This is a genomic window from Blastococcus sp. SYSU D00813, assembly GCF_054050735.1.
The window spans coordinates 1-57671 of sequence record NZ_JBJGZX010000017.1 but is presented as its reverse complement, the minus strand read 5'-3'; the positions used below and the strand labels follow the sequence as shown (position 1 = coordinate 57671).

General features: G+C 75.6%; 49 protein-coding genes (1 of these 49 running past the window's edge). 31 read left to right on the top strand and 18 right to left on the bottom strand.

From position 1 onward, the window contains the following. The 7 genes from ACI8AX_RS13575 to ACI8AX_RS13545 all read left to right on the top strand — a co-directional run. Positions 1-863 carry the 3' portion of an ABC transporter permease gene (locus ACI8AX_RS13575; RefSeq protein WP_456550354.1) on the top strand. Its footprint begins 421 nt before the window's first position, so only the last 863 of its 1284 coding nucleotides appear in the window; its start codon lies off the left edge, out of view; its stop codon occupies positions 861-863. Beyond that, positions 863-1282, top strand: coding sequence for a cytidine deaminase (locus ACI8AX_RS13570; protein ID WP_456550353.1), 420 nt, complete (start codon positions 863-865; stop codon positions 1280-1282). Before ACI8AX_RS13575 ends, ACI8AX_RS13570 begins: the two co-directional genes overlap by 1 nt. After that, complete coding sequence (locus tag ACI8AX_RS13565) at positions 1279-2562, top strand: thymidine phosphorylase (protein WP_456550352.1); 1284 nt, start codon at positions 1279-1281, stop codon at positions 2560-2562. The genes ACI8AX_RS13570 and ACI8AX_RS13565 overlap by 4 nt, the downstream gene beginning before the upstream one ends. A gap of 83 nt (positions 2563-2645) precedes the next feature. Further along, the gene (locus tag ACI8AX_RS13560; protein WP_456550351.1) at positions 2646-3551 is read left to right on the top strand and encodes an ABC transporter ATP-binding protein; all 906 of its coding nucleotides are present in this window, start codon (positions 2646-2648) and stop codon (positions 3549-3551) included. Further along, the gene (locus ACI8AX_RS13555) at positions 3548-4363 is read left to right on the top strand and encodes an ABC transporter permease (RefSeq protein WP_456550350.1); all 816 of its coding nucleotides are present in this window, start codon (positions 3548-3550) and stop codon (positions 4361-4363) included. Before ACI8AX_RS13560 ends, ACI8AX_RS13555 begins: the two co-directional genes overlap by 4 nt. Next, a complete protein-coding gene (locus ACI8AX_RS13550) occupies positions 4363-5439 on the top strand; it encodes an adenosine deaminase (protein ID WP_456550349.1) in 1077 nt (358 codons plus the stop codon). Before ACI8AX_RS13555 ends, ACI8AX_RS13550 begins: the two co-directional genes overlap by 1 nt. Before the next feature lie 207 nt (positions 5440-5646). Continuing rightward, the gene (locus ACI8AX_RS13545; RefSeq protein ID WP_456550348.1) at positions 5647-7197 is read left to right on the top strand and encodes a DEAD/DEAH box helicase; all 1551 of its coding nucleotides are present in this window, start codon (positions 5647-5649) and stop codon (positions 7195-7197) included. A 73-nt stretch (positions 7198-7270) separates the two neighbouring features. Here the strand turns inward: ACI8AX_RS13545 and ACI8AX_RS13540 are convergent, their stop codons facing one another. The 5 genes from ACI8AX_RS13540 to ACI8AX_RS13520 all read right to left on the bottom strand — a co-directional run bounded on the left by ACI8AX_RS13540 (position 7271) and on the right by ACI8AX_RS13520 (position 12809). Beyond that, positions 7271-8737 (bottom strand): hypothetical protein, encoded by a 1467-nt coding sequence (locus ACI8AX_RS13540; RefSeq protein ID WP_456550347.1) that lies wholly within the window; start codon positions 8735-8737, stop codon positions 7271-7273. A gap of 125 nt (positions 8738-8862) precedes the next feature. Then, a complete protein-coding gene (locus ACI8AX_RS13535) occupies positions 8863-9735 on the bottom strand; it encodes an aldehyde dehydrogenase family protein (RefSeq protein ID WP_456550346.1) in 873 nt (290 codons plus the stop codon). Next, positions 9732-11177, bottom strand: a complete 1446-nt coding sequence (locus ACI8AX_RS13530) for an aldehyde dehydrogenase family protein (RefSeq protein ID WP_456550345.1) — start codon at positions 11175-11177, stop codon at positions 9732-9734. The genes ACI8AX_RS13535 and ACI8AX_RS13530 overlap by 4 nt, the downstream gene beginning before the upstream one ends. Further along, positions 11177-12172 (bottom strand): deoxyribose-phosphate aldolase, encoded by a 996-nt coding sequence (gene deoC, locus ACI8AX_RS13525; RefSeq protein WP_456550344.1) that lies wholly within the window; start codon positions 12170-12172, stop codon positions 11177-11179. The genes ACI8AX_RS13530 and deoC overlap by 1 nt, the downstream gene beginning before the upstream one ends. Before the next feature lie 148 nt (positions 12173-12320). Beyond that, positions 12321-12809, bottom strand: a complete 489-nt coding sequence (locus tag ACI8AX_RS13520; RefSeq protein WP_456550343.1) for an SRPBCC family protein — start codon at positions 12807-12809, stop codon at positions 12321-12323. Between the two features lie 11 nt (positions 12810-12820). Here ACI8AX_RS13520 and upp point away from each other — a divergent pair, with 11 nt between their 5' ends. The 3 genes from upp to ACI8AX_RS13505 all read left to right on the top strand — a co-directional run bounded on the left by upp (position 12821) and on the right by ACI8AX_RS13505 (position 14941). Then, a complete protein-coding gene (gene upp, locus ACI8AX_RS13515; RefSeq protein ID WP_456550342.1) occupies positions 12821-13498 on the top strand; it encodes a uracil phosphoribosyltransferase in 678 nt (225 codons plus the stop codon). A gap of 3 nt (positions 13499-13501) precedes the next feature. After that, the gene (locus tag ACI8AX_RS13510) at positions 13502-14392 is read left to right on the top strand and encodes a Gfo/Idh/MocA family protein (RefSeq protein WP_456550341.1); all 891 of its coding nucleotides are present in this window, start codon (positions 13502-13504) and stop codon (positions 14390-14392) included. A 99-nt stretch (positions 14393-14491) separates the two neighbouring features. Further along, positions 14492-14941 (top strand): DUF805 domain-containing protein, encoded by a 450-nt coding sequence (locus ACI8AX_RS13505; protein WP_456550340.1) that lies wholly within the window; start codon positions 14492-14494, stop codon positions 14939-14941. 22 nt (positions 14942-14963) lie between these two features. On the opposite strand, the gene ACI8AX_RS13500 is transcribed toward ACI8AX_RS13505, so the two are convergent. From ACI8AX_RS13500 to ACI8AX_RS13480, 5 genes are all read right to left on the bottom strand, one after another. Then, positions 14964-15575, bottom strand: coding sequence for a TVP38/TMEM64 family protein (locus tag ACI8AX_RS13500; protein ID WP_456550383.1), 612 nt, complete (start codon positions 15573-15575; stop codon positions 14964-14966). A 92-nt stretch (positions 15576-15667) separates the two neighbouring features. After that, complete coding sequence (locus ACI8AX_RS13495; protein WP_456550339.1) at positions 15668-16135, bottom strand: GtrA family protein; 468 nt, start codon at positions 16133-16135, stop codon at positions 15668-15670. A 67-nt stretch (positions 16136-16202) separates the two neighbouring features. Further along, positions 16203-16934 carry a haloacid dehalogenase type II gene (locus ACI8AX_RS13490; RefSeq protein ID WP_456550338.1) on the bottom strand — a complete coding sequence of 244 codons (732 nt, stop codon included), beginning with the start codon at positions 16932-16934 and terminating at the stop codon, positions 16203-16205. Then, positions 16934-18601 (bottom strand): phospho-sugar mutase, encoded by a 1668-nt coding sequence (locus ACI8AX_RS13485; RefSeq protein ID WP_456550337.1) that lies wholly within the window; start codon positions 18599-18601, stop codon positions 16934-16936. The genes ACI8AX_RS13490 and ACI8AX_RS13485 overlap by 1 nt, the downstream gene beginning before the upstream one ends. Further along, positions 18598-19401, bottom strand: coding sequence for a purine-nucleoside phosphorylase (locus ACI8AX_RS13480; RefSeq protein WP_456550382.1), 804 nt, complete (start codon positions 19399-19401; stop codon positions 18598-18600). Before ACI8AX_RS13480 ends, ACI8AX_RS13485 begins: the two co-directional genes overlap by 4 nt. 169 nt (positions 19402-19570) lie before the next feature. Between ACI8AX_RS13480 and ACI8AX_RS13475 the strand changes: the two genes are divergently transcribed. Further along, on the top strand, positions 19571-20863 hold the full coding sequence (locus ACI8AX_RS13475) for a hypothetical protein (RefSeq protein ID WP_456550336.1): 1293 nt from the start codon (positions 19571-19573) through the stop codon (positions 20861-20863). A gap of 133 nt (positions 20864-20996) precedes the next feature. Continuing rightward, the gene (locus tag ACI8AX_RS13470; RefSeq protein ID WP_456550335.1) at positions 20997-22193 is read left to right on the top strand and encodes a hypothetical protein; all 1197 of its coding nucleotides are present in this window, start codon (positions 20997-20999) and stop codon (positions 22191-22193) included. 94 nt (positions 22194-22287) lie between these two features. Here the strand turns inward: ACI8AX_RS13470 and ACI8AX_RS13465 are convergent, their stop codons facing one another. Beyond that, positions 22288-23568 (bottom strand): DUF222 domain-containing protein, encoded by a 1281-nt coding sequence (locus ACI8AX_RS13465; protein ID WP_456550334.1) that lies wholly within the window; start codon positions 23566-23568, stop codon positions 22288-22290. Between the two features lie 164 nt (positions 23569-23732). Here ACI8AX_RS13465 and ACI8AX_RS13460 point away from each other — a divergent pair, with 164 nt between their 5' ends. From ACI8AX_RS13460 to mptB, 7 genes are all read left to right on the top strand, one after another. Continuing rightward, on the top strand, positions 23733-23909 hold the full coding sequence (locus ACI8AX_RS13460) for a hypothetical protein (RefSeq protein ID WP_456550333.1): 177 nt from the start codon (positions 23733-23735) through the stop codon (positions 23907-23909). Positions 23910-24000: 91 nt separating this feature from the next. Next, positions 24001-25206, top strand: a complete 1206-nt coding sequence (locus tag ACI8AX_RS13455) for a glutamate--cysteine ligase (RefSeq protein ID WP_456550332.1) — start codon at positions 24001-24003, stop codon at positions 25204-25206. Further along, positions 25203-26453: an amidohydrolase gene (locus ACI8AX_RS13450; protein WP_456550331.1), complete on the top strand. Its 1251-nt coding sequence runs from the start codon at positions 25203-25205 to the stop codon at positions 26451-26453. Before ACI8AX_RS13455 ends, ACI8AX_RS13450 begins: the two co-directional genes overlap by 4 nt. A 54-nt stretch (positions 26454-26507) precedes the next feature. Further along, positions 26508-28427 (top strand): methylmalonyl-CoA mutase subunit beta, encoded by a 1920-nt coding sequence (locus ACI8AX_RS13445; protein ID WP_456550330.1) that lies wholly within the window; start codon positions 26508-26510, stop codon positions 28425-28427. Further along, positions 28424-30643 carry a methylmalonyl-CoA mutase gene (gene scpA / locus ACI8AX_RS13440; protein ID WP_456550329.1) on the top strand — a complete coding sequence of 740 codons (2220 nt, stop codon included), beginning with the start codon at positions 28424-28426 and terminating at the stop codon, positions 30641-30643. Before ACI8AX_RS13445 ends, scpA begins: the two co-directional genes overlap by 4 nt. Next, positions 30640-31674 (top strand): methylmalonyl Co-A mutase-associated GTPase MeaB, encoded by a 1035-nt coding sequence (gene meaB / locus ACI8AX_RS13435; RefSeq protein ID WP_456550328.1) that lies wholly within the window; start codon positions 30640-30642, stop codon positions 31672-31674. The genes scpA and meaB overlap by 4 nt, the downstream gene beginning before the upstream one ends. Next, positions 31671-33182 carry a polyprenol phosphomannose-dependent alpha 1,6 mannosyltransferase MptB gene (mptB, locus tag ACI8AX_RS13430; RefSeq protein WP_456550327.1) on the top strand — a complete coding sequence of 504 codons (1512 nt, stop codon included), beginning with the start codon at positions 31671-31673 and terminating at the stop codon, positions 33180-33182. Before meaB ends, mptB begins: the two co-directional genes overlap by 4 nt. Here mptB and ACI8AX_RS13425 read toward each other — a convergent pair. From ACI8AX_RS13425 to ACI8AX_RS13415, 3 genes are all read right to left on the bottom strand, one after another. After that, positions 33176-33889 (bottom strand): SDR family NAD(P)-dependent oxidoreductase, encoded by a 714-nt coding sequence (locus ACI8AX_RS13425; RefSeq protein ID WP_456550326.1) that lies wholly within the window; start codon positions 33887-33889, stop codon positions 33176-33178. The genes mptB and ACI8AX_RS13425 overlap by 7 nt on opposite strands. Beyond that, the gene (locus ACI8AX_RS13420; RefSeq protein WP_456550325.1) at positions 33882-34565 is read right to left on the bottom strand and encodes an IspD/TarI family cytidylyltransferase; all 684 of its coding nucleotides are present in this window, start codon (positions 34563-34565) and stop codon (positions 33882-33884) included. The genes ACI8AX_RS13425 and ACI8AX_RS13420 overlap by 8 nt, the downstream gene beginning before the upstream one ends. Positions 34566-34629: 64 nt before the next feature. Further along, complete coding sequence (locus tag ACI8AX_RS13415; RefSeq protein WP_456550324.1) at positions 34630-35091, bottom strand: gamma-glutamylcyclotransferase family protein; 462 nt, start codon at positions 35089-35091, stop codon at positions 34630-34632. A gap of 130 nt (positions 35092-35221) precedes the next feature. Between ACI8AX_RS13415 and ACI8AX_RS13410 the strand changes: the two genes are divergently transcribed. From ACI8AX_RS13410 to ACI8AX_RS13400, 3 genes are all read left to right on the top strand, one after another. After that, the gene (locus ACI8AX_RS13410; RefSeq protein WP_456550323.1) at positions 35222-36628 is read left to right on the top strand and encodes an NAD(P)H-quinone dehydrogenase; all 1407 of its coding nucleotides are present in this window, start codon (positions 35222-35224) and stop codon (positions 36626-36628) included. A gap of 104 nt (positions 36629-36732) precedes the next feature. Continuing rightward, positions 36733-38391: a hypothetical protein gene (locus ACI8AX_RS13405; RefSeq protein ID WP_456550322.1), complete on the top strand. Its 1659-nt coding sequence runs from the start codon at positions 36733-36735 to the stop codon at positions 38389-38391. A 73-nt stretch (positions 38392-38464) separates the two neighbouring features. Then, positions 38465-40780 (top strand): hypothetical protein, encoded by a 2316-nt coding sequence (locus tag ACI8AX_RS13400; RefSeq protein ID WP_456550321.1) that lies wholly within the window; start codon positions 38465-38467, stop codon positions 40778-40780. Between the two features lie 66 nt (positions 40781-40846). On the opposite strand, the gene ACI8AX_RS13395 is transcribed toward ACI8AX_RS13400, so the two are convergent. The 4 genes from ACI8AX_RS13395 to ACI8AX_RS13380 form a co-directional block, all read right to left on the bottom strand. Beyond that, positions 40847-42610 carry an acetyl/propionyl/methylcrotonyl-CoA carboxylase subunit alpha gene (locus ACI8AX_RS13395; RefSeq protein ID WP_456550320.1) on the bottom strand — a complete coding sequence of 588 codons (1764 nt, stop codon included), beginning with the start codon at positions 42608-42610 and terminating at the stop codon, positions 40847-40849. Positions 42611-42692: 82 nt separating this feature from the next. Continuing rightward, positions 42693-43307 carry a Maf family protein gene (locus ACI8AX_RS13390; protein ID WP_456550319.1) on the bottom strand — a complete coding sequence of 205 codons (615 nt, stop codon included), beginning with the start codon at positions 43305-43307 and terminating at the stop codon, positions 42693-42695. Beyond that, positions 43304-43531, bottom strand: a complete 228-nt coding sequence (locus ACI8AX_RS13385; RefSeq protein ID WP_456550318.1) for an acyl-CoA carboxylase subunit epsilon — start codon at positions 43529-43531, stop codon at positions 43304-43306. The genes ACI8AX_RS13390 and ACI8AX_RS13385 overlap by 4 nt, the downstream gene beginning before the upstream one ends. After that, entirely contained in the window at positions 43528-45153 is a 1626-nt protein-coding gene (locus tag ACI8AX_RS13380) for an acyl-CoA carboxylase subunit beta (protein ID WP_456550317.1), read from the bottom strand. The genes ACI8AX_RS13385 and ACI8AX_RS13380 overlap by 4 nt, the downstream gene beginning before the upstream one ends. A gap of 79 nt (positions 45154-45232) precedes the next feature. On the opposite strand from ACI8AX_RS13380, the gene ACI8AX_RS13375 reads away from it, so the two are divergent. The 9 genes from ACI8AX_RS13375 (at position 45233) to ACI8AX_RS13335 (ending at position 57627) form a co-directional block, all read left to right on the top strand. Next, entirely contained in the window at positions 45233-46084 is an 852-nt protein-coding gene (locus ACI8AX_RS13375) for a biotin--[acetyl-CoA-carboxylase] ligase (RefSeq protein WP_456550316.1), read from the top strand. Positions 46085-46266: 182 nt separating this feature from the next. Next, positions 46267-47781 carry a hypothetical protein gene (locus tag ACI8AX_RS13370; protein ID WP_456550315.1) on the top strand — a complete coding sequence of 505 codons (1515 nt, stop codon included), beginning with the start codon at positions 46267-46269 and terminating at the stop codon, positions 47779-47781. A gap of 114 nt (positions 47782-47895) precedes the next feature. Further along, on the top strand, positions 47896-48456 hold the full coding sequence (locus ACI8AX_RS13365) for a PH domain-containing protein (RefSeq protein ID WP_456550314.1): 561 nt from the start codon (positions 47896-47898) through the stop codon (positions 48454-48456). 302 nt (positions 48457-48758) lie between these two features. After that, a complete protein-coding gene (locus ACI8AX_RS13360) occupies positions 48759-49910 on the top strand; it encodes an exonuclease SbcCD subunit D (RefSeq protein ID WP_456550313.1) in 1152 nt (383 codons plus the stop codon). Continuing rightward, on the top strand, positions 49907-52876 hold the full coding sequence (locus tag ACI8AX_RS13355; RefSeq protein WP_456550312.1) for an AAA family ATPase: 2970 nt from the start codon (positions 49907-49909) through the stop codon (positions 52874-52876). Before ACI8AX_RS13360 ends, ACI8AX_RS13355 begins: the two co-directional genes overlap by 4 nt. 275 nt (positions 52877-53151) lie before the next feature. Next, positions 53152-54549: an acyltransferase family protein gene (locus ACI8AX_RS13350; protein WP_456550311.1), complete on the top strand. Its 1398-nt coding sequence runs from the start codon at positions 53152-53154 to the stop codon at positions 54547-54549. 117 nt (positions 54550-54666) lie between these two features. Next, complete coding sequence (locus ACI8AX_RS13345) at positions 54667-55890, top strand: 5-(carboxyamino)imidazole ribonucleotide synthase (RefSeq protein WP_456550310.1); 1224 nt, start codon at positions 54667-54669, stop codon at positions 55888-55890. A gap of 1 nt (position 55891) precedes the next feature. Then, the gene (gene purE, locus ACI8AX_RS13340; protein ID WP_456550309.1) at positions 55892-56419 is read left to right on the top strand and encodes a 5-(carboxyamino)imidazole ribonucleotide mutase; all 528 of its coding nucleotides are present in this window, start codon (positions 55892-55894) and stop codon (positions 56417-56419) included. A 38-nt stretch (positions 56420-56457) separates the two neighbouring features. Further along, entirely contained in the window at positions 56458-57627 is a 1170-nt protein-coding gene (locus ACI8AX_RS13335; RefSeq protein WP_456550308.1) for an acyl-CoA dehydrogenase family protein, read from the top strand. The last annotated feature ends 44 nt before the right edge of the window (positions 57628-57671 follow it).

Here is a 57671-nt window from a genome sequence, read left to right as displayed (position 1 = left end):
TCGTCTCCGGCGTGGCCATCAACCTGCTGGCCGACGGCGTCGTCCGCTTCCTGTCCGAGCTGATCTACACCGAGGACACCGGCGGTGGCCCCACCCAGTCGCCGTCGCTGGGGAGCGACCCGCCGGAGTTCTCGGTGCCGGTGCTCTCCTCCGGGCCGGACTGGCTCGGTGACCTCGAGTCGGAGCACTGGTTCCTGGTCAGCGACGTGGCGGGCCTGCTGCGCGGCCTGACCAGCGGCGTCGGGTTGCTCACCCTGCTCGCCGTGCTGCTGGTGCCGGTCTCGTACCTGATCCTGTGGCGGACGGCGTTCGGGCTGCGGCTGCGCTCGTGCGGGGAGAACCCGGCGGCGGCGGACTCGCTCGGTGTGCCGGTGTACCGGCTCAAGTACGTCGCGGTGGTCATCTCCGGCGCGCTGGCCGGTCTGGGCGGCGTGTTCCTCGTGTTCATCGCCGGCATCTACCGCGAGGGGCAGACCGGTGGCCGCGGGTTCATCGGCCTCGCGGCGCTGATCTTCGGCAACTGGCGGCCCGGCGGTCTGGCCGCCGGCGCGGGCCTGTTCGGCTTCGCCGACGCCCTCCAGCTGCGCAGCCGCTCGGCGGTGGTTGCCCTGCTGCTCATCGTGGCCATCGGCCTCGCCGTCATCGCGGTCGTGCAGGTGCGCCGCGCCCGCTACTGGCAGGCCGGCCTGGCGCTGGTCTTCGCCGCGGCGGCGCTGTGGGGCTTCCTCGCCATCGACGTGCTGGCCCCGGGGCTGGTGTCGTTCACCCCGCACCTGATCACGCTGCTGGTGCTGTCGCTGGCCTCCCAGCGACTACGGATGCCCAAGGCCGACGGGCTGGTCTACCGACGAGGGGAGCACTAGTGCCCGAGATCGACTGGGACGCGTTGCGGGAGGCGGCGCGCGAGGCGATGACCCACGCCTACGCGCCGTACTCGCGGTTCCCGGTGGGCGTGGCCGGGCTGGTGGACGACGGGCGCGTGGTCACCGGCTGCAACGTGGAGAACGCCTCCTACGGGCTGGGCCTGTGCGCCGAGTGCGGGATGGTCAGCGACCTGGCCCGCACCGGCGGCGGCCGGCTGGTGGCGGTGGCCTGCGTCGGCGGTGACGGGCAGCCGCTCATGCCCTGCGGTCGCTGCCGGCAGCTGCTGTGGGAGCACGGCGGCGCCGACATGCTCATCGAGACGGTGTCCCTGGGGATCGTGCCGATGAGCCAGGTGCTGCCGGACGCGTTCGGGCCGGACGACCTGCTCGCAGCGGAGGCACGGGGGCAGGGGGCATGAGCGCGTTCGACGCGATCGACGTCCTGCGGGCCAAGCGGGACGGCGTCGAGCTCACCGCGGACCAGATCCGCTGGGTGATCGGCGCCTACACCGCCGGCCAGGTGCCCGACGAGCAGATGAGCGCCCTGCTCATGGCCGTCTTCTTCCGGGGCATGACGCCGGCCGAGCTGGCCGTCTGGACCCAGGCGATGATCGACTCCGGCGAGCGCAAGGACCTCTCCTCGCTGGGCCGTCCGACCGCCGACAAGCACTCCACCGGCGGGGTCGGCGACAAGACGACGCTGCCGCTGGCACCGCTGGTCGCGGCCTGCGGGGTCGCCGTCCCGCAGCTGTCCGGCCGCGGCCTCGGGCACACCGGCGGCACGCTGGACAAGCTGGAGGCGATTCCGGGCTGGCGGGCCGACGTGCACGAGGACGCCTACCTGCGGCAGCTGCGCGACGTCGGTGCCGTGGTGTGCGCCGCCGGCAACGACCTCGCCCCGGCGGACAAGAAGCTGTACGCGCTGCGCGACGTCACCGGCACGGTCGAGTCGATCCCGCTGATCGCCAGCTCGATCATGAGCAAGAAGATCGCCGAGGGCGCCGACGCGCTGGTGCTCGACGTGAAGACCGGCTCCGGGGCGTTCATGAAGGACGTCGCGTCGTCGACCGAGCTCGCCCGCACGATGGTCGGGCTCGGGGAGGCGGCCGGCGTCCGCACGGTCGCGCTGGTGACGGCGATGGACCGGCCGCTGGGCCGCGCGGCGGGCAACGCCGTGGAGGTCGCCGAGTCGGTCGAGGTGCTCGCCGGTGGGGGGCCGGCCGACCTCGTCGAGCTCACCCTCGCGCTGGCGCGGGAGATGCTGGCCGGTGCCGGCCGGGACGACGTCGACCCCGCCGACGCGCTGCGCGACGGCCGCGCCATGGACGTGTGGCGGCAGATGATCGCCGCGCAGGGCGGGGACCCCGACGCAGCCCTGCCGCAGCCCGCCGAGCGGCACGTGGTGACCGCGCCGGCCACCGGGACGCTGACCCGGCTGGACGCCTACGCGCTCGGCGTGGCCGCCTGGCGGCTCGGCGCCGGCCGCGCCCGCAAGGAGGACCCGGTGTCGGCCGCCGCCGGCGTGACCTGGACGGCGACCGTGGGGGAGCGGGTGACCGCCGGCCAGCCGCTGCTGGAGCTGCAGACCGACGACGCCGGCCGGATCCCGCGGGCGCTGGAGGCGCTGGAGGGTGCGGTCGGCGTCGACACCGACGACGTCCCGCTGCCCCTCGTCGTCGACCGGATCACCGGAGTGTGAGCAGCGAGGTCCCCTCGCCTCCCGCACTCCGGTCAGCGGGTATGGCGCCGGTCACGCCGGGGGGCGGAGCACACTGGGCAGCCGTGAGCAGTCCGACCGCGGTACCGACGACGAGCGCCGCGCCGCGTCCGGCCACCCCGCTGGACCCCGACGCGGCGATCTCCGTGCGCGGGCTGGTGCGCCGCTACGGGTCGGCCACCGCGGTCGACGGCCTGGACCTGGACATCCACCGCGGCGAGATCTTCGCCCTGCTCGGGCCCAACGGCGCCGGCAAGACGACGACGGTGGAGATCTGCGAGGGGTTCCGCCGCCGCGACGGCGGCGAGGTCCGGGTGCTCGGCACCGACCCGCAGACCGGCGGCCGGCGCTGGAAGGCCCAGCTGGGCATCGTGCTGCAGTCCGGCGCCGGCGACAGCCAGCTCACCTGCCGGGAGCTGCTGCGCGCGCAGGCCTCCTACTACCCCGACCCGCGCGACCCCGACGAGGTGCTCGAGCTCGTCGGGCTCACCGAGAAGGCCGGCGTGCGGGGACGGTCGCTGTCCGGCGGCCAGCGGCGGCGGCTGGACGTCGCCCTGGGCATCGTCGGCCGCCCCACCCTGCTGTTCCTCGACGAGCCCACGACCGGCTTCGACCCCGAGGCGCGGCGGCAGTTCTGGTCGCTCATCCGCTCCCTGCGCGACCTGGGCACCACGATGCTGCTCACGACGCACTACCTGGACGAGGCCGAGGCGCTGGCCGACCGGGTGGGCGTCATCGCCCGCGGCCGGCTGGTCGAGGTCGCCGTCCCCTCCGCGCTGGGCGGGCGGGGGAGCGCGCCGGCCGTCGTCAGCTGGACCGAGGACGGCGTCCGGCACACCCGCGACACCCAGACCCCGACCGCGCTGGTGGCCGAGCTGGCGGCCCGGCTGGGCGGCGAGGTGCCCGACCTCGCCGTCGCCCGGCCCACCCTTGAGGACGTCTACCTGCGGATGATCGGAGACCCGGCGTGACCGCCACCCAGGAGCGGGCCGTGCCCTCGGTGGCCAGCGTCTGCCGCACCCGCGCGGGGGTGGAGCTCAAGGAGTTCTTCCGCCAGCGGGAGTCGGTCGTCTTCACGCTGATGTTCCCGGTGATCCTGCTGCTGGTCTTCGGGTCGGTGCTCGACTACGACCTGGGCGACGGGGTCACCTTCACCCAGTACTTCATCGCCGGCGTGATCGCCGCGGGCATCCTCGGCGCCAGCCTGCAGAACATGGCGATCAGCATCGCCACCGAGCGCTCCGACGGGACGCTCAAGGGCCTGGCCGGCACGCCGATGCCCAAGAGCGCCTTCTTCGTCGGCAAGGTGGTGCAGGTCCTCGCCGTCACGGTGGCGATCATCGCGATCCTGCTGGCCATCGGGGCGCTGTTCTTCGACATCGACCTGCCCTCGGGCGCCGACTGGCTGACCTTCGCCTGGGTCGCCGCGCTCGGCTCGGCGGCCTGCACGCTGCTGGGGATCGCCATCTCCAGCCTGGCCCGCAACGGCCGCTCGGCCTCGGCCACGGTCACGCCCGTGGCGCTGGTCCTGCAGTTCATCTCGGGGGTGTTCTTCCAGTTCAGCGAGGTGCCGACCTGGCTGCAGACGGTGGCCGCGCTGTTCCCGCTGAAGTGGATGGCCCAGGGGCTGCGCTCGGTCTTCCTGCCCGACGCGCTCGCCGCCGAGGAGCCGGCCGGGCACTGGGAGCTGGGCCGGGTGGCGCTCGTGCTGGCCGTCTGGTGCGTCGTCGGCCTCGTCCTGTGCGTGCGCACCTTCCGCTGGCAGGACCGGGGGACCGACTGATGACGACCGTGCCGACCGCCGAGCAGCTGCGCCGCGCGCCCAAGGTGCTCCTGCACGACCACCTGGACGGCGGGCTGCGACCGCAGACCGTGCTGGAGCTCGCCGACGAGCACGGCTACCGCGACCTGCCCGCCGGGGACGCCGGGGCGCTCGGCACCTGGTTCCGCGAGGCCGCCGACTCCGGCTCGCTGGTGCGCTACCTGGAGACGTTCGCGCACACGGTGGGGGTGATGCAGCGGCCCGAGGCGGTGCGCCGGGTGGCCCACGAGTGCGCGCTCGACCTGGCCGCCGACGGCGTCGTCTACGCCGAGGTGCGCATGGCGCCCGAGCTGGGCACCGCCCAGGGGACGCCGATCGAGGAGGTCGTCGAGGCGATCCTCGACGGGTTCGCCGCCGGCAGCGCGGAGGCGGCCGCGGCCGGGACGCCGATCCGCGTCGGCGCGCTCCTGTGCGCGATGCGGCAGGCCGACCGCTGGGACGAGGTGGCCGGGCTGGTCGTCCGGTACCGGGACGCCGGCGTGGTGGGCTTCGACCTGGCCGGCCCGGAGATCGGCTTCCCGCCCGACCGGCACCCCTCGGCGATCGCGCTGCTCGACCGGGCCGGGGCGCACCGGACGATCCACGCCGGCGAGGCGGCCGGGGTCGACAGCATCCGCGCGGCGCTGGACGGCGCCGGCGCCGAGCGGCTCGGCCACGGGGTGCGGATCGCCGACGAGGTGCCCGCCGACGGGCCCCTCGGCGAGCTGGCCCGGCGGGTGCGCGACGAGCAGGTGCCGCTGGAGGTCGCGCCGTCGTCCAACGTGCAGACCGGTGCCTACTCCTCGCTGGCCGCCCACCCGGTCGACCGGCTGCACCGCGCCGGCTTCGCCGTCACGCTCAACACCGACAACCGCCTGATGAGCGGGGTGAGCGCGACGAGCGAGCTCGCCGACGTCGTCGCCACCTTCGGCTGGGGGTGGGACGACGTGCAGCGGGTGACCGAGCGGGCGCTGGCCGCCGCCTTCCTCGACGACGCCGAGCGCGACCGGCTGCTCTCCGACGTCGTCCGGCCGGGGTACGCGGCGCTGCGAGGCTGATCACTCCCGGAATCCCGGGGACGGCGCCGCTGCTAACCTGGGTGCACCGGCAGTCGCCGGTCATCCTCCCGGACGGTCCGTCCGGGCATGAGCGCATCCGTGCAGGTCCTCGCCGTTCCACGACGGGAGCGACCGCCAGTGAGGACGCCGGTCCGGTGTCCGCGCATTCGCCACGGGACGCGCCCGAGCTGTATCGGAGTCCCACGCTTGACCACGTTCGACGCTGTCGACGTCCAGACCACCCCTGAGATCACCGCTCCCGAGGCCACCGTCCTCGAGAACGCCCCCGAGTCCGTCGAGGCCGTCGAGGCCGTCGCCGAGCCGCAGGGCCCCACCTTCGGCCAGCTGGGCCTGCCCCAGCAGCTGGTGACCGCGCTGGAGCGGCGCGGCATCCGGCACCCGTTCGCCATCCAGGCCTCGGCCCTGCCCGACGCCCTCGCCGGGCGCGACGTGCTCGGCAAGGCCGCCACCGGCTCGGGCAAGACCTTGGCCTTCGGCCTGCCGATGCTGGCCCGCCTGGGCGGCGACGCCCGCCGCGGCGCCCGGGCCCCGCGCGGGCTGGTGCTCGTGCCCACCCGCGAGCTCGCCCAGCAGGTGCACGACAACCTCGCCCCGCTCGGGCAGGCCATCGGCGTCCAGGTCGCCGCCGTCTACGGCGGCGCCTCGATGTACCGGCAGATCCAGCAGATGCGCCGCGGCGTCGACGTCGTCATCGCGACGCCGGGCCGGCTGCAGGACCTCATCAGCCAGGGCGAGGTCACCCTCGACGAGATCGAGGTCTCGATCGTCGACGAGGCCGACTTCATGTCCGACCTGGGCTTCCTGCCGGTCGTGCAGGAGCTGCTCGACCAGACCCGGCCCGACGCCCAGCGGCTGCTGTTCTCGGCCACGCTGGACGGCGAGGTGGACTCGCTGATCCGCCGCTACCTCAAAGACCCGGCGCGGCACGAGGTCAAGCGCGCCGGCGACGACGCGCCGCCGGCCGAGCACCTGGCCTACAGCGTCGCCTTCCGCGACAAGGTGCCGGTGACCCAGGAGCTGGCCGCCCGGCCGGGCCGCACGATCGTGTTCGTGCGCACCCAGCTCGGGGCCGACCGGCTCGCCGAGAACCTCCAGGCGGTCGGGATCAAGGCCGAGGCCATCCACGGCGGCCTGCCGCAGTCGGCCCGCCGCCGCGCGCTGGAGGCGTTCACCGACGCCCGCAGCCCGGTGCTGGTCGCCACCGACGTCGCCGCCCGCGGCATCCACGTGGACGACGTCTCGCTGGTCCTGCACTACGACCCGCCGGCCGACCACAAGACCTACCTGCACCGCTCGGGCCGCACCGCCCGCGCCGGTGCCGCGGGTGTCGTGGTCTCCCTGCTGCTGCCCGACCAGGTGGGCCAGGCCAAGCGGCGGTTCCGCTCGGCGAAGGTCGACCCGGTCGTCAGCCGGATCCGCCCCGGCGACGCCCCGATCGCCGAGCTGGTCGCCGCCGGCGTCCACGTCGAGCCGGTCGAGCGGCCGGTGCGCGAGTCGCGCCGTCCCTCCGGCGGGCACGGCGGCCCCGGTGGCCGTCGCCCGCGCCGGGACGGCGACCGTCCCCGCCGCGACGGCGACCGCCCGCGCCGCCCGTACGGCGAGCGGTCCTCCGGCGAGCGGTCGGAGCGCCCGTACCGCTCCGAGCGTCCCTCCGGTGACCGCCCCTACGGCGGCGAGCGCCGGTCGAGCTCGTACCGCGGCCAGGGCCGGCGCCCCGGCTCGCACGTGGCCGAGTAACCGCACCACCAGCACCGCGAACGGCCGGTCCCGGGATCCCGGGGCCGGCCGTTCGGCGTCTCAGGTGGGTCGGTCAGTCCCGGAAGACCAGCGCCCCGCCGACCTCGCGGACGACCTCGTCCCAGTCGGCCCGCACCGCCGCGGCGTCCTCCGCGCGGAGCGTGGCCTGCGGCTCCCGGTCGGCGCGCGCCAGCGCCCGGCCCAGCGGCGCCGGCGGGGTGAGCAGCTCGTCGACCCGGGTCAGGCCCGCGTACTCGGCCACGTCGCGCACGCCCTCGACCGGCTGCAGCAGCGCCTCGTGCTGAACGAGCCCGGCGGCGCCGTCGGCCACCTCGGCGAGGACCTCCGACAGCTCCGTGAGGTCGTAGCGGTCCTGCTCGGCGGGCAGCGGCGGGGTGTCGGTGGCGACGACCTCCGGCCACGAGGCGATGCCGACCAGGTCGTGCTCCTCGTCGCCGGTGACGAAGCGCGCCAGCTCGGCCGGGGTGGCGAAGAGGTACACGTCGCCGTCGCGGCCGAGGAAGCGGGCCTCGTCCTCGACGTAGCAGCGCAGGGTCAGCCCGGCGCCCTCGGGGACGACCAGCTCCACCGGCAGGATGCCGACGCCCTCCCAGAACCGCGCCGCCGCGGCCACCTCGGCCGGGGAGGCGGAGATCCGGCTGCCGCCGCGGATCGTGCTGGTGCCCGTGGCGGCCGGAGCGGCGGTCGCGCCGCCCGCTGCGGCGGGGGCGGCGGTCGCGCCGTCGTCGTCCGCCGCCTCCGCCTCGTCGTCGACGTCCTCCTCGGGCTCGTCGACCTCCTCGGCCGCCGACGGGTAGTCCTCGAGGGTCACGGTGCCGGCGCCGGTCCAGTCCAGGTGCGCGGACAGCTCCTCGACCACGTCCTCCCACAGCTCGTCGAGCGCCGAGCCCATGCCGACCCAGGCGTCCTCCCCGGCGCGGCCGGCGAAGGCGTCGACGCCGAGGCCGAGCGAGCCGACCTCGGGCCGGGAGACCAGCTCGGCGAGCGCGGAGAACTCGCCGCCGCGCCAGTTGCGCGCCGTCTCCGGGTCGCGGTCGACGTCGACGTCCGGGTCGAACTCGGGGTCGTCGTCGGTCGGGGTGTCACCGGCGAACTCGTCGTCGTCCTCGTCGTCCTCGCTGGTGTCCAGGCACTCGGCCAGGGCGCGGACGATGTCGATGGTGGCCGAGAGCTCCTCGACGGCCCAGCGGTCGGGGTTCTCCGCGGCGATGTCGTAGACGCCGTCGAGGTCGTAGCGGTGGTCGTCGTCGGGGGTCAGGTCCGCGGCGCGCAGCCCGGTGACGACCGGCCAGACCGGGTGGTCGGCCAGGTCGTGGTCGGTGGCGGTCCGGCAGAAGGCCGCCAGCGCCGCCGGGGTGGGGAAGAGGTGCACGACAGCTCGCCCGCCCGCCCCCTCCTCGGTGGTGCCGAGGAACGCCTGCCACTCCTCGCCGTCCTCCTCCCACGGCGGCGCCCAGAGGGTGTATCCGGTGCGGTCGTCGAGGGTGAGCGCGATCGGGACGATGCTGGGCCTGGCCACGCGTCCATCCTGCCGGTTCGGGCTGGGAGCCCGCGCCCCGGTTCAGGACCCCTGCGGGTGCCAGGTGGAGGACCCCGTCCCCCTCACCGCTGGCGAGCTCGCGGCGAGCCTCCGGCCGGGGCCGCTCAGAACCCCTTCGGATGCCAGACCGTCTTGGTCTCCAGGAAGGCCCGCATCCGGGCGAGGCCGGGGTCGGCCGTCCAGTCCGGCTCCTCGGCGCGCGGGCGGAGGACCCGCTTGATGCTGCCGGCGGCCTCCCGCTCGAACTCCATGGCACGGTCGGCCGGGGCGCCGGTCAGGTCGATGGCGTCGACGTCGTCGTGCTCGGCCAGCCACGGGCCCAGCTCGGCGGCGTCCCCGGTGAGCAGGTTGACCACCCCGCCGGGCACGTCGCTGGTGGCCAGCACCTCGCCCAGCGTCACCGCCGGCAGCGGCCGCTCCCGGGAGGTGACCACGACGGCGGTGTTGCCGCCGGCCAGCACCGGCGCGAGCACGCTGACCAGGCCGAGCAACGACGACCGCTGCGGGGCGAGGACGGCGACCACGCCCGTCGGCTCGGGCAGCGAGAAGTCGAAGTACGGCCCGGCCACGGGGTTGGCGCTGCCGAGCACCGACGCGAGCTTGTCGGTCCACCCGGCGTACCAGACCCACCGGTCGATGGCGGCGTCGACGGCGGCACGGGCCTTCCCCGACGACAGCCCCTCGCCGGCGGCGACCTCCTCGCAGAACTGCGCGTGCCGGCCCTCCATCACCTCGGCGACCCGGTACAGCACCTGCCCCCGGTTGTAGGCGGTGGCGCCCGACCACTTCGCGAACGCGCCGCGGGCGGCCACGACGGCGTCCCGGGCGTCCTTGCGGGAGGCCCACGCGGCGTTGGCGAGGAAGGCGCCCCTGCTGTCGGTCACCTCGTAGGTGCGCCCGGACTCCGAGCGGGGGAACGCCCCGCCCAGGTAGAGCTTGTAGGTCTTGCGGACCGCGAGCCGCTCGCCGCCGATCACTGCTCGTCTCCCGTCGACAGATAGGCGGCCAGGCCGTGCCGGCCGCCCTCGCGGCCGTAGCCGGACTGCTTGTAGCCGCCGAACGGCGACGTCGGGTCGAACTGGTTGAACGTGTTCGCCCACACCACGCCGGCGCGCAGCCGGTCGGCGATCGCGAGGATCCGCGAGCCCTTCTCCGACCAGATGCCGGCGGACAGTCCGTAGGTGGAGTTGTTCGCCTTGGCCACGGCCTCGTCGGGCGTGCGGAAGGTGAGCACCGACAGCACCGGCCCGAACACCTCGTCGCGGGCGATGCGGTGCGCGGTGGAGACGCCGGTGAACACCGTCGGCGGGTACCAGAAGCCGCGGTCGGGCAGCTCGCAGGCCGGCTGCCAGCGGGTGGCGCCCTCGGCCTCGCCGACGTCGGACAGCTCCCGGATCCGGGCGAGCTGCTCGGCGGAGTTGATCGCCCCGAGGTCGGTGTTCTTGTCCAGCGGGTCGCCCACGCGCAGCGTGCCGATCCGCCGCTGCAGCGCCTCGATCACCTGGTCGTGCACGTTCTCCTGCACCAGCAGCCGGGAGCCCGCGCAGCACACGTGGCCCTGGTTGAAGAAGATGCCCTGCACGATCCCCTCGACGGCCTGGTCGACCGGGGCGTCGTCGAACACGATGTTGGCGGCCTTGCCGCCCAGCTCCAGGGTCAGCTTCTTGCGGGTGCCGGCCACCGCGCGGGCGATCGACCGGCCGACCTCGGTGGAGCCGGTGAAGGCCACCTTGTCGACGTCGTCGTGCTCCACCACGGCCCGCCCGGTGTCGCCGGCGCCGGTCACGATGTTCACCACGCCCGGCGGGAGGTCGGCCTGGCGGCAGACCTCGGCGAACAGCAGCGCGGTCAGCGGGGTGGTCTCGGCCGGCTTGAGGACGACGGTGTTGCCGGTGGCCAGCGCCGGGGCGACCTTCCACGCCAGCATGAGCAGCGGGAAGTTCCACGGGATGACCTGGCCGGCCACGCCCAGCGGCCGGGGGGCCGGGCCGAGGCCCGCGTGCTCCAGCTTGTCGGCCCAGCCCGCGTGGTAGAAGAAGTGCGCCGCGGCCAGGGGGACGTCGACGTCCCGGGACTCCCGGATCGGCTTGCCGTTGTCCAGCGACTCCAGGACGGCGAACTCCCGCGCCCGCTCCTGCAGCAGCCGCGCGATCCGGAACAGGTACTTGCCGCGGTCGGCCGGGCGCATCGGGCCCCAGACGCGGGTGAACGCCCGGCGCGCGGCCCTCACGGCGCGGTCGACGTCGGCCTCGGTGCCGACGGCGACCTCGCTGAGGACCTCCTCGGTGGCCGGGTTGACCGTCTTCATCGCCTCGCCGGAGCCGTCGACGAACTCGCCGTCGACGAACAGGCCGTAGGAGGGGGCGATGTCGACGATCGACCGGGACTCGGGGGCGGGGGCGTACTCGAAGACGCTCATCAGTCGACGCTCACGTGGTCGGGGCCGGAGTAGTGGCCGGTGCGCAGCTTCTGCCGCTGCAGGAGCAGGTCGTTGAGGAGGCTGGAGGCGCCGAGGCGGAACCAGTCGGGGGAGAGCCAGTCGGGCCCGGCGGTCTCGTTGACCAGCACGAGGTGCTTGATCGCGTCCTTCGTCGTCCGGATGCCGCCGGCGGGCTTGACGCCGACCTGGCGGCCGGTGGCGGCGCGGAAGTCGCGGACCGCCTCCATCATCACCAGGCACACCGGGAGGGTGGCGGCGGGGGAGATCTTGCCGGTGGAGGTCTTGATGAAGTCGCCGCCGGCCAGCATCGCCAGCCAGGAGGCGCGGCGGACGGCGTCGAGGGTGACCAGCTCGCCGGTCTCGAGGATGACCTTGAGGTGCGCGTCCCCGCACGCCTCCTTCACCGCCACGATCTCGTCGTGGACGTCGAGGTAGCGCCCGGCGAGGAACGCGCCGCGGTCGATGACCATGTCGATCTCGTCGGCGCCGTTGGCGACCGCGTCACGGACGTCGGCGAGCTTCACCTCGCGGCTGGCCCGCCCGCTGGGGAAGGCGGTGGCGACGGCGGCGACGTGGATCCCGGTGCCGGCCAGCGCCTCGCGCGCGACGCCGGCGAGGTCGCCGTAGACGCAGACCGCGGCGACCTGCGGGCAGGCGGGGTCGGTCGGGTCGGGACGGCGGGCCTTGGCGGCCAGCGAGCGGACCTTGCCGGGGGTGTCGGCGCCCTCGAGGGTGGTCAGGTCGACCATCGAGATGGCGGTGTCGATCGCCCAGGCCTTGGCCGTGGTCTTGATCGACCGGGTGCCGAGCACGGCGACGCGGGACTGCGCGCCCACCTGGTCGACGCCGGGCAGGCCGTGCAGGAAGGCGCGGAAGGCCGAGTCGGACCGGGTCACGTCCGCGTACGGCGCCGGTGGCTCGCGCCGCGGCGGGGTCCCCGCCGTCGGGGCGTGCGGGTCGAGCACGTGCGTCATGCGCGCCATCATCCCCTGCTCCGGCCCCCGCCCGACCACCGTCCACCCGCCCGGGTGGGCGCACCCTGCGGGTGGGTTCCCGACTCCGCGGGCGGGATCGGCCCGGCGTCGTCGGTGAACCGCCCGCAGGGCGGCGCGCGGCCGGCGGTCAGGCGGGGACGGCGGCGAACTGCGCGCGCAGGGCCTCGAGGTTGGCCCGCATCTGCGGGCGCATGTCCCGGTGCGGGGGGAGCAGGAGGCCGGCCAGCGCGCGCAGCGGCGGGGGCAGGGGCTCGGTGATCGCGTACGAGTGGGTGACCCGCGTGCCGCCCCCGACCGGCTCGAGGTCGTAGCGCCAGGTGGTCGAGTCGGGGACCAGCACGGTGGGCAGCGTCCGGAAGGCGAAGGCGCGGCCGGGATCGGCGACGAGCACCGTGCAGCGCCGCGACCACCGGGCCGCCCACCCGGCCCGGTTGGACCCGCGGAACCCCGCGCCGACGGACCCGGCCGGCGCGCCGGGGAGCCAGACCGCGGTGTGGCACTCCGGGCTGCGCTCGCCGATCCGCGTCACGTCGGCCACCACGGCGTAGACGGCGAGAGGGTCGGCCGGCACCACCAGGTCCACCGAACCGGAGGTGCGCCACGGGCGGCGGGTCACGGTGCCGGACCGTGGCCCAGGAGGAGCTGCTGGTCAAGAACTCCGGGATCGCTACGGTGGCGCCCGTGCAGCTGACCGTCGTCGACCACCCGCTCGCCCGGGCCCGCCTCTCGCACATGCGCGACGAGCGGACCGACAACGCCGCCTTCCGCGCGGCGCTGCGCGACCTCACCCAGATGCTGGTCTACGAGGCCACCCGCGACCTGACCGTCGCCGAGCAGCCGATCACCACCCCGGTCACGCAGACCACCGGCTACCGGATCGCCGCCGCCCCGCTCATCGTGCCGGTGCTGCGGGCCGGCCTGGGCATGGCCGACGTCGCGCACCGGATGCTGCCGGAGTCGCAGATGGGCTTCGTCGGGCTGGCCCGCGACGAGGAGACCTTCCAGCCCAAGGCCTACATGGCCTCGCTGCCGGAGTCCCTGGTCGACCGGCACGTGTTCGTGCTCGACCCGATGCTGGCCACCGGCGGCTCGCTGGTGCACTGCTGCGGGCTGCTCACCGAGCGCGGCGCCACCGAGATCACCGTGCTGTGCGTCCTCGCCGCGCCCGAGGGGGTGCGCCGGCTGGAGGAGAGCGGCCTGCCGCTGCGGGTGTTCACCACCAGCGTCGACGAGGGGCTCAACGACAACGCCTACATCGTGCCGGGGCTCGGCGACGCGGGGGACCGCCAGTTCGGGGCGGTCTGAGCCGTGCGGTTCGCCGTCCTCGGCACGGGGTTCTGGGCGCGGGCGGTCCACGCCACCGCGCTGGCCGCCCACCCCGACGCCGAGCTGGTCGCCGTCTGGGGGCGCGACCGGCGCAAGGCGGAGGAGGCCGGCGCGGAGTTCGAGGTCCCGGGCAGCGACGACCTGGACGCCGTCCTGGCCGACGTCGACGCGGTCTCGATCGCGCTGCCCCCCGACGTGCAGGCGCCCCTCGCCGAGCGCGCCGCGGCGGCGGGCCGGCACCTGCTGCTGGAGAAGCCGACCGGGCTGAGCCTGCCGGTCGCCGACCGGCTGGCCGCCGCCGTCCGGTCGGCCGGGGTGGCGTCGGTCGTCTTCTTCACCATCCGCTTCCAGGAGGCGACGTCGACCTGGCTGGCCCAGGCCGCGCGCACGCAGCCGGCCGGCGGCTCCGGCACCTGGCTCGGCTCGATCGCGGGCTCGCCCTTCGCCGGCTCGCCGTGGCGCCAGGAGCACGGCGCGCTGTGGGACGTCGGCCCGCACCTGCTGTCCCTCCTCGTGCCCGCCCTCGGGCCGGTGACGGCGGTCCAGGCGGCCGCGGGGCTGCGCGACACCGTGCACCTGGTGCTGCACCACCCCGGTGGCGTCGCGAGCACGGTCACCGTCTCCCACACGGTCGCGCCGATGGCCGCCGGCGTGGAGGTCTACGTGCACGGGGACGCCGGCCGGCTGGTGCTGCTGCCGGAGCTGGACCAGCCGGTCGCCGCCTTCACGGCGGCCGTCGACGAGCTGCGGGCCGCGGCGCTCACCGGCGGCGCGCACCCGCTGGACGTCCACTTCGGCCGCGACGTCGTCGCCGTCCTCGCCGCCGCGGAGCGGGCGCTGGCCACCGGCTGCCGGGAGACCGTCGGGTCCTGAGCCGGGTTCCCAGTCGCGTCCCAGTGGGGCGCAATCCCGTCCGCGCACGCTCCTCCCATCGGACGACGCCCCACCCGGGGCCGACGGGAGGAGAGGGTCATGCGGATCGAGGACCGGGACACCGGGTCGTGGTACCTGCGCCGTGGGCGGATCAGCCGGCGGACCTACTGGCTGCACTACGCGCTGCCGATCACGGCGGCGAGCCTGGCGGCGGTGGTCCTGGACATCAGCTCCGGCCTGGCCTGGTACTCGACCAGCTACTCCGGCGGCTACTACGGCTACGCCACCCAGGAGACCTACGCCGGCGGGCCGTTCATGCTGCTCACCGCCCTCGCGCTGCTGGTGCCCTCCGTCAGCGCCCTGGTCGCCCGGCTGCACGACCGCGACCACGAGGCGTGGTGGCTGCTGTGGGGGCTCGTGCCCTTCGCCGGCGGGATCGTCCTGCTCTTCTGCACCCTCCAGCGCGGCGACGAGGGCCAGAACCGCTACGGGTACCCCGAGGGCAGCGGCTTCAGCGAGCGGCGGCCGGCGCCGGCCCTCGTCCGCTGAGCGGGCGCCGGGCCGCCTCCGGTCAGCGGCGGCGGCGCCACCACAGCGCCAGGCCGCCGGCGGCGAGCAGGACGCCGGCGGCCACCGCGGTCGCCGCCGGCGTGGTCAGGAGGCCGGCCAGCCGGTCCAGGTGCTCCACCGACGCACCGGCGCCCACCTGCAGCACCGTGCTGGGCACCAGGCCCAGGGCGGTCGCGGCCAGGTAGGGGCCCGGGCGGACGGCGGAGAGCCCGGCCGCGTAGCTGACCACCGCGAACGGCGCCGCCGGGAACAGCCGCAGCGCGAGCACCGCGCCGAAGCCGCGGGCGTCGAGGAACCGGTCGGCCCGCGCGATCCGCGGCCCGGCGAGGCCGGCGACCGCGGGGCGGCCGAGTAGCCGGCCGAGGGCGAAGGCGCCCACCCCGCCGAGCATCCCGCCGGCCAGGGAGACCGCCAGCCCGGTCCAGAAGCCGGCGACCAGCCCGGCCAGGACCGACAGCGCGGTGCGGGGGACCGGTCCCAGCAGCGCCACCCCGACGCCCAGCGCCAGCAGCACCGGGCCGAGGGCCCCGGCGCCGTCCAGCCAGTCGCGGGCCGGGTCGACGGCGGGCAGGTCGACCGTCGCCCCCACGACGACGCCGGCCGCGACCAGCACGGCGAGCAACGCGGCGCGGACCCAGGGGGCACGGCCTCGCTGCAGGGGCCCAGGGCGAGCGTGCGAGCCCTGGGGGGCAGCGAGGTCCTCCGTCACGTCCGGAAGACCACCAGGCGCAGCATCACGAAGTTGACGGCGGTGCCGAAGCCCTGCGAGAGCGCCCAGGCCAGCGTGATCCGCCAGCTGCTCTCGGGCAGCACGGCCAGGGCGAGGGCGTTGACGCCGAGGATCACGAAGAACGTCGTCGAATAGAGCAGGGCGAACCCGGTCGCCCGCTTCGCCGAGCCCTCGACCTGGAACGCCCAGCGCCGGTTGAGCACGTAGGCGGTCGTGGTGCCGCAGACGAAGCTCAGCGCGCGGGCGGCGGTGGTCCACAGGCCCAGGTGCAGGGAGAGCGTGTAGACCGTCAGGTCCACGACCGCCCCGAGCAGGCCGACCGCGACGAAGCGCACCAGCTGGTCGACCAGCCCGTTGCGCCGTCCGGCCGGCTCGTCGGGCGCCGTCACCGGTGTCGCCGGGGCGGTGTCGTCGGCGAGCTGCGGCGTCCTGTCGTCGGGCACGCGGACCATTGTGACCACAGCGCGCCGCGCTCCCCGGTACCGGCGCGAGGTCCGGTCACCCCGTGCGTCACACCCCCAACACGTCGGCCAGTCCGGCGAAGGAGGCCACGTCCACGTCGGCGTCCACGTCGGCGTCCACGTCGGTCGCCGGCGGGGTGCGGCGGCCGCCGAACTCGTCGGGCCGGTGCACGTGGGCCGTGCGCAGCCCGCGGTCCCGGGCGGCCGCGAGGTCCGAGCGGTGCGCGGCGACCATCAGCACCTGGCGCGGGGCGAGCCCGAGCAGCCGCGGCGCGGAGTCGTAGACCTCGGCGTCGGGCTTGTAGTGCCCCACGACCTCCGCGCCCAGGACGGCGTCCCACGGCAGGCCGGACCGGCGGGCCAGCGCCACCTGCAGCGCCACCCCGCCGTTGGACAGCGGCGCCAGCACGTACCGCGCGGCCAGGCGCCGGAGCCCCGGCACGACGTCGGGCCACGGGTCGAGGCGGTGCCAGGCCAGCACCAGCTCGTCGCGCACCGCGGCGGGGACGTCGCCGGCGCCGTGCGCCTCGAGGACGCCGTCGACCGACTCCCGGTGCAGCACGTCCAGCGGCACGAACGGGCGCCGTCCGCTGCGCACCTCGTCCATCGACGGGGCGTAGCGGCCGCGCCAGTCGTCGGCGAACCGCAGCGGGTCCAGCGTGCCGGCGTCGACGCGGTCCCCGAGCAGCCGGGCCACCTCGCGGGCCACGCCGGTGCGCCAGTCGACGACCGTGCCGAAGACGTCGAAGACCAGCGCGCCGACGTCCTCGCCGTCGTCCATCACAGGCCCAGCGCCGCCGACATCTCGGCCCGCAGGGCGTCGAGCTCGTCGGCGCCGCGGCCGCGGGCGGCGATGACCCCGGCGTCGTCGTGCACGGGGACGACGGTCTCCAGGTAGGCCTTGAGCTTGGGCTCGGTGCCGCTCGGGCGGACGACGACGCGGACGCCGTCGCCGAGCAGCCGGACCGCGTCGACCGGCGGGTCCTCGTGCGCCAGGTCCGTCGCGGTGACCGGCCGGCCGAGCAGCGTGGCCGGCGGGTGCGCGCGCAGCCGTGCCATCGCGCCGGAGATGACCGACAGGTCCTCCACCCGCACCGACAGCTGCCCGGTGGCGAACAGGCCGTGCTCCCGGGCCAGCTCGTCGAGCCGGTCGAGCAGCGTGCGCCCGGACCCCTCGAGCTCCGCGGCCAGCAGCGCCACGGCGAGGGCGGCGGAGATGCCGTCCTTGTCCCGGACGACGTCGGGGGCGACGGCGTACCCGAGCGCCTCCTCGTAGCCGAAGACCAGCGGCTGACCGGGCTCGCCGGCGCGGATGATCCACTTGAAGCCGGTGGGCGTCTCGGCGAAGGGCACCCCGTGCGCCGTCGCGAGGGCGTGCAGCAGCGAGCCGCTGACCAGGGACGCGGCGTAGGTGCCGCGGACGCCGCGGCGTAGCAGCCAGTCGGCGAGCAGCGCGCCGACCTCGTCGCCGGTGAGCTGGCGGCCGCCGCAGACGACCGAGCAGCGGTCGGCGTCGGGGTCCTGGGCGACGGCGACGTGGGCGCCGGTCCGCTCGGCCAGCGCCAGCAGGAGGTCGACCGCGCCGGGCTCCTCCGGGTTGGGGAAGGCGACGGTCGGGAAGGCGGGGTCGGGTGCGTCCTGCTCGGCCACCGTCGCCGGCTCGGCCAGCCCGGCGGCGGCGAAGAGGGTGCGGGTGGTCTCCGCGCCCACACCGTGCATGGCCGTGTAGGCCACGCGCAGCGCGGCACGGGAGGCCGAGGGGACCGCGTAGGGGTCCAGGGCGCGCAGCACGGCGGCCACGTACTCGTCGACGAGGTCGTCGCGCAGCACGCCCCAGCCGCCCACCCGCGGCACCTCCGCGGCGGGGCCGACGGAGGAGATGGCCGCCTCGATCCGCCGGTCGGCCGGGGGCACCAGCTGGGCGCCGTCGGCCAGGTAGACCTTGTAGCCGTTGTCCTGCGGCGGGTTGTGGCTCGCGGTCACCATCACGCCGGCCACCGCGCCGAGGTGGCGGACCGCGAACGCGAGCAGCGGCGTCGGCAGGGGCCGCGGCTGCACCTGGACCGGGAACCCCGCGCCGGCCAGCACCTCCGCCGACAGGTGGGCGAACTCCCGCGACCGGTGGCGGGCGTCGAACCCGACGACGACGGTGCCGCCGGCGGACCCCTCGTCGGTCAGGTACCGGGCCAGCCCGGCGGCCGCGCGGACGACGACCGCGGCGTTCATCCCGGCCGGCCCGGCGCGCAGGGGGCCGCGCAGCCCGGCCGTGCCGAAGGTGAGCGGCCCGGCGAAGCGGCGGGCCAGGTCGGCGGCGGCCGCGGGGTCGGTGGACGCGGCGGCCAGCAGCTGCTCGACCTCGGCGCGGTCGCCGGGGTGCGGGTCGCCCGCCGCCCAGGCCCGTGCCCGCTCGAGCAGCGCGTCGTCCGGCCGGCCCCCGGGCCCGCTCACGGCAGCCGGCTGACCAGCTCGACGAGGAAGCGGCCCAGCCCGGAGGCGGCCTCCTTGCCGGCGGCGAGCACCTCGAGGTGGTCGAGGGCCTCGCCGGTGATGCCGGCCGCGGCGTTGGTGACCATCGACAGGCCCAGCACCTCCATGCCGGCGGCCCGCGCGGCGATGGCCTCCAGGGCGGTGGACATGCCGACCAGGTCCGCGCCCAGCGTGCGCAGCATGCGGATCTCGGCGGGGGTCTCGAAGTGCGGGCCGGGCAGGGCTGCGTAGACGCCCTCGGCCAGCGTCGGGTCGATCTGCCGGGCGAGCTCGCGCAGCCGGGCCGAGTACAGGTCGGTGAGGTCCACGAAGCTGGGGCCGACCAGCGGCGAGCGCGCGGTGAGGTTCAGGTGGTCGCTGATCAGCACCGGCTGCCCGACGCGGTGCTCGGGGGCCAGGCCGCCGGCGGCGTTGGTGAGGACGACGGTGCGGACGCCGGCGACCGCCGCGGTGCGCACCCCGTGGACCACGGCGTTGACGCCCCGGCCCTCGTACAGGTGGGTGCGGCCGAGGAACAGCAGCACGCGGTGCCGGCCGACGCGCACCGACCGGACCTCCCCGCCGTGCCCGGCCACGATCGGGGCCGAGAAGCCGGGCAGCTCGTCGATCGCCACGGAGTCGTCGGCGCGCCCGAAGGACTCGGCCGCGGCGGCCCAGCCCGAGCCCATGACGACGGCGACGTCGTGGCCCTCGCCGAGGGCGGCCTGCAGGTCCTCGGCGGCCAGCCGGGCGAGGTGGGCGGGGTCGGGACCGGAGGACATCTCACTCACGGCGCGACGCTAACGCAGGCCGGTGGGACGAGCCGTGCTCCGGGGCGGACCGCCGGCTCGTCACCGCCGCGCCGCCCGCTGTTCGCCGCTGCGACGACCTGTCGTCGGCGAGCCTGGCGAGGGTCGTCGCCGATCCCGTTCCCGGACCCCGGAGACCCGCGTGCCCCGTCGCCCCGCCCGTCTGTTCGCCGCCGCCGTCCCCGCCGTGGCGCTCCTCGTCGCCGCCGCCGGAGCCCCCGCCGCGGCCGCGCCGCCCACCCGCACCTTCACGGAGCTGGCCACCTTCGGGGTGGCCGACGCCGGTGGCGAGGTCGCCGAGATCCTCTCGGTCACGCCGGACGGCCGCACCGTGCTCTACACCGACTCGGCGACCGGGGCGGTGGGGTTCGTCGACATCTCGCGGCCCGAGCAGCCACGGCAGGTCGGCGCCCTCGCCACCGGAGGTGAGCCCACCTCGGTGGCGGTCACCCCGGACGGCCGGTTCGCGCTCGTGGTCGTGGACACCAGCCCCTCTCCCTCGGCCCCGAGCGGGGTGCTGCTCGTGGTGGACGTCCGCAGCCGGACCGTGCTGCGCACGCTCGACCTCGGCGGCCAGCCGGACTCGGTCGCGGTCGGCCCGGACGGCCGGTACGCCGCGGTGGCCGTCGAGAACCAGCGCGACGAGGACGTCGTGGTCGGCGGTGCCGAGGGGGGCCTGCCGCAGGCACCGGCCGGCTTCCTCGCCGTCGTGGAGCTGCGCGGCCCGGTCGACCGCTGGTCGGTGGGGCGGGTGGAGCTGACCGGCCTGCCCCAGGTGGCCTTCCCGGACGACCCCGAGCCGGAGTACGTCGACGTCGACCGCTCGAACGTCGCCGCCGTCACGCTGCAGGAGAACAACGCGGTCGTGCTGGTCGACCTGGCGCGGCGCACCGTCGTCCGGTCGTTCTCGGCCGGGACGGTGACCCGGACCGACGCCGACACCGCCGACGACGACGTCGTCGCGTTCGACGACCCGCTGACCGCGCCGCGCGAGCCGGACGCGGTGCAGTGGACGCCGGGCGGGAACCTGGTCACCGCCGACGAGGGGGACCTGGCCGCGGAGCCCAGCGGTGGCCGCGGCTGGACCGTCTTCTCGCCGACGGGGGCGGTGCTGTACTCCTCGGGCGGCTCGGCCGAGCAGGCCCTCGCCGCGGCCGGGCTCTACCCCGACGGCCGCAGCGACGACAAGGGCGCCGAGTTCGAGGGCGCCGAGGTGGCGACGATCCGCGGCACCACCTACGCGTTCATCGGCTCCGAGCGCGGCGACGCGGTGCTCGTGTACCGCTTCACCGACGAGCGGACCCCGCAGCTGCTCCAGGTGCTGCCGACCGGGGAGGCGCCCGAGGGGCTGCTGGCCGTCCCGGACCGCGGGCTGTTCCTCACCAGCAACGAGGACGACGGGTCGATCTCGGTCTTCGGGCTCTCGCGGCCCTGACGTCGCGCGCCGGGCCCGCGCGGGACCGCGGGTCCGGCGCGCGCAGGACGCCCCACGGAGGCCGCGGCAGCACTTAACCTGCGCCGCTCACGGCGGCCGGTCCGGGTCGTCGCGTCCCCTGGAGGTGCACCGCATGTCCCGCGCTCGGCTGCTGCCGGCCCTCGTCCTCGCCGTCCTCGTCGCCGCGGGGTGCGACTCGGGACCCGAGCCGGGGTCGGCGGGCAGCGGGGCCGACGAGACGCCGCCCTTCGACCCGCCCTACCTGTTCGGTCCGCTCGACGACGTCGGCGCCGAGCACCGGGCCGCCGACGTCGGGGGCGCCGGTGCGGAGCTGTTCGACGTCGCGGTGGCCGGCCAGACCGACGCCGTGCTGCTGGTCGGCACCGCCCAGGGGGCCCTGGAGGTGGCCCGGCAGCAGTCCGGCGGCTGGCGCCGCGCGGTCCTGCCGGAGCTGGACGCGGCGGACGGGGACGACTCGGGCGTCGCCGTCGACGAGGACGACGGCACCGCGGTCGTGGTGACCCGGGTCCGGGACGGGCTCGTCGTGAGCACCGTGACGTCGACCGGCACCGTCAGGACCGCCGAGGTCACCGACTCGGCGCTGGCCGGGTCCGGGCCGGCGGTGTGGGGGACGACGCCGGACGGCGCGACGGTGTACGCCGCCGTGTCGGACGACGACGGCGCCTGGACGCTCGTGTCCGTCGGCGTCGAGGCGGGCGAGGTCGAGGACCGGCGACCGCTGGAAGCGCCCTCCCCGTCCGGCCTCCGGGTGACGGGTGTGGCCGCGGACGACGAGCGGGTCGTCGTCGTGGCCGACGTCGACACCGACGCGGCGGGGACCGCGCACACCTCCGTCCTGCGGCGCTTCGCGACCGACCTCGAGCCGCGGGACGAGGTCGCGCTCTCCGCGGGGCCCTCCGACGCCGGCCCGGTCGTGCTCGACGCCGGCGGTACCGCGTACGTCCCCGTCGTCGAGGGCGGTGTCACCGGACCGGCGCCGGCGCTCCTGCTGATGCGGGTGCACGACTTCGGCACCGAGCCGGGAGAGGAGGCGCGGTTTCCCGGCCAGACGTACGTGCGCTCCGTGTCGACCGACCCGGCCGGCGAGTACGTCTACCTGGGCGGGCTGGTGAACGGCGCCTCGACCACCGCGTTGACCGTGACCGCGGTGCACGTCGGCAGCCACGACGAGCCCGTGGTGGTGCCCCTGTGCCCCGACGGGCTCTTCCGCGGCGCCGCGGTCGCCGCGGGGGCCGTCGTCCTCGTGGCGATCGGTGAGTGCGACACCAGCGCCGGTGACCCGGAGTGGCGCGCCTGGACGATCAACTGAACCGCCGGGGGGCCCACGGCCGCACGCCGCCTGCCCCCGCGGACGGTGTCCGTGGGGGTGGACGGCGCGTTCCTGGTCGTCGTGCGCCGACGGGTCAGACGGGGACGAGCAGGTCGCCGCGGTCGAGGTCGACGTCCGGAGCGGAGGAGTCGTCCCGGCCGGGCTGGTCCTCGTCGTCGCCGAGGAGGTGGTCCCGGGTCAGGACGATCTCGGTGCCGTCGGGGCGGTAGGTGTGCCAGACGCCGTCGGCGTCGCGTTCGACGGTGTAGCCGTGGTGGACCTTGCCGTGGTGCCGTTCGCACAGCAGGCCGAGGTTCTCGAGCTCGGTCTGGCCGCCGAAGGCCCAGTGGATGCGGTGGTGGGCCTCGCACCACCAGGGCGGGGCGTCGCAGCCGGCGAACACGCACCCCTTGTCCCGCAGGTCCAGCAGGTGCCGCAGCGCCGCTGGCACGATCCGCACCTCCCGGCCCCGCTCCAGCGGCTCCCCGTCGGGGCCCATCACGATCCGGGCGACGGTGGAGTCGCACGCCAGCCAGCGGGCGCGGGCGGCGGAGATCGTGGCGCCGAACCCCAGCTCCGCCGCGGTCTTCCCCGGCGCGGGGTCGACCAGGTCGTCGAGGTCGAGCACGGCGGCGATGCCGGGCTTGCGGGTGCGCTGGATCGGCACCGCCCCGGCGGCGAGGGTGAGATCGGCCCACTGCACCAGCGCGTCCCCGCGCACCTGCGCGGGGCCGCGAACGTCGCCGGCGGTGCGGGAGGCCGCGGCCATCGGCTCGAGCACGGCTCTGACCTTCTCCCCACCGACGGGGTCCAGCTGGGCGATCAGGGTGACGGTGTGGTCGGCGTGGGTGACCATCTGCAGGCTGCGCTGCGTCTCCGGTTCCGGTTCGGGCCCGTCGGGGTCCAGCCGGGCCAGGTAGTCGGCGACCGCCCCTGCCAGCTGCTGGAAGGTCTGGGACACGGCGATCGTCGCGAGCGCCGCCTCCACCTCCCCCGCATCGATGCCCTGCGCGGCGGCCAGCGCCGCCGGCCGGGGCGCGACCACCTTGCTGATCTCGGTGACGTGCTCGGCCCCGATCGCTCCGGCCGCGAAGGCGGCCGCGGTGGCCGGCAGCAGGGCCAGCGCCCGCCCGCGGTGCACCAACCCGGCTGCGGCGTTGCCCTTGAGCCCGGCGTGGGTGCGCAGCCACGCGGCCATCGTCTTCAGCCCGTCGTGCTCGCACGCCGACCGCGCGTCGGCGGCCCGCACCACGGCGGCCAGCCGGGCGGCGGCCCGGCTCTGCTCGGCCACTGCCGCAGCAACCTCGGCCAGCAACTCCCCGTCGGACAACACGTGCAGGTCGACGTCCCCCGCCGACCGCTCACTCGAACACATGTACGGAGTCTAGCCGTCCCGACGGGTCGGCGCAGGACGAATCCCCAGTTCAGCAGCCTGTCCACAGATGTGGCCGTCAGCTTGACGGGACGGTCGCCGGCGGGTCGATTCGCTAGGGTCCGTCGGCTCTGGAGCCTGCTGAGCCGGCTGCCTACCGTCGCCGCATGACCGGGAAGCGCCTGCGGTGCCGGTTGGGGTTCCACGCGTACGTGACGCGGCACCCGGACTCCGAACGACTGCAGGAGCCGGACGCCAAGGTCTGCCGGCTCTGCGGGAAGCGCAGCGACCTCTCGTTCAAGAACCTGCCCGGGGCCATGGGTGGCGGCGGGCCGGGGGTCTGACGGCGCAGCCGCACGTCCGTACAGCGCCCGACCGGAGGACAGCGCGCCCGCTCAGGCGGTGGAGCGGCGTGATCGTTCCTACGATCGGAGGGTGCAGATCCCCTTCAACTCCTCCGAGCGGGCCAGCCTCGGTGTCGAGTGGGAGCTCATGCTGGTCGACCGGCAGACGCGTGAGCTCAGCGCGGGCGCGATCGAGATCCTCGGTGAGCTGACGCCCGAGGGCGAGAAGGAACCCGCCAAGGCCAAGCACGAGCTGCTCCAGTCGACCGTCGAGGTCATCACCGGGGTCTGCACGACCGTCGCCGAGGCGAAGGCCGACCTCGCCGGCACCGTCGCGGAGGTCGCCGCCGCCGCCGACCGGCGCGGGCTGGACCTGATGTGCGCGGGCACCCACCCGTTCACCGACTGGCAGACGCAGCTGATCTCGCCGAAGGAGCGCTACCTCGAGCTGGTCGAGAAGATGCAGTGGCTGGCGCGCCGGCTGCAGATCTTCGGCGTCCACGTGCACGTCGGCGTCCGCGCGCCGGAGAAGGCGATGCCGATCGTCAACGCGCTCACCCAGTACGTGCCGCACTTCCTGGCGCTGTCGGCGTCCTCGCCGTACTGGGTCGGCTGCGACACCGGGCTCGCCTCGGCGCGCAGCAAGGTCTTCGAGGCGATGCCGACCGCGGGCCTGCCCTACCAGCTCTCCGGGTGGCCGGAGTTCGAGTCGTACATGCAGACCCTGATCTCGACCGCCGCCATCGAGACCGTGCGCGAGGTGTGGTGGGACATCCGCCCGCACCCGGACTTCGGCACCGTGGAGCTGCGGATCTGCGACGGCCTGCCCACCCTCGACGAGATCGGTGTCGTCGCCGCGCTGTCCCAGTGCCTGGTCGAGCAGCTCGACACCCAGCTCGACCGCGGCTACACGCTGCCCACGCCGCCGAGCTGGGTGCTCCGGGAGAACAAGTGGCGGGCGGCCCGCCACGGGCTGGACGCCGACATCGTGGTCGACGAGAAGGGCACCGTCCGGCCGGTGCGCCAGGCGCTGCTCGACCTCGCCGAGGAGCTGGAGCCCACCGCCCGCCGGCTCGACTGCGCCGACCAGCTCGCCGACATCGAGCGGGTGCTGGCCGCCGGCGCCTCCTACCAGCGGCAGCGCGCCGTGGCGGCCGCGCACGGCGGCGACCTGCGGGCGGTCGTCGACGCGCTCGTGGCCGAGCGGCGCGAGGGCCTCGGCGCCACCCCGCCCGACGCAGATCGGCCCGACCGGCCCGCCGGCGGCCCCTCCTGCGGCCCGGGGTCCACGGCATGACGTCGGTCGCCGACGAGCTCGGCGCGGCGGTCGACCGGTGGACGACGGAGCGGGAGCAGCGGCTCGTCGCCGTCCGCCGGCACCTGCACGCCCACCCGGAGCTGGCCTACGCGGAGTACGAGACCACCTCCTTCCTCGAGCAGAAGCTGCGCGACGCCGGCCTGGCGCCCAAGAGGCTGCCCAGCGGCACCGGCCTGGTGGTCGAGGTCGGTTCCGGGGAGGGGCCGGTCGTCGTCGTCCGCGGCGACATCGACGCGCTGCCGCTGCCCGACCTCAAGGACGTCCCCTACGCCTCCACCCGCGAGGGCATGTGCCACGCGTGCGGACACGACGTGCACACGACCGTCGTCCTCGGGGTGGCGCTGGCCCTCGCGGCGCTGGACGACCTGCCCGGCACCGTGCGCTGCGTGTTCCAGCCGGCCGAGGAGACCGTGCCCGGCGGCGCGACCGAGGTGGTGGCCGCCGGCGTCCTCGACGGCGCCTCCCGCGCCTTCGCCCTGCACTGCGACCCGTCGATCCCCGCCGGGGCGGTGGGGTTGCGCACCGGCGCGATCACCGCCGCCTGCGACCGGATGGACGTCGTCCTCACCGGCCCGGGCGGGCACACCGCGCGGCCGCAGATGACCGTCGACCTCGTCGACGCCCTCGGCCGGCTGATCACCGACCTGCCCGGTCTGCTGTCCCGCCAGGTCGACCCGCGGGCGGGCATGTCGGTCGTGTGGGGCGCGGTCAACGCCGGGGTCGCCGCCAACGCCATCCCGCAGCGTGGCCAGCTGCGCGGCACCGTCCGGGTGCTCGACCGCGAGGCCTGGCAGTCGGCCGAGGAGCTGCTGCGGGGCCTGGTCGAGCGGGTCGCCGCGACCACCGGCGCCGGCGTCGAGGTCGACTACGTGCGCGGCGTGCCGCCCGTGGTCAACGACCCCCGTGCGGTGGCCCTGCTGCGGTCGGCGGCGATCGACACGGTCGGCGCCGACGGCGTCCGGCTGTCGCCGCAGAGCATGGGCGGGGAGGACTTCGGCTGGTTCGCCGACGTCCTGCCGATCGCGCTCGCCCGGCTCGGCACGCACGGCGGCGGCCCGCCGCTGGACCTGCACCGCGGCACCTTCGACGTGGACGAGCGGGCCATCGGCGTGGGGGTCCGCCTGCTCGCCCGCACCGCGCTGCACGCCCTCGTGGCCGACCGCGGCACCCCGTCGGAGGGGCGTTCCCCGGCACCCGGGCGCCCGGCGCCGCGCGAGCGCCGGTAGAACGTTCCCAGCGCACCGCCTCCCCGGAGGCCCGGACAGCACCGGAGCCCGTCGATGAGTTCCCCCGCACAGCCGGCCCCGGCCGACGCCACCACGGTCGACGACCAGGTCCCGGCCGAGCACGAGGTCCCCGACGACCTCGTCCTGGCCGGCGAGTTCCCCGCCGCCACCCGCGAGCAGTGGCGCGAGCTCGTGGCCGGCGTGCTGCGCAAGGCCGGCCGGGAGGACCTGCCCGAGCACGCCGAGGACGCCCTGCGCCGCACCGTCGCCACCGGCGTCGACGTGGCCCCGCTCTACACCGCCGAGGACGCCGGCGACCTGCCCACGGCGGTCGGCGTCCCCGGCATCCCGCCGTTCGTGCGCGGCGCCCGCGCCGGCGCGGCGGGGGAGACCGCCGCCGGCGGCGCCGACAGCGACGTGCCCGGCGGGTGGGACGTCCGCCAGCGGCACGCCGACCCCGACGTGGCCGTCACCCGCGAGGCGATCGCCGCCGACCTGGAGAACGGCGTCTCCTCGCTGTGGCTCGTGCTCGGCGAGGGCGCGGTCTCGGTCGGCTCGCTCGGGGACGTGCTCGCCGACGTCTACCTCGACCTCGCGCCGGTCACCGTGCAGGGTGGCCCGGCCGCCGCCGGCGCCTTCCTCGCCCTCGTCGAGGGCCGGGACGACCTCGCGCCCGGCGGCTGCCTCGGCCTGGACCCGATCGGGGTGCAGGCGGCGACGGGGGAGGGCCAGGACCTCTCCGAGCTCGCCGACGTCGCCCGCCGTGCGATGGCCCTCCCGGGCCTGCGCGCGGTCGTCGTCGACGCCACCGTCTTCCACGACGCGGGGGCCACCGCCGTCGAGGAGCTGGGCTGCTCGCTGGCCGCGGGCGTCGCCTACCTGCGCGAGCTGACCGGCGGGGGCCTGTCGGTCGACGAGGCGTTCGGCCAGCTCGAGTTCCGCTACGCGGCGACCGCCGACCAGTTCACGACCATCGCCGCGCTGCGCGCCGCCCGCCGGCTGTGGGACCGCGTCGGCGAGCTGTCCGGCGCCTCGCCCGAGGCCCGCGCGCAGCGCCAGCACGCGGTCACCTCCTCGGTGATGACCACCCGCCGCGACCCGTGGGTCAACATGCTGCGGACGACGGTCGCCTGCTTCGCCGCCGGCGTGGGCGGTGCCGACGTCGTCACCGTGCAGCCCTTCGACGCCGCCCTCGGCCTGCCCGACGCCTTCTCCCGGCGGATCGCCCGCAACACCCAGAGCCTGCTCGTCGAGGAGGGGTCGCTGGCCCGCGTCCTCGATCCCGCCGGCGGGTCCTGGTACGTCGAGTCGCTCACCGAGCAGCTCGCGCAGGCCGCGTGGGCCTGGTTCACCGAGATCGAGCGGGCCGGCGGCATCTGCGCCGCGCTGGAGAGCGGGCTGGTCCGGGACCGGATCGGCGCGGCGTGGGCGGAGCGCGCGAAGCGGCTGGCCAGGCGCTCCGACGCCGTCACCGGCGTCAGCGAGTTCCCCAACCTCGCCGAGAAGCTGCCGCAGCGGGCACCTGCCGCGGAGGTGCTGCCGGCCGGGCCGGGCGGCCTGCCCCGGGTGCGGGCCGCGCAGGAGTTCGAGCAGCTGCGCGACCGCGCCGACGCCGCCCCGAGCCGGCCGCGCGTCTACCTGGCCACCATCGGCCCGGAGGCGAGGCACACCGCCCGCGCCTCGTTCGCCGCGAACCTCTTCCAGGCCGGCGGCCTGGAGACCCCCGCCGCCGACGGCGCGAGCGGCCTGGCCGAGGCAGGGACGACGGTGGCGTGCATCTGCGGCACCGACAGGGACTACGCCGAGTCCGCCGCGGCGCTGGCCGCCGACCTGCGTGCCGCCGGCGCCACCTCGGTGTGGCTGGCCGGCAAGCCGTCGCTGGCGGTGGACGGCGTCGACGGGTACGTGTACGCCGGGTGCGACGCGCTCGAGGTCCTGCGCGCCGCCCACGAGCAGCTGGGAGTGTCGGCATGACCACCATCCCCGACTTCGGCTCCGCGGAGCTCGGCCGCCCGGCGGCCAGCGGTTCGGCGGGGGCCTCGCCGGACGACTGGGCCAAGCGGTACGAGGAGGCCACCGGGCGCAGCGTCGCCGAGGCCACCTGGCACACCCCCGAGGGCATCGACGTCCCGCCGCTGCTCACCCCCGCCGACCTGGCCGGGGTCGACTTCCTCTCGACCTTCCCGGGGCTGCCGCCGTTCCTGCGCGGGCCCTACCCGACCATGTACACGACCCAGCCGTGGACGATCCGCCAGTACGCGGGCTTCTCCACCGCCGCGGCGTCGAACGCGTTCTACCGGCGCAACCTCGCCGCCGGCCAGAAGGGCTTGTCGGTCGCCTTCGACCTGGCCACCCACCGCGGCTACGACTCCGACCACCCGCGGGTGCGGGGCGACGTCGGCATGGCCGGCGTCGCGATCGACTCGATCCTGGACATGCGGCAGCTGTTCGACGGCATCCCGCTGGACCGGATGAGCGTCTCGATGACCATGAACGGCGCGGTGCTGCCGGTGCTGGCGCTCTACGTCGTCGCCGCCGAGGAGCAGGGGGTGGCCCCGGAGCAACTGGCCGGGACCATCCAGAACGACATCCTCAAGGAGTTCATGGTCCGCAACACCTACATCTACCCGCCCGGGCCCTCGCTGCAGATCATCAGCGACATCTTCGCGTTCACCGCGCAACGGATGCCGCGGTTCAACTCCATCTCGATCTCCGGCTACCACATCCAGGAGGCGGGGGCGACCGCCGACCTGGAGCTGGCGTACACGCTGGCCGACGGCGTCGAGTACCTGAAGGCCGGTCAGGCCGCCGGGATGGACGTCGACACCTTCGCCCCGCGGCTGAGCTTCTTCTGGGCGATCGGCATGAACTTCTTCATGGAGGTCGCCAAGATGCGGGCGGGGCGCCTGCTGTGGGCCAAGCTCGTGAAGGAGGCCGGTGGCACCAACCCGAAGTCGCAGTCGCTGCGCACCCACTCGCAGACCTCGGGCTGGTCGCTGACCGCCCAGGACGTCTACAACAACGTCGTCCGCACCTGCCTGGAGGCCATGGCCGCCACCCAGGGGCACACCCAGTCGCTGCACACCAACGCCCTCGACGAGGCGCTGGCGCTGCCCACGGACTTCTCCGCCCGCATCGCCCGCAACACCCAGCTGGTGCTGCAGCAGGAGTCGGGCACCACCCGGGTCGCCGACCCGTGGGGCGGCTCGGCGTACGTGGAGAAGCTGACCTACGACCTGGCCCGCCGCGCCTGGGCGCACATCCAGGAGGTCGCCGAGCACGGCGGCATGGCCCGCGCGATCGACGACGGCATCCCGAAGATGCGCATCGAGGAGGCCGCCGCCCGCACCCAGGCGCGGATCGACTCCGGCCGCCAGCCGGTCATCGGCGTGAACAAGTACCGGGTGGACGCCGACGAGGCGATCGAGGTGCTGCGGGTCGACAACGCCCAGGTGCTGGCCGAGCAGACCGCCAAGCTCGAGCAGCTGCGCGCCGACCGCGACGAGGCCGCCACCCGCGAGGCGCTGTCCCGGCTGACCGATGCCGCTCGCGCCGCCGCCGAGGGCCGCCGGGGCAACGACCTGGACGCCAACCTGCTCAAGCTGTCCATCGACGCCGCCCGGGCCAAGGCCACGGTGGGGGAGATCTCCGACGCCCTGGAGGCCGTCTACGGGCGGCACCAGGCGCAGATCCGCACCATCTCCGGTGTGTACCGCGACGAGGCAGGAGCATCCGGGCCGGTGGAGGAGACCCGCCGGATGGCCGAGGCGTTCGAGGAGGCCGAGGGCCGCCGGCCCCGCATCCTCGTCGCCAAGATGGGCCAGGACGGCCACGACCGCGGCCAGAAGGTCATCGCGACCGCCTTCGCCGACCTCGGCTTCGACGTGGACGTGGGCCCGCTGTTCTCGACGCCCGAGGAGGTCGCCCGCCAGGCCGTGGAGGCCGACGTGCACGTCGTCGGCGTCTCGTCGCTGGCCGCCGGCCACCTCACCCTGGTGCCCGCGCTCAAGGACGCGCTGGCCGAGCTCGGCGCCGACGACGTCGTCATCGTGGTCGGCGGGGTCATCCCGCCCGACGACGTGCCGACGCTGAAGGAGATGGGCGCGGCCGAGGTGTTCCTGCCGGGCACGGTCATCGCCGAGGCCGCCCAGGGGCTGCTGCGGACGCTGTCCGCCCGTCTCGGGCATTGAGCGGGGCCACCGACGTCCCGGCGCTCGTCGAGGGGGTCCTCGCCGGCGACCGCCGGTCGATGGCGCGCGCCATCACCCTGGTCGAGTCGCGGCGGGCCGACCACCGCGAGCGCGCCCAGGAGCTGCTGACCGAGCTGCTGCCGCACGCCGGCGGCGCCCGGCGGGTGGGCATCAGCGGCGTCCCCGGCGTCGGCAAGTCCACCTTCATCGACCAGCTCGGGGTGACCCTCACCGGCGCCGGCTCCAAGGTGGCGGTGCTCGCCGTCGACCCGTCCTCGGCACGTTCGGGCGGGTCGATCCTGGGGGACAAGACGCGCATGCAGCGCCTCTCGGTCGACCCGGACGCCTTCGTGCGGCCCTCGCCCACCGCGGGCACCCTCGGCGGGGTGGCCCAGGCGACCCGCGAGTCGATGGTGGTGGTCGAGGCCGCCGGCTACGACGTCGTCCTGGTCGAGACCGTGGGCGTGGGCCAGTCCGAGGTGACCGTCGCCGAGATGGTCGACTCGTTCCTCTTCCTGACGCTGGCCCGCACCGGCGACCAGCTGCAGGGCATCAAGCGCGGCATCCTCGAGATCGCCGACGTGATCGCGGTGAACAAGGCCGACGGCCCCGGCGCCGCCGACGCCCGCAAGGCCGCCCGCGAGCTCGCCGGCGCGATCCGCATGCTGCGCGGGCACTCGGAGGACTGGGACGTGCCGGTCATGACCTGCGCCGGGCTCACCGGCGAGGGCCTGGACCAGGTCTGGGCCAAGCTCGTCGAGCACCAGGACCGGGCGAGGGCCTCCGGCGCGTTCGACGAGCGCCGCCGCACGCAGCAGGTGCGCTGGACCTGGCAGCTGGTGCGCAGCGGCCTGGAGCACCGGCTGCGCGCCCACCCCCACGTCCGGTCGCGCGCGCCGGAGCTGGAGCGGGCGGTGCTGGCCGGCGAGCTCACCCCGGCGAGCGCGGCCCGGGAGCTGCTCGACCTGTTCCTCGCCGACCCCGTCCGCGGGGCCGACGCCACCGACCCCACGCCCACGCCCGCTCCGTGACGGCCCCGGCCGGCGACGCCCCGCTCGCCGCCGTCCCGCCGCAGCCGCCGGTCCTCGTCCGGGTCACCGCCCGCCGCCCCCGGCCGCGCTGGGCGCTGACCCTGGCCGCCCTGCTGGGGACGGCGGCCACCACGTACCTGGCGGTCGCCGGCAGCGCGCTGTGGCGGACCGGTCAGACCGACGACCTGTGGTTCTACGACCCGGGTCCGCTCGCACCGCCGGAGCAGGAGGTGGCCACGGCGGTCACGCTCAACGCGGTGGCGCTGGGAGGGCTGGGCCTCGCCTGGCTGCTGCTGGCCCGCGCGGTGCGCCGCGGCGCGCGTCCCCGGGCGGTCCTCGCCGTGGCGGCGCTGTGGGCGCTGCCGCTGCTGGCCGGCCCGCCGCTGTTCAGCCCCGACGTCTACTCGTACGCGGCGATCGGGGCGAGCGTCCACGAGGGCCTCGACCCGTTCGTCGACGGGCCGGGCGAGGCCGACGGCGTCGACGCGACACGTGGCGTCGAGCCCTTCTGGCAGGAGACGCCCACGCCCTACAGCCCGCCGTTCGTCGCGCTGCTCGCCGGCCTGTCGGCGCTGGTGGACGGCGACCTCGTCGGGTTCCTCGTCGCCTTCCGGGTGCTCACCGTGCTGGCCTGGGGCCTGCTGGCCGTCCTCGTGCTGCGGGTGGCGCGCCGCTGCGGCGCCGACCCCTCGCGCGCGGTGTGGCTGACCGTCGCCAACCCGCTGCTCCTGCTGCACGCCGTCTCCGGCCTGCACAGCGACGCGCTCATGACCGCCCTCGCCGTGGCGGGGATCGCCGCCGGGCTGGCCCGCCGCCCGCACGTCGCGGTCCTGCTGCTGGCGGCCGCGGCGTGCGTCAAGGTCACCGCCCTGGCGCTCGTCCCGGTCGTCGCGGTGCACGCCGCGTGGGGGACGGCGTCGCGCGGAGCGCGGCTGCGGGTGCTGGCCACCACCTCGGCGCTGGGCGTCGGCGCCTTCGCGCTGGCCGTCCAGGTGTCGGGCTGGGGATGGCGGTGGCTGGAGAACCTCGACGTCCCGGGCAAGGCGGTGGAGCCGCTGTCGCCGCCGACCGCGCTGGCCGTCCTCCTGGACGCCGACGACCCGCCGCTGGACCTCGTGCGGGGGATCGGCCTGGCCCTGGGCGTGCTGCTGTGCCTGTGGCTGCTCACCCGCGTGCCGCGGTGGGGCCTGCTGCCTGTGGCGGCAGGGGTCTCGCTGGCGGCGGTCCTCTCCAGCGCGTCGGTGTGGCCCTGGTACCTGACGCTGCCCACCGCCCTGCTCGCGCTGACGCAGCGGCGCGGGCACGGGTGGCTCGTCGCCGGCTGGTCGCTGGCCGGCGTGTTCCTCACCATGCCCGGAGGGCGGTCGACGCTGACGTTCGCCGACCGGCCGTGGCCCGACGCCGCCGTCCTCGTCGTCCTCGTCGGGGTCTGCGGGGCGTCGGCGGTGTGGCGGTCACGCGCCCGGAGTACGGCCGACTCCGTGCCCGGCGGTGCGCCGAGCTACTGACGGACGACGAGGTTGGTGCTGTCCACGAACCGGCCGACGTCACTGGCGAGCATCTCGATGACCGCGGCCACGTGCTCGGGCTGCATGATCGTCGTCGGGTCCTCGTCCGGTGCGAGGGTGCGGCGCAGGTCGGTGGCGGTGCGGCCGGGCGAGATGCACACCACGCGGGTGCCGTAGATGGCGAGCTCCTCCCGCATGACCTCGCTCATGTTGATCACCGCGGCCTTCGATGCCGAGTAGGTCAGCCAGCCGGACCGACCGTTGATCCCCGCGGTCGAGGCGATGTTGACCACCAGCTCGAACTTGTTGCCGGCGTGCAGCAGACCCTGCACCACGGTGAACGGGGCGTAGAGGTTGACCGCGATCGTCCGCTCGAAGTCCTCGAAGTCGATCTGGTGGATGGGCACCGGCTTGGTGTAGCCGGCGTTGTTGACCAGGACGTCGATGTTGCCGTGCGTGGCGTACACCCGGTCCACGAGCTCGAGGATCCCGTCGCGGTCGGCCAGGTCGAGCTCGTAGGGCGTCACCCGGACCGACCCGGCGCGGACCTCCTCGAGGTGGCTGACGGCCTCGTCGAACGCCGCCGACGCGCGGGCGACCACCACGACCTCGCCGACGTCGTCTCGACGGGCGAAGCGCTCCGCCGTCGCCAGGCCGATGCCCTTGCTGCCGCCGGTCACCAGCACCGAGCGGCGGCGGTCACTCATCGTCGGTCGTCCCGTGCAGCAGCGACACGGCCAGGTGTATGTCGGTCGGCGTCGTCACCTTGATGTTCGTGTCGGACCCGTCGATGAAGTGCACCGGCGCGCCCGCCACCGCCACCAGGGTCGCGTCCTCGGTGAAGTGGGCGTCGTGGGCCCTCGCGTGGTCGTGACCGCGGCGCAGGTCGGCCAGGGCGAACTTCTGCGGCAGCTGGACGTTGCGGAGGCGGTCCCGCTCCAGATATCCGGTCACGGTGCTCGTCTCCGGGTCGACCGGCGCCACGGTGAACGGGATCGGGATCATGTAGCTCACGTTGCGCTCCGGGGACCGGATCAGCCGGGTGAAGTCCGCGGCACGCACCAGTGGCCGGGCGGCCTCGTGGATGACGACGTCCTCGTTGGCCGCGGCGTCCAGCGCCCGGGCGACGGACTCCTGCCGGGTCTCCCCGGCGGGGACGTAGTCGACCCGCGTCTTGATGGCGTAGTCGTGGACGATCCCCCGCACCTCGTCCTCCCAGCCGTCCGGGTAGTTCAGGACGATCTGGTCGATCTCCTCGACCGCGTCCGCGGCCACCAGCGAGTAGACGAGGATCGGGATCCCGTTCACCTTGAGGAACTGCTTCGGCTGGGGGGCGCCCATGCGCCGGCCGCTGCCCCCGTTGAGCAGCACGAGTGTGTACACGTCAGGTCCCTCGAGTCGGTGGACGCACGGTGCCCGGTGGACGTCAGGCCCGCGCCGGATCCTCTCAGACGCCCGTGGACCGGCACTCCCGGGCGCGGAGCCCGGCCACGTAGTCGTCGGGGGCGCCGGCGGCCTGCGCGGCGTCGGCCAGAGCGCCCAGGTACCGGGCCGAGGGCAGGCCGCCCTCGAAGGCGTCCAGCGCGTAGACGTAGGCGACGACGTCCCCGGCCAGTGTGTGCACCCGCAGGTCGAGCTTGAGGTAGAGGCCGAGGTCGGCGCCCTCCCAGGCGTCGAGGGCCCGCTCGTCGGCCTCGGTGAGGTCGTAGAGGGCGACGAAGACGCCGGGGGAGTCGGGGTCGTCCGACGGCACCAGCGTGGCCAGCGCGCCCTCCCAGCCGAGGTCCTCGGCGCCGAAGGTCAGGCGCCAGCCGCGGATCCACCCGGTGCCGGTGTGCGGGGAGGAGGGGCAGCGGCGCAGCATCTGCGCGGGGTCCATGTTGGACCCGTAGGCGGCGTAGAGGCCCATCGGCACCCAGGGTAGGTCGGGTGTGGCCGGGCCGACCGGTGAGGATGCCGACACCGGCGCGTCCCAGCGGGGACAATGGGCCCGGCCCGTTCGACAGGGCACGTCCGCGAGCAGCACCGGGAGCACAGCAATGACCCGCATCGTCATCATCGGCGGCGGCCCCGCCGGCTACGAGGCCGCGCTGGTCGGCGCCTCCCTCGGTGCGCAGGTCACCGTGGTCGAGCGCGACGGGCTCGGTGGCGCCAGCGTGCTCACCGACTGCGTGCCCTCCAAGGCGTTCATCGCCTCGGCCGGGGCGATGACCAGCGTCCGCGACTCCGCCGCGCTCGGCGTGCAGGGCGGCGACCTGCGCACCGCCGGCATGGACCTCGCGGCGGTCAACCACCGCGTCAAGGGGCTCGCGGTGGCGCAGTCCGCCGACATCCACGCCCGCCTCTCGGCCGAGGGGGTGCGCATCCTCGCCGGTCAGGGCCGGCTGGCCGACGACGTCCGCGGCCTGGTGGAGCACCGGGTCGAGGTCCTCGACCGCGTGGGTGCGGTGACCGAGACGCTGGAGTGCGACGTCGTGCTCATCGCCACCGGGGCCGACCCGCGCGTGCTGCCCGGCGCGGAGCCCGACCACGAGCGGATCCTCGACTGGCGCGACGTGTACGACCTCGAGGACATGCCCGACCACCTCGTCGTCGTCGGCTCCGGCGTCACCGGCGCCGAGTTCGCCTCCGGCTACCTCGAGGCCGGCGTCCCCGTCACGCTGGTCTCCTCCCGCGACCGCGTGCTGCCCGGGGAGGACGCCGACGCCGCCGAGGTGCTCGAGGAGGTGTTCCAGTCCCGTGGCGGCAAGATCGCCCAGCGCGGCCGCGCGGCGACCGTCGAGCGGACCGAGAAGGGCGTCCTGGTGACGCTGACCGACGGGCGCACCGTCGAGGGCTCGCACGCGCTGATGACCGTGGGCACCGTGCCGAACACCGGCGGGCTGAACCTGGAGCGGTGCGGCGTGGCGGTCAGCGAGAGCGGCCACGTGGTCGTCGACCGGGTGTCGCGGACGTCGGTGCCCGGCATCTACGCCGCCGGCGACGTGACCGGCGTGTTCCAGCTGGCCAGCGTCGCGGCGATGCAGGGCCGGATCGCGATGTGGCACGCACTCGGCGAGGCGGTGCAGCCGATCCGGCTCAAGACCGTCGCGGCCAACGTCTTCACCCACCCGGAGATCGCGACCGTCGGCGTCCAGGAGGGGGCCTTCCCCGAGGGCATGCCGCTGGACACCGTGCGGCTGCCGCTGGCCACCAACGCCCGCGCCAAGATGGCCGACATGCGGGACGGCTTCGTGAAGCTGTTCGCCCGCCGCTCGACCGGGGTGGTGGTGGGCGGCGTCGTCGTCTCGCCGGGGGCCTCGGAGCTGATCCTGCCGATCGCGCTGGCCGTCACCAAGGGCCTGACCGTCTCCGACCTGGCGCAGACCTTCGCCATCTACCCCTCGCTGTCGGGGTCGATCACCGAGGCCGGCCGGCGGCTGATGGGGGCCGACGCCCTGGCGTGACGCGGGCGGGACGGGCGGGCCCGCTGCGGCGGATGTGACGCGATCTCGGCTGGAGTCGGCCGATCCGGTGCCGACGCGCGCGCGGTCCGCCGATGGAGCAGGGGATGTCTCCCGTCCCCGCCGGTCGCCGCGTCCCCGCGCTGCTGCTGGTCGCCGCCGCCGTCCTGGCGCCCTTCGTGCTGCCCGCCGCGGCCTCCGCCGAGGAGACCGCCGCCGAGACGGTCGTCGGCGAGCTCGTGCAGGCCTGGCCGGAGGCGATGCCCGGGTCCGGCCACGACGCCGACGCGGAGCCGCTCACCTGGGTGGAGACCGCCGCCGGCGAGGCCGTGCCGGTGTCCACCGCGGACGTGGCCGACCTGCCCGTCGGGTCCACCGTCGAGCTGACCGTGGGCGCCGCGGAGGACGGCGGCGCGGCGGACGACGCCCGCGCGGTGCTGGCCGGCGAGGTCCGGGAGGCGGCCCCGGTCGCGGCGGCGACCCCCAGCAACGCCGTCACCGTGGTCCGCGTCGTGCCCGCCGGCGGGGTACCGGACGGCACGAGCGTCGCGGCGCTGGCCGCGGCGGTCGACGGCCCGGTGTCCCGCTTCTGGGCCGGGCAGACCGGCGGCGCCGTCCGGTTCGGCGTGACGTACGCCCACCCGGACTGGGTGACCACCGCCGCCGGCTGCGACGACCCCGCCGCGCTGTGGGCCGAGGCCGCGGCCGCCACCGGCTTCCAGGAGGGCCCGGGGCGGCACCTCGTCCTGTACGTGAGCAGTCGCCCGGCCGAGCTGGCCGGCTGCTCCGCGGGGCTGGCGCAGGTCGGCACCGGCCCCGGCTCCGGCGGCCGGGTGTACGTCCGCAGCCTCATGCCGGCGCTGATCGCGCACGAGCTGGGGCACAACATGGGCCTCGGCCACTCCTCGGGCCGGCAGTGCGACGGCGCGCTGGAGACCGGCGAGTGCCGCACCGCGGGCTACCGCGACTACTACGACGTCATGGGTGCCTCCTGGGAGAACCTGGGCTCGCTCAACGCGGCGCAGGCCGACCGGCTCGGCGTCCTGCCGGCCGCCGACCGGCAGGCCCTCGCGGTCGGCGACGCGGCCACCACGGTGACCCTCGCGCCGCTGGGCGCGCAGGGCGGGACGCGCGCGCTGCGGCTGACCGCCGCGGACGGCGCCGTCTACTGGCTGGAGAACCGCACGGCGGTCGGCCAGGACGGCTGGCTGTCCGGCGCCGCCAACCGCTTCCGGCTGGACTCCGGGGTGCTCCTGCACCGCGCCGGCGAGCACACCGACACGGCACTGCTGCTCGACGCCACGCCGAGCGCCGCCGCCGGGTGGGACGACGACCTGCAGGCGGCCCTGCCCGTCGGTGTCCCGGTCGTCGTCGGCGGCGGCGCCTTCACGGTGACCGTCCAGGCCGTGGCGGGCAGCGCGACGCTGCTCGTCCAGCCCGCCGCCCGCGCCGTCCCGGCGCCGCCGGCCGGCACGGGCACCGGGCCGGCGCCCGAGGTCCAGGCGGGCACCGCGGGCGCGACCGGCGGCACCGACGCCGGCGCGACGGCCGCCGTCCCCGTCCCCGAGGCGGCGCCGGTCCCCGGCACCGCGCCGGCCCAGGTGGGCGCCCCCGTCGTCGCCGACCGCGTGCCGGCGCCGGCGCTGGAGGCCGCCGCGCGGTCGTCCTCGGCCGTGTGGCTGCTGCCGCTGGTCACCGGGCTGGCGGTCACCGGCACCGTGCTCGCCGGGTGGCGGGCCGTCCGGCTGCGCGCCGCCCGGCGCTGACCGGCGCCCCCGGGTCAACCCGGGGGTGCCCCGTGCCGATAGGGGACTGGAGTCCCCCCGACCAGGAGTGTCCGTGCGCGCAGTCCCCACCCCGCCGCGGCGGCCCCTCCTCGCCGGCGCGGCCCTGGCGCTCGCCCTCCCGCTGCTCGCCGCGCCGTCCCCGGCCGCGGCGGACGACCCGGCCCCGCGGGAGACGGTCGTCGGCGAGCTGGTGCAGGGGTACGCCGACCCGGGGCCGCACGAGGCCGGCGAGGCCACCCACGCGGACGCGGGCCTGCTGAGCTGGATCGAGACGGCCCCGGGCGAGGCGGTCCGGGTGCCGACCGAGGACCTGCCCGACGTCGGGGCCGGCGCCACCGTCGAGGTGACGGTCGGCGCCGAGGTGGACGACGAGGCCGCCGACGCCGGGATGGAGCCGGCGCGGGAGGTGCTCGCCGCCGAGGTGGTCGCCGAGGCCGAGCCCCCCGCGGCGCCCGCCGCGACGCCGGTCAACCACCCGGTGACCGTGGTGATGGTGCAGCCGGCCGGGTCGGTGCGGGACGGCACGACCCTGGCTGCGGTCATGGCCGCGGTGAACGGCCCGGTGGCCGACTTCTGGGAGGAGCAGACCAACGGGGCGGTGCGGTTCGGCACGGTGGCCGGGCTCGACTGGCCGGCGCAGGCCTCCTCCATCCCCTGCAGCAGCCCCTTCGCGCTCTGGCAGGAGGCGGCCACCCGCGCCAACTGGAACGGCGCGCCCGGCGCCCACCTCCTGCTCTACGTGCCCGCGGGCTCTCCGGGCTGCGCCTACGGGCTGGGGACCATCGGCGACGGCCTCGGCGACGGCGGCCTGGTCTACGTGCAGGCCCCCGAGCTCTCGGTGGTCGCCCACGAGTTCGGGCACAACCTCGGTCTGGGCCACAGCTCCCTGCTGGTGTGCGACGGCCAGGTGGACGGCGGAGCGTGCGCGGTCGACCCCTACTACGACATGTACGACGTCATGGGCATCTCGTGGGGACCGGTCGGCTCCCTGAGCGCTCCGCAGGCCGCGCGGCTGGGCACGCTGCCCGGCGGGTCGGCGCCGACGGTGGCGTCGGGTGCCGCGGCCACCGAGGTCACGCTGACCGCCGTCGGCTCCCGGAGCGGCACGCGCGCGGTCCGGCTGACCGACGTCGACGGCGACGAGTACTGGCTGGAGTACCGCACCCCGGTGGGCCGGGACAGCTGGCTGGGCACCGGGTCGAACTGGGCCGGGCTGCAGAGCGGTGTCCTGCTGCGGGTCGCCACCGACGCCGACGGGGACTCCTCGCTCCTGCTCGACGGCACGCCCGCCGGGCAGCCGCAGTGGGGGAGCGACAACGCCGTCGCGCTGCCCGCCGGCACCGCGGTGTCGTTCGGTGACGCGTCGTTCAGCGTGCGGGTCCTGGAGTCCGGCGGCACCACCGCCCGGGTCTCGATCGCCTCGGCCCCCGGCACCCACCCGATGGACGCCGCCTACCCGCGGCTGAGAGCCGTGCTCGGGGCCGCGACCTCGCCCCGTGTCTGCGGCCTGCGCGACGGCGGCTGCTTCCGTTTCTTCCAGCGGGGCTCGATGTACTGGTCGCCCTCGTCCGGGGCCCACGCGGTCCGTGGGGCGATCCGGGGCGCCTGGGGGTTCTCGGGCTGGGAGGCCGGTCGGTTGGGGTACCCGATCGGTGAGGAGGTCTGCGGCCTGCGTGACGGTGGTTGCGCGCAGCACTTCCAACGCGGCTCGGTCTACTGGTCGCCGACCACCGGTGCACAGGTCGTGCTCGGAGCCATCCGGGATCGCTGGGCCGCTCTCGGATGGGAGGCGGGTCGGCTCGGCTACCCGCTCGGCAACGAGGTCTGCGGGCTGCCCGCCGGCGGGTGCTTCCAGCAGTTCCGCGGGGGATCGGTGTACTGGTCCCCGCAGTCGGGCTCCTGGTCCGTGGTCGGCGGGATCCGGAACAAGTGGGCTGCTCAGGGATGGGAGCGGGGGTGGCTCGGCTACCCGGTCGGCGACGAGGTCTGCGGGCTGCGCGACGGTGGCTGCGCCCAGCACTTCCAGCGCGGGTCGGTCTTCTGGTCGCCGGCCACCCGCGCACACGTCGTCGTCGGCGCGATCCGTGACGGCTGGGCGGGCCGCGGCTGGGAGCGCGGCCTCCTGGGCTACCCGGTGTCCGACGAGCGTTGCGGGTTGCGGGCGGGCGGGTGCTTCCAGCTGTTCCAGGGAGGCTCCGTGTACTGGTCCCCGACGACCGGGCCCATGGCGGTCCGAGGGGCCCTCCGGGACCAGTGGGCGCGCATGGGGTGGGAGAACAGCCGGCTCGGGTACCCGATCCGCGACGAGGCCTGCGTGCGGGGGTCGGGCTGCTCGCAGCAGTTCCAGTTCGGGTGGCTCGCCGCCTGATCGGCCGCGCCCCACGCAGCGAGGCCCGGCACCCAGGGGGATGCCGGGCCTCGTCCGTCCCTGGGACTACTCGGCGTCCGCGATCGTGCAGATGACCGCGCCGCTGGTGACCGTGGCGCCGACCTCGGCCGACAGGCCGGTGATGGTGCCGCCCTTGTGCGCGGTGATGGGCTGCTCCATCTTCATCGCCTCGAGGACGACGACCAGGTCGCCGGCCTCGACGGTCGCGCCGTCCTCGACGGCCACCTTCACGATGGTGCCCTGCATCGGCGAGGTCAGGGAGTCGCCGGACGCCGCGGACCCGCCGTGGCCGCCGCCGCGCTTGCGCGGCTTCGCACCGCCGGCGGCCTGGACCGGGGCGCCGCCGCCGGCGGCCAGGCCCGCGGGCAGCGACACCTCGAGCCGCCGCCCGCCGACCTCGACCACGACGGTCTGCCGCTCATCGGGCTGCTCGCCCTCGACCGGCGCGGCCGAGTACGGCGGCACCTGGTTGTCCCACTCGGTCTCGATCCAGCGGGTGTGCACCGTGAAGGGCTCGCTGGTGAAGGCCTCGTCGCGGACGACGGCGCGGTGGAACGGGATCACCGTCGGCATGCCCTCGACGACCAGCTCGTCGAGCGCCCGGCGGGCCCGCTGCAGGGCCTCCTCGCGAGAGGCGCCGGTGACGATCAGCTTGGCCAGCATCGAGTCGAAGGCGCCGGCGACCTCGCCGCCGGTCTCGACGCCGGAGTCCCAGCGCACGCCGGGGCCCTGCGGGATCTCCAGCCGGGTCACCGGGCCGGGGGCCGGCATGAAGTTGCGGCCGGCGTCCTCGGCGTTGATCCGGAACTCGATGCTGTGCCCGCGCGGGGTCGGGTCCTCGGTGATCTCCAGGGGCAGGCCCTCGGCGATCCGGAACTGCTGGCGGACGAGGTCGATGCCGCTGGTCTCCTCGCTGACCGGGTGCTCGACCTGCAGCCGGGTGTTGACCTCGAGGAACGAGATCGAGCCGTCGACGCCCACGAGGTACTCGACGGTGCCGGCGCCGTGGTAGCCGGCCTCCTTGCAGATGGCCTTGGCCGACTCGTGGATCCGGGCCCGCTGCTCGTCGGTGAGGAACGGCGCCGGGGCCTCCTCGACCAGCTTCTGGTTGCGCCGCTGCAGCGAGCAGTCGCGGGTGCCGACGACGATCACGTTGCCGTGGGTGTCGGCCAGCACCTGCGCCTCGACGTGCCGCGGCTTGTCCAGGAACCGCTCGACGAAGCACTCGCCGCGGCCGAAGGCCGACACGGCCTCGCGGACGGCGGAGTCGAACAGCTCGGGGATCTCCTCCTTGGTGCGGGCCACCTTGAGCCCGCGCCCGCCGCCGCCGAACGCCGCCTTGATCGCGACCGGCAGGCCGTGCTCCTCGGCGAAGGCGACGACCTCGTCGGCGCCGCCGACCGGGTCCTTGGTGCCGGGGACCAGGGGCGCCCCGGCGCGGGTGGCGATGTGCCGGGCGGCGACCTTGTCGCCGAGGTCGATGATCGCCTGCGGCGAGGGGCCGATCCAGGTCAGCCCGGCGTCGATGACGGCCTGGGCGAAGTCGGCGTTCTCGCTGAGGAAGCCGTAGCCGGGGTGGATCGCGTCAGCGCCCGACTGCTTCGCGGCGTCGAGGATCTTGTCGATGACGAGGTAGGAGTCGCCGGGCGTCGTCCCGCCGAGGGCGAAGGCCTCGTCGGCGGCGCGCACGTGCAGGGCGTCGCGGTCGGGCTCGGCGTACACGGCGACGCTGGTGAGGCCGGCGTCCTTGCAGGCACGGGCGACGCGGACGGCGATCTCCCCGCGGTTGGCGATCAGGACCTTCTGCACCGTCGTTCTCCCTCGAAGTGTGCGACCGGCGGGACAGTATCGAGCGCCCCCCGGCCGGCCGGAGCGACCGGGGGGCGACGCCTCAACGGCGCCAGAGGTCGGTGAGGACGACTCCGTGGCCGGCCAGCTGGGTGCGCAGCGTCGCGAGCGACAGCCCGACGACCGCCGCGGGGTCGCCGTCGACCCGCCGCACGAACGACGCGCCGAGCCCGTCGAGGGTGAAGGCGCCGGCCACCGCCAGCGGCTCACCGGTGGCCAGGTAGGCCTCCAGCTCGGCGGCGGTGGGCCGGGCGAAGTGCACCGTCGTCGACACGACGGCGACGTCGCGGCCCACCACGGCGCCGTCGCGCACGTCGAACAGCGCCTGCCCGGTGTGCAGGACGCCGGAGCGCCCGCCGATGTGCTGCCAGCGGTCACGCGCCTCGTGGGCGTCGGCCGGCTTGCCCATCGCCTGCCCGCGGTACTCCAGCAGCGAGTCGGCCCCGATGACCAGCGCGTCGGTCTCCCGGCCGGCCACCGCGGTCGCCTTGGCGGCGGCCAGCAGGGCCACCCGCTCGGCCACGCGCGGCGCGGTCACGGTGGACTCGTCGACGTCGCTGACGACGACGTCCGGCGCCAGCCCCGCCTGGCGCAGCAGCGCCAGGCGGGCCGGGGACGCCGAGGCCAGAACCAGCCGGCGGGCGGCGGCCGCCGTCACGACGACCGCCCGGACGCCGCCCAGCCGCCCGGTCCGGCGAGCACCGGACGGCGGTGGGTGTGCACCGGCGCACCCCAGGCGCCGACCGGGGCCGGACGGCGCCGCGGCCCCCGGCGCTGGGACAGGGCGGCGACCACGACGGTCAGCGCGGCGAGCTCCGCGGCCGTGGGCTCGCCCTTCACCACCCGCAGCAGCGGGCGCTGCGCTTCGGTCGGCTCCGTCACAGCGGGATGTTCCCGTGCTTCTTCGGCGGCAGCGTCTGGCGCTTGTTGGACAGCAGGCGCAGCGCCTTGGTGACCTCGATGCGGGTCTCGGAGGGACGGATCACCTGGTCGACGTACCCACGGTCGGCCGCGATGTACGGCGACAGCAGCGCGTCCTCGTACTCGGTGATGAGCTCGGCGCGGCGGCTGTCGGGGTCCGACGCCTCGGCGAGCTCGCGCCGGTAGAGGATGTTCACCGCGCCCTGCGCGCCCATGACGGCGATCTGCGCGGTGGGCCAGGCCAGGTTCAGGTCGGCCCCGAGGTGCTTGGAGCCCATGACGTCGTAGGCGCCGCCGTAGGCCTTGCGCGTGATGACGGTGATCTTCGGGACGGTGGCCTCGGCGTAGGCGTAGATGAGCTTGGCGCCGCGGCGGATGATGCCCTCCCACTCCTGGGAGGTGCCGGGGAGGAAGCCCGGGACGTCGACGAAGGTCAGCACCGGGATGTTGAAGGCGTCGCAGGTGCGGACGAACCGCGCGGCCTTCTCGCTGGCGTCGATGTCGAGCGTGCCGGCGAACTGGGTGGGCTGGTTGGCCACGACGCCGACCGGCCGGCCCTCCACCCGGCCGAAGCCGACGATGATGTTCGGCGCGAACAGCGGCTGCACCTCGAGGAACTCGCCGTCGTCGAGGACGTGCTCGAGGACGGTGTGCATGTCGTAGGGCGTGTTCGCCGAGTCCGGGATGAACGTGTCGAGCTCGTGGTCGTCCTCGGTGACGCCCGCGGGGCTGGCGTCGACCGGCCCGACCTCGACGGCCGGCAGCGGGTCGAGGTTGTTGCTCGGCAGGTAGGACAGCAGCGCCTTGACGTAGTCGAGGGCGTCGTTCTCGTCCTCGGCCATGTAGTGCGCGACACCGGACTTGGTGTTGTGGGTCCGGGCGCCGCCCAGCTCCTCGAGCGTGACCTCCTCGCCGGTCACGGTCTTCACCACGTCGGGGCCGGTGATGAACATCTGGCTGGTCTGGTCGACCATCACGATGAAGTCGGTCAGCGCGGGGGAGTACACGTGGCCGCCGGCCGCGGCGCCCATGACCAGCGAGATCTGCGGGATGACGCCGGAGGCGTGCACGTTGCGCAGGAAGATCTCGCCGTAGAGGCCGAGGGAGACCACGCCCTCCTGGATGCGCGCGCCGCCCCCCTCGTTGATCCCGATGATCGGGCAGCCGTTCTTGATCGCGAGGTCGAGGACCTTCACGATCTTCTCGCCGTAGACCTCGCCGAGGCTGCCGCCGAACACGGTGACGTCCTGGGAGAAGACGCAGACCGGGCGGCCGTCGACGGTGCCGTAGCCGGTGACGACGCCGTCGCCGAAGGGCCGGCGGGCGTCCATGCCGAAGTTGGTCGAGCGGTGGCGGGCGAACTCGTCGAGCTCGGTGAACGAGCCCGGGTCCAGCAGCGCCTCGATGCGCTCGCGGGCGGTCATCTTGCCCGCGGCGTGCTGCTTCTCCACCGCCCGCTCCGAGCCGGCGTGGGTGGCCTCCTGGACCCGCCGTTCGAAGTCCGCCAGCTTCCCGGCGGTGGTGTGGATGTCGATGTCGCCGGGGACGCTGTCGCCCGCGCTCTCCAGTTCAGCCGCGCTCACAGACCCTGCCTCGCTCTGCTCGGGAATCAGGCCGGCCGGCTCCCACCGGGGGCCGGGCTCGCGGCCGTAGCGTAGGGGAGTGCCTCCGGACCCCCCGTCGTCGCCGTCGGACTCCCGCTGGTCGGACCTGGAGCGGCCGGCCCTGGACGCCGCCGCGCTGACGGCCGCGCTGACCCGGGGGAGCCGGCTGTGGCGCTCGGTGGAGGTGGTCGAGCGGATCGGCTCGACCAACGCCGAGCTCGTCGCCCGGGCCGCGGCGGACGGGGGCGCGGCGCCCGAGGGCACCGTGCTCGTGGCCGAGCACCAGGACGCCGGCCGGGGCCGGCTGGACCGGGTGTGGACGTCGCCGCCCCGGGCCGGCCTCACCGTCTCCGTGCTGCTGCGCCCCGACGTCCCGGCCGCGCGCCGCGGGTGGCTGCCGCTGCTCACCGGCGTCGCGCTGGCCGAGGCGGTCGGCCAGGTGCCCGGGATCAGGTCGGCCCTGAAGTGGCCCAACGACCTCCTCGCCGCCGACGGCAGCAAGCTCGCCGGCATCCTCGCGGAGGTCGCCGGGGGCGCGGTCGTGATCGGCACGGGGGTCAACGTCTCCACCCGCCCCGACGAGCTGCCCGAGGGCGCGTCGTCCCTGGCGATGGAGGCCGGGCGCACGGTCGACCGGGCGCCGGTGCTGCTGGAGTTCCTCCGCGCACTCGAGCGCCGCTACTCGGCGTGGACGGCGGTGCTGGGCGACCCGGTGCAGAGCGGGCTGGCCCACGACTACCTCGCCTGGTGCGCCACGGTGGGCACCGAGGTGGTCGTGACGATGCCGGACGGCTCGATGCTCGGCGGCCGGGCCGAGTCGGTCGACTGGGACGGACGTCTCGTGGTGGCCGGCCCGGACGCTCCGGTGGCCCTGGCCGCGGGGGACGTGAGGCACGTGCGACGGGCGTGACGACCGGGAACGGTCCGTAGCGGCGCGCCGGTTCCGGGCGCCCCAGCGCGGCTACCGTCGCTCCCACACCGGGGGCCGTGGAGTTCCCGGGAGGGATCTGCGGGGACAGCGGGCGGCCCACCGGCGCCGCCTCCCCGCTCGCCGGGAGCCCGGCGACCCGTCGTGCGACCCGGAGAGGCCCCGTGACCACCACCCTGGAGCGTCCGACCGCCGGGACGCGCGTGGCGACCGACCGTCGCCGGCTCTCCCCGCCCTCCCCGCGGCACGTCGCACTCGTCGTGGCCGTGGCCGTCTACGCCTGGATGTGCTGGCGCTTCCGCGGGTTCGTGACCGACGACGCGTGGATCTCGGTCCGCTACGCGGAGAACCTCGCCGACGGGCACGGCTTCGTCTGGAATCCCGGCGGTCCCCGCGCGGAGGGGTACAGCAACCCGCTCCTGGTCGGTGTCGAGGCCGTGGCCGACCTCGCCGGCTTCTCCGCCATGACCGCGGCGCGAGGGCTGGGCGTGCTCAGCGGCCTGGCGCTCCTCCTCGTGGTCCACGTACGTGGTCCGCTCGTCGTCGGCCGGCTCGGCGCCACGGCCGCCACCCTGTTCATCGCGTTCTCCGCGCCGATGGCCGTCTGGTCGGTGGGTGGGCTCGAGACGATCCCGGTGGCCCTGCTCCTCACCGTGGGCGTGCTCGAGCTGGCTCGGGCCGACGGCGGACGGCCCTGGGTGGCCGCCGGCGCGATGGCGCTGCTGCCGTGGCTTCGACCGGAGGGCCTGCTCGCGGTCGTCGTCCTCGTCGTCCTCAGCGAGGGGCGCGGGCTCCTGCGCCGGCCGGACCGGCGCGCCGGCCTGCGCCGCCTGGCGGTGCTGGGCGGGGTCCCGGTGCTCTCGCAGGTGCTGGTCGAGGTCTTCCGCCTGACCGTGTACGGGCACCTCGTGCCCAACTCGGTGCTGTTCAAGGCCGGCCGCGGCGAGCTGTTCGGGGTGGCGGAGAAGTTCCTGAGCGAGGGTGCCGTCGTCCTGGTCCTGGCTCTGGTGGGCCTGGTGGCCGCCCGAGGGCGGCAGCGCCTGTTGGCGGTGGCGCCCGCGGTCTACCTGCTGGGGTCGCTCGACATGCTCGACAACGTCAACACCTTCAGCCGGTTCTTCCTGCCCGTGTGGCCGCCGCTGGCCCTCCTCGCCGGGCTGGGGGTCGCCGCTCTGCTCGCCGGCACCGCGGAGCACCGGAGCCGGGTCGCCGCGGCGGTCGTCACCGGGGCCACCGCACTGGGCATGCTGACGCTGTCCCCGGCGGACCTGCATGCGGCCGAGCACTTCGTGGACACCTACCGGGACTGCAAGACCACGTCCCGCTCGGCCATGGCCGACTGGCTGCGGACGACGCCGCAGGACACCACCTTCGCGATCGTGGACGCCGGTCTGGTGCCCGCGCGGGCCGGTGGGCGCACCGCCATCGAGAGCCTCTTCCTCAACGAGGCCTCGATCCAGGAGACCGGCGCACTCCCGACCGATCAGCAGGTGGCGGAGATCCTCCGCCGCGAGCCGGACCTCATCGTGGTGGCGAGCACCCGAGCCGATGTGTTCGTCCCCGCCTACGAGGTGGACGCCGCCCTGCTCGCAGACCCCGCGGGCGCCGCGTACCGCCAGGTCTTCGTCGCCTCCGGTGGCGTGGCCTGCGACTACCACCTCTTCGTCTACCAACGCTGAGGCGCGCCGCGGCCGAGCGGACGCCGGCGGGCCGACTGTGACCGGTGGGGCGGACACGGCGTCCCTACGCCGCCGCCGTCCCCGTCGGCGCCGTCTCTGCGTCACCCTGTCGGCATGGGTTACCCCGACAAGCTGCTCGCGTCCGACGAGGAGGTCGTGCGCCACTTGCACCCGCACTGGCTGACCGTCTTCTGGCCCGTCGTGCTGCTCCTGCTGGTCGTCGGCGGCGCCTCGTTCAGCGCCGCGCTCGTGCCCTCGGACAGCGACCGCGCCGGGCTGTACCGCCTGCTCGTCGTCGCCGCTGCGGTCGTGCTGCTGCTGGTCTTCGTCGTCGTGCCGCTGATGCGCTGGCGGACCACGCACTACGTGATCACCTCGCACCGCCTGCTGTTCCGCGAGGGCATCCTGGCCCGCAAGGGGCGCGACATCGGGCTGTCCCGCATCACCGACGTCTCCTACAGCCAGAGCCTGTGGGAGCGGGTCATCCAGTCCGGGACGATCACCATCGAGTCCGCGGGTGACAGCGGCGCCACGGTGCTCAAGCAGATCCCCGACAGCGACGGCGTCCAGCAGCTGATCAACCACATGATCGAGGAGGACGCCGACCGGCGCGGCCGGGAGAACGCCGGCTACCTGCGCGGCGACGACCAGGCCCACGGGGCGCCCAGGCACTGACCCGTCGACCCGGCCGGGTCGGCCCTCGTGGTCGGCCCAGGCGCGTGCGTCCCGCCGTCGAGGTCGAGGTCGTCCCCGGCGCAGGACGCCACGTGCGAGCCGTCGGGGGAGAGCGCGCGGTCACCGAGCACCGCCCGGGACCGGTGCAGCGTGGCACGCCGACGCGGTCGGGCGTGACCAGCCGCAGCGACGGCACCCCGGCAGCCCGGCACGACGGCGCCCGGCCGGGCTGCCGGGTGTGACGGATCGGTCACGGCGAGCCTGGCCGGTTCTGTCGGTACCCCGACCTACCGTCCCGGTCCATGCGCCTGCTGCACACCTCCGACTGGCACGTGGGGCGGTCGCTGCACGGCACCGACCTGCTCCGCGAGCAGGAGGCCGTGCTCGGCGGGCTGGCCCGGGTGGTCGCCGAGGAGCGCGTCGACGTGGTGGTCGTCGCCGGTGACGTCTACGACCGCGCGGTCCCCTCGGCCGACGCGCAGGCGGTGCTCGACCGGGTGGTCGGCCGGGGGCGGGGGGCCGGAGCCGCGGTGGTGCTGACCCCCGGCCACCACCACTCACCCCCCCCGCCGGGCCCCTTCACCCGCCTGCAGGCCGCCGCCGGCCTGCACGTCCGGACGACGACGGCGGAGCTCGACGAGCCGGTCCTGCTGGGCGACGAGCACGGCGAGGTCGCCGTGTACTGCCTGCCCTACCTCGAGCCCGAGATCGCGCGCGACGAGCTCGGCCTCACCGGCGCCCGGTCGCACGAGGCGGTGCTCGCGGAGGCGATGGAGCGGGTCCGCGCCGACCTCTTCCTGCGGCCGGGCACCCGCTCGGTGGTCGTGGCGCACGCGTTCGTCGGCGGTGGCACGCCCAGCGAGAGCGAGCGCGACATCGCCGTCGGCGGCGTCGACCGGGTGCCGGTGCCGGTGTTCGACGGGGTCGACTACGTGGCGCTGGGGCACCTGCACCGCCCGCAGACCCTGACCGAGCGGCTGCGCTACAGCGGCTCCCCGCTGGCGTACTCCTTCGGGGAGGCCGGCCAGCAGAAGCAGGTGTGGCTGGTCGACCTCGACGCGACCGGGCTGGCCGGCGTCCGCGCCGTCCCGCTCCCCGTGCCGCGCGAGCTCGTGGTGCTCACCGGCACCCTCGAGGAGCTGCTGGGCGACCCCGCGCACGCCGCCGCCGAGGAGGCCTTCGTGTCGGCGCGGCTCACCGACGCGGTGCGTCCTGCCGACCCGATGCGCCGGCTGCAGACACGCTTCCCGTACTGCGCCCACCTGGAGTGGACCGGCAGCGGCCGGGTCGCCGACGGCCGCAGCTACACCGAGCGGCTGGCCGGCCGCGGCGACCTCGACGTCGTCGGGGAGTTCGTCACCCACGTCCGCGCCGGGGTGGGCGCCACCGCGGCCGAGCGCGACCTGCTCGCCCGCGCGCTCGCCGCGGCCGCCCGCGAGGAGGTCGCCGGGTGAGGCTGCACCGGCTCTCGCTCACCGCCTTCGGCCCCTTCCCGGGCACGGAGGTCGTCGACCTCGACGCCGTGGCCCGCGACGGGCTGTTCCTGCTCTGGGGCCCCACCGGCTCGGGGAAGACGACGCTGCTCGACGCCGTGGTCTTCGCCCTCTACGGCACCGTCCCGGGCGCGCGGGGCGAGGAGAAGCGCCTGCGCAGCGACCACGCCGACGCGGGCACGCGGACCGAGGTCAGCTGCGAACTGACCCTCAGCGGGGAGCGCCTGCTCGTCACCCGCCGCCCCGAGCAGGCCCGCCCCAAGAAGCGCGGCACCGGGATGACGACCGAGCCGGCGAAGCTGACCGTGCAGCGGCTCACCGACGGCGGCTGGGAGGCGGTGAGCACCCGCATCGACGAGGGCGCCGAGCACCTGCGCACCCGGCTCGGCCTCGACGTGCACCAGTTCTGCCAGGTCGTGCTGCTGCCGCAGGGCGACTTCGCCCGCTTCCTGCGCGCCGAGCCGGAGTCGCGTGCCGCACTGCTGCGCACGCTGTTCGACGTCGGCCGGTTCGCCCGGGTGGAGGACTGGCTGGCCGGCGAGCGGCGGGCCGCCGAGGAGGCCCTGCGCGTCGAGCGCCTCCAGCTGTCCACGCTGCTGGCCCGGGTGGCCCAGACCGCCGACGCCGACGTCCCCGAGGAGCTCGCCCCGGAACTCGTCGGCGCGCACGGCGGCCCGGTCGACGCGTGGGTCGGCCGGCTGCGCCAGCGCGCCGCCCACGACCTGGCCGCCGCGGGGGAGGCCGCCGACGCCGCCGCCGCGGCCGCGACCGCGGCCGGCCGGGAGCTGACGGCCGCCCGGCTGCTGGCCGACCGCCACACCCGCCGGGCCCGCGCCGAGCAGGAGCTCGCCCGGCTGACCGCCGAGGAGCCCGGCCTGGTGCCGGTCCGCGCCCGGCTCGACGCCGGCCGCCGCGCCGAGGCGCTGCGGGACGTGCTCGAGGCCGCCGGCCGCGCCGCGCTCGAGGCGGAGGAGGCCGCCGACGTCCTCGCCACCGCGCGCCGGGCGTGGGCGGCCACCGGCAGCGATGCCGACCCCGCCCCCGATCCCGCCACCGACGTCGCCCGCCGGCTGCGCGACGACGCCGCCGCGGCGCGGGCCCTGGAGCCCGAGGCCGCCCGCGCCACCGAGCTGGCGCGGCGGGTGACCCGGCTGGGGACCGAGACGGCCCGGCTCGCCGACCGCTGCGCCGCCACGGACGAGGCCCTCGAGGCGCTGCCGGAGGCCCTGGCCGCCGCGCAGGCCCGCGTCGACGTCGCGGCCGGCGCCGCCGCCGAGCTGCCCGGCCGCACCGCCGAGGCCGAGGCCGCCCGCGCCGCGGTCGCGGCCGGGCGCGACGCCGAGCGGCTCACCGCCCGGCTGGAGCAGGCGCGGTCGGCCGCCGGCGCCGCCCGCGAGCGGTGGCTGACCGCCCGCGAGCAGCTGGTCGACCTGCGCACCCGGCGGCTGGACGGCATGGCCGCCGAGCTGGCCGCCGGCCTGGTCGCCGGAGCCGACTGCCCGGTCTGCGGCGCCGTGGAGCACCCCCACCCGGCCACGCACACCGGCCCCGCGGTCTCGGCCGAGGACGAGGACCGCGCCCGCGAGGCCGCCGACGCCGCCGAGGCCGCGGCGGGTGCGGCCGCCGCCACCGCCGAGGAGCGGGCACGGGAGCTCGCGGTGCTGCGGGCCCGCGCGGGCGAGCGGCCGCTGCCCGAGCTGGAGGCCGTCGCGGCCGCTGCGGAGGAGGCGCTGGCCGGGGTGGCCGCGGCCGCCGCCGACCTGGCGCCGGCCCGGGCCCGGCTGGCCGCGCTGACCGACGAGCGCGAGAGCCTCACCCGCCGGGCAGCCGCCGACCGCGAGGAGCTCGGCAGCCGCACCGCCGAGCGTGCCGCCGCCGCGGCGGAGCTGGCGGCGCTCACCGCCCGGCTCGACGCCGCCCGCGGCGACGACCCCGACCTGGCCGCACGCGCCCGCCGCCTCACCGCGGCCGCGGAGCGCTGCGAGGCGGTGCTCGACGCCGAGGCGGCCGACCTGCGGGCCCGGGTCGCCGCCGACACCACCCGGCGCGCGGCCGGCGAGCGCGCCACCGCCGCCGGGTTCGGCGACCTCGGCGAGGCCGCCGGCGCGCTGCTCGACCGCGCCGGGCTGGCCGCGCTCGAGGAGCGCGTCACCGCGCACGAGCGCGCCCTCGACGCCGTCCGGCGCGTCCTCGCCGACCCCGAGCTCGCCGGCCTGGCGCCGGCGCCCGACCTGACCGCGGCCGAGGCGCGGTGCGCGGCCACCACCGCCGGCCGCGAGGAGGCCGTCGCCGCCCTGGACCGGGCCCGCCGGTGCAGCGCCGACCTCGACGCCCTGGCCGGTGACGTCGTCGCGGCCGAGGTGCGGCTGCACGAGCGGCGCACCGTGGCCGAGCAGGTCGCCGGCCTGGCCGACCTGGTCAACGGCCGCGGCGCCAACACGCTGCGCATGCGGCTGCAGTCCTTCGTGCTCGCCGCGCGGCTGGAACAGGTCGCCGAGGTGGCCAGCCGCCGGCTGCTGGAGATGTCGGGGAGCCGCTACACGTTCCGGCACAGCGACGCGCAGGGCCGGCACGGTGCCCGCGGCGGCCTGGGCCTCGAGGTCTTCGACGAGTACACCGGCACCCTGCGGCCGACCAAGACCCTCTCCGGCGGTGAGAGCTTCATGGCCTCGCTCGCGCTGGCGCTGGGCCTGGCCGACGTCGTCACCGCCGAGAGCGGCGGGGTGCAGATGGACACGCTGTTCGTCGACGAGGGCTTCGGCACCCTCGACGCCGGCGCGCTCGACGCCGTCATGGACGTGCTCGACGACCTGCGCCGCGGCGGCCGCACGGTCGGCGTCATCAGCCACGTCGAAGAGCTGCGCACCCGCATCCCCACCCGGCTGGAGGTCGTCACGGGCCGGTCGGGGTCACGCCTGGCCGGCTGACGGCCGCGGCCCGCTGCCGGGCTGGTCGTCGGGGACGGTTGGTGCGAGTGGGACGGGTGACGCGATGGTTGTGAGGACTCGCTCGCACGACGCGGTGTTTTTCAGGGCTTTTGGCGCGTTTTCGACTGCAGGGGCACGCCAGCGCCGTCGATAACGTCCGATTCGCCCATCCGAGATGGGGTCTCACCCGCAGTCGACAGCAGGAGTCCTCCATGCCCTCAGCGCTGCCCGGTGCCGCCAGGCGCCGGCCCTCGTCCCGCGACACGGGCCAGGCGGTGCCTCGACCGCGTACCGAGATCCGGGCACTGACCGGCCTGCGCATCGTCGCGGCCATGTGGGTGGTCCTGTTCCACTTCGGCGGTGAGCTCGTGCCGCTGGTCCAGCAGGTCCCGGGGTTGGCCGCGATCATCGGTGGTGGCGGGATCGGGGTGGAGCTGTTCTTCGTCCTGAGTGGCTTCGTCATCGCGCGCAGCTACCTGGACGAGTGCGGTCGTGGTTGGTCGACCGGGCGAGCGGCACGGTTCGTCCTCAACCGGTTCGCCCGGGTGTGGCCGGCGTTCGCCGTCGTGACGGCGGCCGTCTGCGTCTGGTGGTTCCTGGCCCCCCGCATCGGGCTGGACTCGGAGATCGTCACCAGGCACCAGCCCTTCGAGCTGTCGTCCCTGCTCCGCCAGCTGACGATGACGCACGTGTGGGGCGAGGAGCACTACCTCAACACCGCCTACAACCCCCCGGCCTGGTCGATCGGGGTCGAGTGGACGGCGTACCTGGCGTTCCCCCTGCTGGCGCTGGTGATGCGGCCGTTCGTGCGCCTCTACCCCGCGGTGAACCTGGTCCTGGCCTTCGTCGCCATGCTGCCGATCGCCGTCCCCTCCTACCTGTACGGGCGCGACATCGAGACCCCGTGGGAGCTGCGCATCGCGTGCAGTTTCGTCGCCGGCGTGCTCGTCCACTGCGCGGTCAGCGGCGTGGCACGGAGCGCCCGGTCGGAGCGGTGGGCACTGCGGCTGACCGGTAGCAGCCTGTTGTTCATCGTGGTGGTCCTGCTCTGGGCCCACTGGCGGTCCCAGCAGGACGCGCTCGCGGGGAACCCCGTCGGCATGTACCACATGACGGTGGTGGTCATCTGGCCGCTGGTCGTCGCGGGCCTCTCGATGACCGACCGCGGGCTCTCCCGGCTGCTGTCCTCGGACACCATGGTCTACGGCGGCCGGATCTCCTACTGCCTCTACCTCGTGCACTGGCCGGTGCAGAACGTCGGGCTGGCACTGGTCGCTCCTCCGGCAGGTGCGCCGACTGCGCCCACCCCGCAGGCCGTGCTGGCCGCCCCGTTCATGATCGCGGTCGCCGTGGCCGTGAGCGCGGCCCTCCACCACGCGGTGGAGGAACCCGCCCGGCGCCGGCTGGTGCGGCTCTGGTCCGGCCGACGGGCGCTGGAGCCGGTGGCTGTGGTCGCGGAACCGGTGGAGACCGTGGCGGCCGAGGGCGGCACAGCGGTGGACGAGGCCACGACGCGTTGGCACCTGTCCGCGGCGATGGTGGCCGCGCCGGCGTCACCGGAGAACGCGATCGGCGTGCCCGCCGTGACGCCGCGGCCCCGGCCCGCGGTGGCGGCGGCGAGGCCGTCAGCGGGAGCGACGCCGGATCGCCGTCTGCTGCCGCCGGTCGGGTGATCCGCTCGGGGAGCGCTGGGGTCGGGTCGTGGTGCTGGCGGCCGTCGGCGGCTCGCCGACCGCCGAGCCGGGCGAGCGCCGCTCCCGGAGCGGTGTCGGGCTAGCCTCACCGTCGCCATGGCTGCCTCTCCTCCCGACCCCGCCCGGCTCGACCCCCGCACCGGCCTGCCCGTCGTGGCGATGGTCGGCGGAGGCCAGCTGGCCCGGATGACGCACCAGGCCGCGATCGCGCTCGGGCAGTCGCTGCGGGTGCTGGCCACCGACCCGGGGGAGTCCGCCGCGCTGGTCGCCGCCGACGTCCGGCTCGGCGACCACCGCGACCTCGCCGCGCTGCGTGCCGCCGCCGAGGGCGCGACCGTGCTCACCTTCGACCACGAGCACGTGCCGACCGAGCACCTGCAGGCCCTGGAGGCCGACGGCGTCCGCGTCGCGCCGGGGTCGGCGGCGCTGGTGCACGCGCAGGACAAGCTGGTCATGCGCCGCGCGCTGCAGCAGGCGGGGGAGCCGCAGCCGGCGTGGGCCGAGGTCACCACCGACACCGGCCTCGCCGACTTCGCCGGCGCCACGGGCTGGCCGATCGTCCTCAAGCCCCCGCGCGGCGGGTACGACGGCCGCGGCGTGTTCGTGGTCGACGACCTCGACGCCGCGCTCGCGGTGCTCGCCGAGCACGGCCGGGTGCTGGCCGAGGAGCGGGTCGCCATGGTCCGCGAGCTCGCCGTCCAGGTCGCCCGGTCGCCCTTCGGGCAGGTCGCGGTCTGGCCGGTCGTCGAGACCGTGCAGCGCGGCGGCATCAACACCGAGGTGCTCGCGCCCGCGCCCGGGCTCGACGAGGCGACGGCCACCGCCGCGCAGGAGCTCGCCATCCGCATCGCCGAGCGCCTGGGCGTGGTCGGTCTGCTGGCCGTCGAGCTGTTCCAGACCGCGGACGGCGTCGTGGTCAACGAGCTCGCCATGCGCCCGCACAACTCGGGGCACTGGACCATCGAGGGCGCACGCACCAGCCAGTTCGAGCAGCACCTGCGCGCCGTCCTGGACTACCCGCTGGGCTCCACCGCGATGACCGCGCCGGTCGTCGTCATGGCCAACGTCCTCGGCGGGGACGCCGCGGTCGAGGGCTGGACGGGCCCGGGCCTGGACGAGCGGGTCCACCACCTGATGGCGCACTGGCCCGACGTCAAGCTGCACTGGTACGGCAAGGGTCAGCGCCGCGGCCGCAAGCTCGGCCACGTCACCGCGCTCGGCGACGACCTCGCCGAGGTCCGCGCCCGCGCCGTGGCCGCCGCCCGGTACCTGGCCGACGGCGTGGTCGACCCGGCCTTCGCCTTCCCCGAGGAGCACTGACGTGGCACAGCCGCAGCCCGGCCCCCTGGTCGGCATCGTGATGGGCAGCGACTCCGACTGGCCGATGATGCAGCCGGCCGCCGAGGCGCTCGCCGAGTTCGGCGTCCCGTACGAGGTGCACGTGGTCTCCGCGCACCGCACACCGCGGCGGATGCTCGACTACGCCGAGTCCGCCGCGGGCCGGGGCCTGCGGGTGGTGATCGCCGGCGCCGGGGGAGCGGCGCACCTGCCCGGCATGGTCGCCGCCGCCACCCCGCTGCCGGTCATCGGCGTGCCCCGCCCGCTGGACCGGCTCGACGGCCTGGACAGCCTGCTGTCGATCGTCCAGATGCCCGCCGGCGTGCCGGTCGCGACCGTCTCGATCGGCGGCGGCCGCAACGCCGGCCTGCTGGCGGTGCGCGTCCTCGCGGCCGCCGACGACACGTTGCGCGCGGCGGTCGAGCGGTTCCAGGCCGACCTCGCGGCCTCGGTGCTGGCCCGCGACGCGGCGCTGCAGGAGCGCCTCGCGAGCGACGTCACCCCCGGCTGAGGGACGCCACGGGTGCGTGGACGTCCTAGCATCGGGACGTGAGTGGCACCGGGCTGTACCAGCTGACCGAGGAGCACGAGGCGATCCGGGCGGCGGTCCGCGACATCGCCGAGCGGGAGATCAAGCCGTTCGCGGCGGAGGTGGACGCGGAGTCGCGCTATCCGATCGAGGCGCAGAAGGCGCTGACCGCGGCCGGCTTCCACGCCACCCACATCCCCGAGACCTACGGCGGCGAGGGCGCCGACGCGATCGCGACCTGCATCGTGATCGAGGAGGTCGCCCGCGTCGACGTGTCGGCCTCGCTGATCCCGGCCGTGAACAAGCTCGGCTCGATGCCGATCCTGCTGTCGGCCTCGGAGGAGCTCAAGCAGCGCGTGCTGCCCTCGATCGCCGACGGGCGGGCGATGATCAGCTACGGGCTGTCCGAGCGGGAGGCCGGCTCCGACGCCGCGGCGATGAAGACCCGCGCCCGCCGCGACGGCGACACCTGGGTGCTCAACGGCACCAAGGCCTGGATCACCAACTCCGGGATCTCCGAGTGGTACACGGTCATGGCCGTCACCGACCCGGAGAAGCGGGCCAACGGCATCTCCGCCTTCGTCGTGCACCGCGACGACCCCGGCTTCGAGGTCGGCCCCAAGGAGAAGAAGATGGGCATCAAGGGCTCGCCCACCTGCGAGCTCTACTTCACCGACTGCACCATCCCGGCCGACCGCATCATCGGCGCCGAGGGCACCGGCTTCAAGACCGCGCTGCGCACCCTGGACTTCACCCGCCCCACCATCGGCGCGCAGGCGGTCGGCGTCGCCCAGGGCGCGCTGGACGCCGCCGTCGAGTACACCCGCGAGCGCAGGCAGTTCGGCCGCGCGGTCGCCGACAACCAGGGCGTGCAGTTCATGCTCGCCGACATGTCCATGCAGATCGAAGCCGCCCGGCACCTGGTCTACGTGGCCGCCGCCCGCGGCGAGGCCGCCCACGACGGCGGGAAGGTCGACCCCGACCTGGGCCGGCTGTGCGCCGCGGCCAAGGCCTTCGCCTCCGACGTGGCGATGAAGGTGACCACCGACGCCGTCCAGCTGTTCGGCGGCGCCGGCTACACCCAGGACTTCCCCGTCGAGCGCATGATGCGCGACGCCAAGATCACCCAGATCTACGAGGGCACCAACCAGATCCAGCGCATGGTCATCGCCCGCAGCCTGCTCAAGTAGGCCCCCGACGACGACGGCCGCCCCGGTCCAGCTGGACCGGGGCG

Bases quoted from the DNA above. Each gene is read 5' to 3' on its own strand.
- ACI8AX_RS13565 (WP_456550352.1), top strand. From the start codon at position 1,279: ATGAGCGCGTTCGACGCGATCGACGTCCTGCGGGCCAAGCGGGACGGC.
- ACI8AX_RS13550 (WP_456550349.1), top strand. From the start codon at position 4,363: ATGACGACCGTGCCGACCGCCGAGCAGCTGCGCCGCGCGCCCAAGGTG.
- ACI8AX_RS13530 (WP_456550345.1), bottom strand. From the start codon at position 11,177: ATGAGCGTCTTCGAGTACGCCCCCGCCCCCGAGTCCCGGTCGATCGTC.
- deoC (WP_456550344.1), bottom strand. From the start codon at position 12,172: ATGACGCACGTGCTCGACCCGCACGCCCCGACGGCGGGGACCCCGCCG.
- ACI8AX_RS13505 (WP_456550340.1), top strand. From the start codon at position 14,492: ATGCGGATCGAGGACCGGGACACCGGGTCGTGGTACCTGCGCCGTGGG.
- ACI8AX_RS13490 (WP_456550338.1), bottom strand. From the start codon at position 16,934: ATGGACGACGGCGAGGACGTCGGCGCGCTGGTCTTCGACGTCTTCGGC.
- ACI8AX_RS13480 (WP_456550382.1), bottom strand. From the start codon at position 19,401: ATGTCCTCCGGTCCCGACCCCGCCCACCTCGCCCGGCTGGCCGCCGAG.
- ACI8AX_RS13470 (WP_456550335.1), top strand. From the start codon at position 20,997: ATGTCCCGCGCTCGGCTGCTGCCGGCCCTCGTCCTCGCCGTCCTCGTC.
- ACI8AX_RS13465 (WP_456550334.1), bottom strand. From the start codon at position 23,568: ATGTGTTCGAGTGAGCGGTCGGCGGGGGACGTCGACCTGCACGTGTTG.
- ACI8AX_RS13460 (WP_456550333.1), top strand. From the start codon at position 23,733: ATGACCGGGAAGCGCCTGCGGTGCCGGTTGGGGTTCCACGCGTACGTG.
- ACI8AX_RS13450 (WP_456550331.1), top strand. From the start codon at position 25,203: ATGACGTCGGTCGCCGACGAGCTCGGCGCGGCGGTCGACCGGTGGACG.
- ACI8AX_RS13445 (WP_456550330.1), top strand. From the start codon at position 26,508: ATGAGTTCCCCCGCACAGCCGGCCCCGGCCGACGCCACCACGGTCGAC.
- scpA (WP_456550329.1), top strand. From the start codon at position 28,424: ATGACCACCATCCCCGACTTCGGCTCCGCGGAGCTCGGCCGCCCGGCG.
- ACI8AX_RS13425 (WP_456550326.1), bottom strand. From the start codon at position 33,889: ATGAGTGACCGCCGCCGCTCGGTGCTGGTGACCGGCGGCAGCAAGGGC.
- ACI8AX_RS13415 (WP_456550324.1), bottom strand. From the start codon at position 35,091: ATGGGCCTCTACGCCGCCTACGGGTCCAACATGGACCCCGCGCAGATG.
- ACI8AX_RS13410 (WP_456550323.1), top strand. From the start codon at position 35,222: ATGACCCGCATCGTCATCATCGGCGGCGGCCCCGCCGGCTACGAGGCC.
- ACI8AX_RS13405 (WP_456550322.1), top strand. From the start codon at position 36,733: ATGTCTCCCGTCCCCGCCGGTCGCCGCGTCCCCGCGCTGCTGCTGGTC.
- ACI8AX_RS13365 (WP_456550314.1), top strand. From the start codon at position 47,896: ATGGGTTACCCCGACAAGCTGCTCGCGTCCGACGAGGAGGTCGTGCGC.
- ACI8AX_RS13360 (WP_456550313.1), top strand. From the start codon at position 48,759: ATGCGCCTGCTGCACACCTCCGACTGGCACGTGGGGCGGTCGCTGCAC.
- ACI8AX_RS13345 (WP_456550310.1), top strand. From the start codon at position 54,667: ATGGCTGCCTCTCCTCCCGACCCCGCCCGGCTCGACCCCCGCACCGGC.